The sequence below is a fragment of the Providencia sp. UF-224 genome (genome assembly GCF_058245955.1).
In genome coordinates this window covers 1-42,277 of the sequence record NZ_JBSICC010000030.1, presented here as the reverse complement: position 1 = coordinate 42,277, position 42,277 = coordinate 1, and the positions used below count along the sequence as shown (strand labels likewise).

Sequence of the window (42,277 nt, the reverse complement as noted above, 5' to 3'; positions counted from 1 at the left end):
AAACTATAAAACGCCCAATGAAGTTCATCGGGCGTTTTATGACTGAAAAGTTGTCAACCTATATCAGGACTAGTCAATGAAACACTACTTTTTCACTTGAGGTAATTTTACTCGAAGTAACCGTACAGCATTCGCGGTTACAAGTGCGGTAGCACCTGAGTCCGCAAGCACTGCTACCCAAAGTCCAGTGATCCCGAGTAAACTGGTGACTAAAAATACGCCTTTTAGCCCAAGCGCTATCGTAATGTTTTCACGGATAATTTTCCGTGTTGCACGGGATAGCGCAATAATTTCTGGTAAGCCTGTTAAACGGTTATGAGTTAAAGCCGCATCCGCTGTTTCTAACGCAACATCAGTACCACTGCCCATTGCCACACCGATGCTCGAGGCTTTCATTGCAGGGGCATCGTTAATGCCATCACCGACCATCATGGTGCTATGGTTGCGGTTTAGCTCCATAACTGCGGTCACTTTATCTTCAGGGAGTAAACCCGCACGGAACTCCATACCTAATTGGCCTGCAATTGCCCCAGCAGCACGCGGGTTATCACCCGTTAACATCACGGCATTAACATTGAGCGCTTTGAGCATGCTCATCGCATCACTGGCATCTGTACGCAGTGTGTCTTGCAGCGCAGTTAAACCGATAACGCGGTTATCCTCCAATGTGACAACGACTGTTTTACCCTCAGCTTCCAATGCTTCAACTTTGCTTTGCCATTCATTTTCTAATGGAGTTTCTAAGCGATTTGGGGCACTGACCAATATGTGCTTATTATTTAGGACCCCTTCGACACCTTTTCCTGCAAGCGCTTTACGGTCTTGTGCTTCAGTCACTGACAAAGACAACTCTTCCGCTTTATTTACAACCGCTTTTGCCAATGGGTGGTGTGAACCAACCTCAACAGACGCTGTGATTTGCACTAATTCACTTTCGGTCATGCCATCAACAGGAACTAAATTAGTGACGTGAGGTTTACCTTCCGTCAGCGTCCCTGTTTTATCTAAGGCGATAGTGGTAATCGTGCCAAGCTGTTCAAGCGCTGCGCCACCTTTTATCAATGCACCGCGACGTGTTGCTGTCGCAAGGGCTGAGGTTATCGCCGCTGGGGTGGATATCACAAGCGCACACGGACAACCGATTAATAGCAATGTTAAGCCGCGATAGATCCATGTTTCCCAAGGTGCAGAAAAGAAAATTGGTGGGATAATAATCACTAATGCTGAAATTAACATGATAATCGGCGTATAAATACGGCTGAAACGGTCGATAAAGCGCTCAATGGGGGCTCGACGTTCTTCAGCTTCTTCAATCAGCTGCAAAATACGGTCAATCGCGTTCTGGCCTTGCTCTGAAACGACTTTCATTTGCACTGCACGGTCAACAGATAAGCAGCCAGCTGCGACTTTTTCGCCAATGTTGCGTTCGACAGGAACAGATTCCCCTGTTAACGCACTTTCATCAAAGCTGGCAAAACCTGAAACTAACACGGCATCCGTTGGTAAGCGCCCACCTGGTGCGACTTCAATAATGTCTCCTGGGCGCAGTTGTGCAACAGGGACGGTGGTTTTTTGCCCATCTTTAATGAGAATTGCATCTTCTGGAACCAATGCCATTAATGCGCTGACCCCACGACGAGCACGACCTGCCGAGTAGGATTCGAGCATCTCACCTAACATAAACAGTAAGATAACCATGGCGGCTTCTTCTGTGGCTTGAATAAAAATTGCGCCTACAGCAGCAACGGTCATCAATGTTTCGATAGCAAAAGGAGTACCAGTACGAATTAAACGTAATGATTTGCTCGCGATAGGATATAACCCGTATAACGTGGTTAAAATGAAAGCAATATTCCCGATTTTCGGGCTAAATGCCTCAATTCCCCAGCTGATTGCCATCAGTATTGCTAAGATAATGACAGGTTTAGCTTCACTCAGTAAGCTTTGTGGTGGGGTAATAGACGCCGCATTATTACTACCGACTTCGAGTAATTCATATCCTGCGGCTTCTACGGTAGAACGTACTGCCGCACTGATGTCTGTATTTGCATCAACCACTAATTTTTCAGTCGCAAACAACACTTTGGCTTGCTTAACTTCGCCGATTTGGCCTACCGCATTCTCAATTTTATTGGCACAGCTTGGGCAATCCATCCCGCGAATTATCCAGCTAAAACGCTGCCCTGCGGCCTGCAAAGGCTCCACTTCATCGGCAGTGTTTGCCGTTAATCCACAGCTACCACCATGTTGGTGGTCGTGAGATCCATGGTCATGGTCTGCATGGTCGTGATCTGAGTGACACCCACCACTGTGTCGGTGGGATCCCTCATCGTCATCGGGATGTTTTTTGGTGTCGCTATGCTCATGAACATGTGAGTCATTACTCGCCTGTGCACCATTTTGTGTCACAGTGGATGAGCATGCACTAGTGCTTGAGCAGCAAGAGCTTGTATGTGTATGATTTTCTTTATGAGAGTGTGAGTGCATAAGCGCCCCCTTATCCAACTATAATGAGTTCCATCACTGATTGTTGATAAGTCTACACTTTGGAGTCTACTCCAGAGTCAAACAAAATGAGGGGAGCCAACTGATAAAATTCTCAAATAGCATTTTTTATCAATTGGCACTTATGACAGGGAGATTTATAAATAAATTGCGCGGACAATAAAGAATTGACCAAGGAAATATAATGCAGCGACCACCGCTTTTGAGGCTTTGAATGGTAAGCGGAAATGGGCAATTAACCATACACAGTGAGATAAAAAGAGTAACGATGCCCCCACCATGATGGAAAAGTTATATTCGCGCCCAAGGCCGAAATATTGGTCGCCAGCGACCCAAGCCATAATCATACACATGATTAAAGAAGCAAAAACAATGGCCTGTAGATTTTCTAATTTGCCCCAAATAAGAATCAGAGTGATGGCCGCAATAATTAGTGGAGCAGCCAACCAAGGTAAAAATAGTCCAAAGTTTAATTGCATGCCAAAGCTAATCGTGTAAATCAGGTAGCTGAGAAACATGAGGGCGACAGAAGTTAGTAAGTGTTCACTTGAAAACATTCGCGAGAGATCAGCCATCAGTGAAACTAATAATCCGCCAAGAATAAGGTAATTTTGCAGGTTTAGATCATCGGAACTCCAACCCCAAAAGAGTAATAATAACAGTGTAATAGGGCGGAATAACCAACGTTGCCATCCTGGGCCGCGGTAGGCAGCATCGACATATAACCAGCCAGAGAAGAGTACTGCGAGAAATGGCCAACTAATCATACACATATCCTTATAAGTTCAATAAATGAAACGGTAATAAGCCGTTCACTGAGATAACGTGTTCTGTTTCTATAAATAAGATAAACTATAGTTAGGATCTTTTTAAGCGAAATGCACAAATTATGAATAAGCCAATATTATTAATTATCGTTATTGCGATTATCGCTGTGCTTGCCACTAAACGTTTTTTTGACCAACGCAAGCAAAATGAAGTTAACGATAATTCCTTGCCTGTTAGTTACTTAGTTAAGGTGGATAGCAAAAAAGATTACCCTTATCCTAACATGCGTTCTCGCGAACGGGATGTCGTTTCACCTGAAACTTTCCGCTACGAAATTTATTTTAAAACGTTAGCCAGCGGTGAGGTGATTAAAACGATTGTAACAGAAGAACAATACCGCGAAGTTGAGCTAGAGCGTGAAGGCAAACTTACTCTGCAAGGAACGCGGTATATTCGTTTTGAACCCAAATAATCTATTGTTCTGACTTATTTTTTTTGGCTTCTTCTAAAGCAGCTTTGGTTTTTTTCTGCATCGCTAACATTTCGAAGACACCAAAGAAAAAGATGCGCGTTTGCACTAAACCAGAAATTTTTTCACCTTTAGGCAAAGTGGCTTTTAGGAAAATAGTTTGTAATGCGTGCATGAAAATCATAAAGACCATTGCGATATCCATGAAATATTTCAATGGTTTAGGGAATGGGTGAATTAAATTAAACACCATAAAACTCCAAACGCAAACCATCAGCAGGCGACCAACATTAATTAACATACTTTTTTCCTAAAGTGAGGTTCGAATAAACAGGCGATAAGCAACTTGGCCAGCAATTTTTTCGCGATGAAGCTGCCAGTTCGCAGGAAGGTCAGTAAGTGGTGACTCCGCCTCTGACTCAACGTATATCCAGCTTTCGTCTGCTAGCCATTGGTTTTTTTCGAGCAATTGAATTGTTTCGTTGAGTAAGCCTTTGCGAAATGGTGGGTCAATAAATACCACGTCAAAAGGAGCTCCCTGTTGGCTTAGCACAGTCAGGCTACTGTTGGTGATAACGGTTGCATCATCCGCTTGTAAACGGGCCTTATTTTCAGTGAGCAATTGCGCGTTTTGTTTATCTAGCTCAATAAATGTCACGTTTTGAGCAAAGCGAGAAAGCGCCTCGAAACCTAATGAACCACTTCCTGCGAAGCAATCAAGGCAGCGTGCGTCCCGAATAACAGGCATTAACCAATTAAATAACGTTTCTTTGATGCGGTCTGTGGTTGGGCGTAAGCCCTCACTATCACGGACAGGCAGCTTTCTCCCACGCCATTTCCCACCAATGATACGAATTTGCCCTAAAGGCGCTGATTGTGGTTTTTTTGCCATAATGTGTATTGCTACTTAGCTTATTGTTTACTTAAAAATGATTGTTACCATTGTATACCTGTCAGGGGAGAAGTTGCAGTGTTGTTACCCCTAATTGGCTGAATTTCGATTATAGCGTGTCGTTTTCACAGTTTTAACATAAAAATTCCGATTAAATTGTCAGGATTTTTCTTTCAGATATGTGTTGCAGAGCGATGAAATGATAGACTGCATGTAATTTGATTGCGATTTGATTATCGAGCGCCATATTTTTACCGCGAGGAGTGTAGTGGCAGATGGCTAAAGACAAGAAAAAAGGCTTTTTTTCATGGCTAGGTTTTGGTCGTAAAGATGAAGAAGAGACTCAAAAACAACAAGCTCAGCAGGCAGAAACTGCAAACGAAGTTGAAAATCAACACCCCGTAGAAGATGCCGCTGCCGCAGAAGCGGAACGTCAATACCAAGCGGAGCAAGCTGCAATTAAAGCAGCAGAAGACGAAGCGGAGCGCCAGTATGCAGCGCAACAGGCCGCAATAGACGCTGCAACAGAACAAGCGGAACTTGAACGTAAGGCTCAGCTAGAGGCGATTAAAGCGGCGCAAGAGCAAGCAGAACAAGCGCGTTTTGCGGCAGAAGAAGCGCGCCTAGCAGAAGAAAAAGCAGAGCGCGATCGCCAAGAAGAAGCAGCTCAACGCCTTGCGGAAGAAGAGCTGGAGCGTCAGCGTGAAGCTGAATTGGCGGCGGTGAAGGCTGCGGAGGAAGCAGCAGAGCAACAACGCCAAGCCGATTTAGCGGCGATTAAAGAAGCTGAGGACAAAGCAGAACGTGAACTGCAAGAAGCTGCACACATAGCCGAAGAACAAGCGGAGCAAGCACGCCAAGCAGCCGAAGCTGCACGCATAGCGGAAGAACAAGCGGAGCAAGAGCGCCAAGCTGCCGAAGCTGCACGCATAGCGGAAGAACAAGCGGAGCAAGAACGACAAGCAGCCGAAGCTGCACGCATAGCGGAAGAACAAGCAGAGCAAGAACGCCAAGCTGCCGAAGCTGCACGCATAGCGGAAGAACAAGCAGAGCAAGAACGCCAAGCTGCCGAAGCTGCGCGTTTAGCGGAAGAACAAGCAGAGCAAGCACGCCAAGCTGCCGAAGCTGCGCGTTTAGCGGAAGAACAAGCGGAGCAAGAACGCCAAGCTGCGGAAGCTGCGCGTTTAGCGGAAGAACAAGCAGAGCAAGCACGCCAAGCTGCCGAAGTTGCACGTTTAGCGGAAGAACAAGCAGAGCAAGCACGCCAAGCTGCCGAAGTTGCACGTTTAGCGGAAGAACAAGCAGAACAAGCAGAGCAAGCACGCCAAGCTGCAGAAGCTGCACGTTTAGCGGAAGAACAAGCGGAGCAAGAACGCCAAGCTGCAGAAGCTGCACGTTTAGCGGAAGAACAAGCGGAGCAAGAACGTCAAGCTGCGGAAGCTGCACGCTTAGCGGAAGAAGAAGCCGAAGCTGAGCGTCTTCGTTTGGAAGACGAAAAAAATAATTCACCAAAAGAGCAAGAAAAACCGAAAAAAGAGGGTTTCTTTGCTAGGCTGAAGAAAGGGTTATTAAAAACTCGCCAAAATCTGGGATCAGGTTTTCTTAGCTTATTTACAGGTAAGAAAATTGATGATGATTTATTCGATGAATTAGAAGAACAACTACTCATTGCGGACGTTGGTGTTGAGACAACACGTAAAATTATCGACAACCTCACGGCTCATGCAAGCCGTAAAGACCTCAAAGATGCCGAAGCGCTGTATGGTAAATTGCGTGAGGAAATGTCTGATATTTTAGCGAAAGTTGATAAACCGCTCGTGATCGAAGATAAAAAACCCTATGTTATTCTTATGGTTGGGGTTAACGGTGTGGGTAAAACCACCACGATTGGTAAATTGGCTCGCCAATATCAATCTGAAGGCAAAAGCGTGATGTTGGCTGCGGGGGACACGTTCCGTGCTGCCGCGGTTGAGCAATTACAAGTTTGGGGTGAACGCAATAAAATCCCTGTTGTTGCACAGCACACAGGAGCCGACCCAGCATCGGTTATTTTTGATGCTATTCAATCAGCTCAAGCTAAGGGTGTTGATGTATTGATTGCGGATACCGCTGGCCGCTTACAAAACAAATCACATCTGATGGAAGAATTGAAGAAAATCGTCCGAGTGATGAAAAAACTGGATGAAAGTGCACCGCATGAAATTATGTTAACGCTGGATGCGAGCACAGGACAAAATGCAGTGAGTCAGGCGAAACTTTTTGACGAAGCGGTAGGTCTGACAGGTATAACATTGACTAAGCTCGATGGCACAGCAAAAGGTGGCGTAATCTTCTCTATTGCCGATCAATTTGGTATTCCAATTCGTTATATTGGTATCGGTGAAGGGATTGAAGATTTACGTCCATTTAAAGCCGATGACTTTATCGAGGCCCTATTTGCCCGAGAGGAATAATTTTCGATGATTCGCTTTGAACACGTTAGTAAAGCTTATCGCGGTGGCCGCCAAGCTCTCCAAGGGGTTGATTTTCATTTACAACCCGGGGAGATGGCATTTTTAACAGGCCACTCAGGCGCAGGTAAAAGTACGTTACTCAAACTCATTTGTGGCATCGAACGCCCAAGTGCGGGTCATATCTTGTTTAATGGTCATGATATTAGCCGGTTGAAAAATAGGGAGATCCCTTTTCTGCGTCGGCAGATTGGGATGATTTTTCAAGACCATCACCTACTATTTGACCGTACAGTGTATGACAATGTTGCGATGCCACTGATTATCTCTGGCGCTAGCACGGAAGATATTCGTCGACGTGTTTCTGCGGCATTGGATAAAGTGGGCTTATTAGATAAAGCAAAAAACTTTCCGATTCAATTATCTGGCGGTGAGCAACAGCGTGTGGGTATTGCTCGCGCGGTAGTTAATAAGCCGACAATGCTCTTGGCGGATGAGCCAACAGGTAACCTTGATGGCGAATTATCGGAAGGAATTATGCGCCTATTTGAAGAATTTAACCGCGTGGGCGTGACGGTTTTAATGGCAACGCATGATGTCGCGTTGATTGAACGTCGCAACTACCGTGTTTTAACATTAAGTGAAGGCCGGATGCTTGGAGGTCAACATGGCTAAAAATGCTCGTAAGGCCAAGCCAGAGCGTACCATGCAATCCAAAAGTAAGGCACTAAAAGGGGGATGGCGCGAACAATGGCGTTATTCTTGGTTAAATGCGCTGGCGGATATGCTCCGGCAGCCTTTGGCAACCTTTTTGACTATCATGGTAATTGCGATTTCATTAACCTTGCCTAGCTTATGTTATGTGGTTTGGAAAAACGTTTCTCAAGCTGCGGCGCAGTGGTATCCAACTCCACAACTTACTGTTTATCTTGATAAATCTCTTGATGAACAAGGTGGGCAAAATGTCGTAACGCAATTGCAGGCACTTGAAGGGGTTGATCATGTGAATTATTTATCACGAGATCAAGCCATGAGCGAGTTTCGTAGCTGGTCAGGCTTTAGTACCGCATTGGATATGTTAGAGGAAAATCCATTACCTGCGGTGGCTATCATTACACCAAAAATTGATTTTGAAGGTTCGGATGTCTTAACCACATTAAGGGACAGAGTTGGCCAAGTCGATGGTATCGAAGAAGTGCGCATGGACGATAGCTGGTTTGCGCGGCTTGCTTCATTAACGGGCTTAGTCGGAAAAATTGCTTCAGTCATTGGTATTCTAATGATTGTGTCGCTGTTCTTAGTGATCGGAAATAGTGTTCGCCTCAATATTTTTGCACGCCGAGACACCATTAATGTGATGAAATTGATTGGTGCAACGGATGGCTTTATCATGCGGCCATTCTTAAACGGCGGTATTGTGCTTGGTGGTGTCGGGGCGATTATTTCGTTGATCATGACTTTCTTATTGGTTTGGCAATTGGGGAGTGGTGTGGCACAAGTTGCCAGTGTGTTTGGTACACAGTTCCATATTGAAGGGTTGCTTTGGGAAGAATCTTTATTAATCCTACTGTTATCCGCTATGGTTGGTTGGATCGCGGCATGGTTAGCCACACTGCAACATTTACGCCATTTTACACCTGAGTAACTGCCTGTTTTCTTGTGATTTTCAATGAGGGCTATCGGTGAACATATTACCATAGCCCTTGATTATATTAGATATTTGCTTTAAAAATGAACTTAGTCTGAATTGTTTTGTCTTATATTGACCCACCGTTAACAATTCTTGTATATAATTTATTTAATGCGGTGAAGCTGGTAAGCTATCTACTTGTTTGCTGCATATCGTTTTTCATTGTTAACCTATGCGGTTATCAACATCAAATAAATTTCATTCCTAATATTTATAGAGGATCTGAATGACCAAAGACATGCAATCATTAACGCTTGTTCCGCAAGGAAGTATTGAAGCCTATGTTAGGGCGGCTAATGCTTACCCAATGCTCACCGCTGAGGAAGAAAAGGAACTTGCTGAACGGCTGCATTATAACGGCGATCTGGATGCTGCAAAGCAACTGATCTTATCGCATTTGCGCTTTGTTATTCACGTTGCTCGTAGTTATGCAGGTTATGGTTTACCGCAAGCTGACTTAATTCAAGAAGGCAATATAGGCCTAATGAAAGCAGTGCGCCGTTTTAACCCTGAAGTGGGGGTGCGCCTCGTTTCCTTTGCGGTGCATTGGATCAAAGCGGAAATTCATGAATATGTTCTGCGTAACTGGCGAATTGTTAAAGTTGCCACGACAAAATCACAGCGCAAATTATTCTTTAATCTCAGAAAAAATAAAAAACGTCTTGGTTGGTTTAATCAAGAAGAAGTGGATATGGTCGCTCAAGAACTTGGGGTAAGCACCAAAGATGTCCGCGAAATGGAATCACGCATGGCGGCGCAAGATATGGCATTTGATATGTCAGATGACGACGACAGCGCTGATTTTGGTGGCCCAGTCGCGCCAGTGTTATTTTTACAGGATAAATCGTCGGACTTTGCAGGCTCAATTGAAGATGATAACTGGGAAAGCCATGCCACTGACCGTTTAGCCGACGCGCTAGACTCATTAGATGAGCGTAGCCAAGATATCATTCGCGCTCGTTGGTTAGATGATGACAACAAAACCACATTGCAGGAATTAGCTGATAAATACGGTGTTTCTGCAGAACGTGTTCGTCAGCTAGAAAAAAACGCAATGAAAAAATTGCGTTTAGCGATGGAAGAAAGCGACGACGAAATGTAGCCCATTTCGCCTCAAGTTATCTGCATTTATTGCCCCTAAGCGGGAATAGATGCAGATACTCATATCATTAATTTACGTATCTAACCAAAATATACTTTCCACTTATTCATCACTATACAGCTCTAATGGCAGGCCATCAGGGTCAGCAAAAAACGTAAAGCGTTTTTGTGTATAGGGATCGGTCCTCACCGCTTCACATGTAATGCCTTGTTTTGTTAAATAGGCAATCCACTCATCTAACTCATCAACGCTAAAAGCCAAATGACGAAGCCCTGCGGCTTCTGGGTAGCTCGGCCTTGCTGGTGGATTAACAAAGCTGAATAGTTCAATTTGATAATGTTCACCAAACGCTAAGTCGGCCTTCCATGAGTCATTATGAGGGCGATAATGTTCACTAAGTAAACTCAACCCTAAAATACGACAGTAAAAATCCTTACTGACTTCATAGTTGGAAGCAATAATTGCAACATGGTGAATTTTATTTAACTTCATTTAAGTGGCCTATTTTAAATTCCCATACACCAGTCTGCGAAGTGGCATGAAATCCGCAGGTGGTTAAAAATGCATGCATGACTTGAACTTGGTTTTCATCTAACTCATCAAAATTAAACTGCCATACCAAGACTTCTGGATATGCCCTGAGAATTTCATGCAGTAAATAGAGCCCAACTCCTCGCCTACGGGTAACTTCGCGCACACAAAAATCAGCGATGAGGCCCTGTGTTTGGTTGATGGTGACTTTCGCTGCGGCGAGTAATCTATCATTGAAGCGCGCTGCGTAAATTAAGTGCGTTTCATCAAATGATTGTACGCATTTATCGATATTCTGGTCTGGCCAGATTTTATCCAAGTCCTGATATTGCTGCTCAGTAGGATTGACCAAAGGAATAATAGTGAGTCTCATGATGTTTTATCTGTTCCCTTGCAAGGGTTGCAGCTACTCGTCCTGCCAGAGTGATCTGTAACCGATTTTTTGATTTTAGAGAGAAAAATTTTGTCAGGCTGTATTTTCCGAGTTTCGCTCGGATTAATTTAAATTTAACTAGAATATAACACTGGTATTTACAAAAAACCTACTTAAACGCATCAGTTTTTTATTCTGCATCTAACGTAATAACCTACCATATCCATTTGCTATTTAGCATAATTATCTTGTTTAATACCATGAAATATATAGCCTTATTCGCTGTATTTTGAAATCTCAGGCATTGTACCTGTCAACCATAATAAACGATTATAAATCAAACACAAACACTCAGAACCATGAAGACGGGGACGATAAAATGAAGAATATGAATAAAGCATTATTAGCGGGCTGTATCGCAATGGCATTCAGCTCAGCGGGATGGGCGAAGGAAATCAAAATAGCGGTTGTGGGCGCGATGTCAGGCCCTGTCGCACAATACGGTGATATGGAGTTTACGGGGGCTCGCCAAGCGATTGCAGATATTAATGCAAAGGGTGGGATCAATGGCAACACGTTAGTTGCGGTTGAATATGATGATGCATGTGACCCGAAACAAGCGGTTGCAGTGGCAAACAAAGTCATCAATGACGGAATTCGTCATGTTATTGGTCATTTATGCTCTTCTTCCACACAGCCTGCATCGGATATCTATGAAGATGAAGGCATTATCATGATCACGCCAGCGGCAACCAATGCAGATTTAACAACGCGTGGTTACCAAATGGTGTTGCGTACAACGGGTTTGGACTCTGACCAAGGCCCTACAGCGGCAAAATATATCCTTGAAGAAATTAAGCCGTCTCGTATCGCTGTTGTTCACGATAAACAACAATATGGTGAAGGTTTAGCACGTTCAGTTCGTGAAAGCCTCAATAAAGCAGGCGCGAAAGAAGTGATGTTTGAAGGCGTCACAGCTGGCGATAAAGATTTCTCTGCCTTAGTCGCGAAACTGAAAAAAGAGAACGTGGACTTTGTTTACTTTGGCGGTTACTACCCAGAAATGGGGCAAATTTTACGCCAAGCAAAACAAGCTGGACTGAATATTCGCTTTATGGGGCCTGAAGGTGTAGGTAACTCTTCACTTTCTAACATTGCCGGTGATGCATCTGAAGGGATGTTAGTGACGTTGCCAAAACGTTATGACCAAGTCGCGACTAACCAGCCGATTGTTGATGCCATCAAAGCGAAAAAAGAAGACCCTACGGGCCCGTTTGTGTGGACAACTTATGCCGCAATCCAAGGTTTAACCACCGCAATGGAGCGCACGGGGAGCATTGAACCTGAAGATTTAGTCAAAGATCTGAAAGCTAATCCTGTTGATACCGTAATGGGCACATTGAGCTGGCAGCCAAATGGTGACCTAAAAGGTTTCGAATTTGGTGTGTTTGAATGGCACAAAGATGGGACTTCCACTCCTATAAAATAGTACCCAGTAGTGTTCCAACGTAGTGAACAATAACCGGAAGTGAGTTGACTCGCTTCCGGCTTCTGTTCTCTATCAGGACAAGCAGTTCGAAAGGAAAGTCTTATGTCAGATCAAATTCTTTATTTTATTCAGCAATTTCTTAATGGATTAACCCTTGGCAGCACCTATGCGCTAATCGCTATTGGTTATACGATGGTATATGGCATCATCGGGATGATTAACTTCGCCCACGGTGAAGTGTATATGATAGGGAGCTACGTCTCTTTTATCGTGATCGCAGGCTTGATGATGTTGGGGATCGATGTGGGTTGGATCCTTGTTGCAGCAGCCTTTATTGCGGCGATCATCGTTTCCAGTGCGTATGGTTGGAGCATTGAGCGAGTCGCTTATCGGCCTGTGCGCCATTCTAAACGTCTGATTGCATTAATTTCTGCAATTGGGATGTCCATCTTCTTACAAAACTATGTCAGCCTGTCTCAAGGCTCTCGTGACCTTGCATTACCTAGCTTAATTACGGGTCAGTGGGTATTAGGGGAAAGCGATGGTTTTGAAGCGACAGTAACAAAAATGCAGCTCACTATTTGGGTGGTCACGCTGCTTGCCATGTTGGCATTAACCTTGTTTATTCGCTATTCGAAAATGGGGCGTGCTTGCCGCGCTTGTGCAGAAGACCTCAAAATGGCCAGTTTATTGGGGATCAACACGGATCGTGTTATCTCCTTAACCTTTGTGATCGGCGCAGCAATGGCTGCTGTCGCAGGGGTATTATTGGGGCAATTTTATGGTGTTATCAACCCTTACATCGGTTTTATGGCAGGTATGAAAGCCTTTACTGCCGCGGTATTAGGGGGGATTGGCAGTATTCCAGGCGCCATGTTAGGTGGCTTGATCCTCGGCGTGGCTGAAGCGATGACTTCTGCTTATTTTAGTACTGAATACAAAGACGTTGTGTCATTTGGTTTATTAATTGGTGTGCTGTTAATCATGCCAACCGGCATTCTGGGACGCCCGGAGGTCGAAAAAGTATGAGAAAAGAAAATTGGATCAATGCCATTGTGGCATCGGCAACCTTCTTTGTTTTAGCCTTATTTATGATGGGCTTACAACTTGCCCTGGATGGCACTAAACTGGTGGTCACTGTCGGTGATTCTGTACGTTGGAACTGGATCATCGCGGGAATTGCGATCATTTTTGTTTATCAACTGGTTCGCCCTACATTAAGCAAAGTTTGGCAAGGTATGCCGAAAAAAGCGTGGTCGATCCCTGATTTTGATGGCTCAACGACCAAGCAAAAAATTCTTGCTGTTCTTATCATTATCGCTGCCATTATTTGGCCATTTATTGTTTCACGTGGAAGCGTTGATATTGCTACGTTAACTCTCATCTATGTGATGTTAGGGCTGGGGTTAAACGTCGTTGTGGGCTTATCGGGCTTATTGGTTTTAGGCTATGCCGGTTTTTATGCCATCGGCGCCTATACCTTTGGTTTACTCAACCATTATTATGGCTTTGGTTTCTGGGAAAGCTTACCGATTGCAGGGCTAACAGCCGCGTTGGCGGGCTTTTTACTCGGGTTCCCTGTGTTAAGGTTAAGAGGGGACTACCTCGCCATTGTGACGCTAGGTTTTGGGGAAATTGTTCGTATTTTATTACTGAATAATACGGAAATTACAGGTGGCCCGAATGGGATCAGCCAACTGCCAAAACCGACATTTTTTGGCCTCGAATTTAGTCGAACCGCAAAAGAGGGTTGGGATACTTTCCATAATTTCTTTGGTTTAGATTACAACCCAGGCGATCGGATCATTTTTCTTTATTTTGTCGCCTTATTATTGGTGGTTTTAACATTATTTGTGATCAATCGATTGCTGCGGATGCCACTAGGCCGTGCTTGGGAAGCGCTGCGTGAAGATGAAATTGCATGCCGATCGCTTGGTTTAAGCCCAACGCGCATCAAACTCACTGCATTCACTATTAGTGCTGCATTTGCGGGTTTTGCGGGAACGTTATTTGCTGCAAGGCAAGGATTCATCAGCCCTGAATCATTTACATTTGTTGAGTCAGCATTTGTTTTAGCCATCGTGGTGCTGGGGGGAATGGGATCACAAACCTCCGTTATCTTAGCGGCAATTATCTTAGTTGTATCAAGGGAAATGATGCGTGACCTCAACCAATATAGCATGTTACTGCTCGGTGCATTGATGGTGTTAATGATGATTTGGCGGCCACAAGGCTTGCTACCGATGAAACGCCGTCAAGTTCAGGTGAAAAAAATACCTGAAGGGGAGGGGGTATGAGCCAATTAACGACACCTTTACTACAGGTTAGTGGCTTAACCATGCGTTTCGGCGGTTTACTGGCGGTGAACAATGTCGAGCTCACCATTAACCAAGGGGAAATTGTTTCTCTGATTGGGCCAAATGGTGCAGGAAAAACAACGATTTTTAACTGCTTAACGGGTTTTTATAAACCGACAAGCGGGACGATTCTATACCGTGAAAAGCACCTTGAAGGCTTAACAGGACAAGATATTGCGCGCCTTGGTGTGATCCGAACATTCCAACATGTGCGGTTATTTAAGGAAATGACCGTTATTGAAAACTTGTTGGTCGCGCAGCATCAACATTTAAAAAGTGGCATTTTTTCAGGGCTTTTGAAAACGCCAGCGTTTCGCCGCGCAGAGTCTGAAGCTTTAGACAATGCGGTGAAGTGGTTAGAACGCGTGGACTTACTGGCATTTGCCAATCGGCAAGCAGGCAACTTAGCTTATGGCCAGCAACGTCGATTAGAAATTGCACGTTGTATGGTGACACGCCCTGAAATTTTGATGTTAGATGAACCAGCGGCAGGGCTTAACCCAAAAGAAACCAATGATTTGGATGATTTGATTGCCGAATTACGTACTCATCATAATGTTTCAATCTTACTAATTGAACATGATATGAAGTTGGTGATGGGGATTTCAGACCGCATTTACGTCGTCAATCAGGGCACGCCATTGGCGAACGGCACGCCAAGTGAAATACGCCAACATCCTGATGTAATTAAAGCCTATTTGGGGGAAGCTTACTGATGTTAGAGTTTAAAAAAGTTTCTGCTCATTATGGAAAAATTCAAGCATTACATGAGATTAGCTTAAATATCCAGAGAGGTGAGATTGTCACTCTGATTGGGGCAAATGGGGCAGGTAAAACCACGCTCTTAAGTACGCTTTGCGGCGACCCAAGAGCTTCCGAGGGGCAAGTATTGTACCGCGATGTGGATATTACCCAGCTACCGACCTCAAAAATTATGCGTGAAGATATTGCGCTTGTGCCAGAAGGGCGCCGCGTTTTCTCCCGCATGACCGTGGAAGAAAACCTCGCAATGGGCGGTTTTTTTGCCACGCGACAGCAATATCTAGAACGTATTGAGCGTGTGTATAAGTTATTCCCAAGGCTTTATGAACGCCGCAGTCAGCGCTCAGGGACGATGTCTGGTGGTGAGCAACAGATGCTAGCAATTGGTCGAGCACTGATGAGCCAGCCAGCACTGCTACTACTGGATGAGCCTTCATTGGGGTTAGCGCCAATTATTATCATGCAAATATTTGATACTATTCAGCAATTGCGTGAAGAGGGAATGACCATTTTCCTCGTGGAGCAAAATGCTAACCAAGCGCTTAAGTTAGCGGATAGAGGATACGTGCTGGAAAATGGGCACATAGTGCTGGAAGATAGCGGAAAAGCGTTGCTGGCGAATGAGGCAGTGCGCAGCGCTTATCTCGGTGGCTAAGATTTTCGTCATCTTTCGCGCTGTGGCGGTGTTGGCTTCATTCGGCTACTTGGGTCACATACTTATGTATGCTCCCCAAGCTATCCTCATTTTGCCGCCTAGCCACAACGCGAATGATTTAGAAAATGATAGTGAGCTAGAAAATGATAGTGAGCTAGAAAATAAAAGTAAGTTATAAACTGGCCACGTTTAGTTACTCGGGTTATCTGTTGATGCAGGTAGCCCGTTTTTGTTTTTTATGTGCTGTATTGGGGGAGGCGGTGTAAATTTGGCCTCTATACATTGTTGCAAGGTTCTGTGAAGCGACTCGCAAATCCATTATTTGCTTGTTTCTATACATAAAATTAAATGTATATACAACTTTTCCTCTAGAAACAGAGAGCTACTTATTGTTGTATAACTCCCCTTTCCTTCAGACCTCCACTCTTCATATAAAATTTCAAAATTAAATGTATATACTTTGTGAAGTAAATGTATATATATTTAAAAGCAAGAGAAATGGCTTCAGTGAATAAATAGCTTTGAGCAAGTTGGTGAATCATTAATTAATTGATTTTCAATCGATTAATCGACTTAAAATAAAAGTGTGCAGTCACTAACAAAGTACCTCACAGATTATTATCACCAAAAGTTGTTAATTTAGCGTTAATTAAAAAATGGATGATAGGGGATACAACCATGTTAAACCGTACTGACTCAACACGTGTGATCCGCGCACCTCGTGGCAGCGAAAAAACCTGTAAAAGCTGGTTGACTGAAGCCGTTTACCGCATGCTCCAAAACAACCTCGACCCTGAAGTGGCTGAACACCCACAAAGCCTTGTGGTGTACGGTGGTATCGGTCGTGCAGCCCGTGATTGGGAATGTTACGACAAAATTTTAGAGGTGCTGAAAACACTGGAAGACGACCAAACGCTGTTAGTTCAGTCAGGTAAACCTGTTGGTGTATTCCCAACCCATGCTGATGCACCCCGTGTTTTAATTGCTAACTCGAATATCGTGCCACACTGGGCAAATTGGGATCACTTCAATGAGCTAGATCGCAAAGGCTTGATGATGTACGGCCAAATGACGGCGGGATCGTGGATTTACATTGGTTCCCAAGGGATCGTCCAAGGTACCTACGAAACTTTCGTTTCACTGGCAAAACAACATTTTAATGGCAAGGCCGCTGGGCGTTGGATCTTAACTGGTGGCTTAGGCGGGATGGGCGGCGCGCAGCCATTAGCAGCGACAATGGCTGGGTTTAGCATGATTGCTGTCGAGTGTGATGAAAGCCGTATCGATTTCCGCTTAAGAACACGCTATGTCGATAAAAAAGCGACTTCCCTTGATGAAGCGCTGCAATACATTGAAGAAGCAAAAATTTCAGGCAAGCCTGTTTCTGTCGGTCTATTAGGTAATGCGGCAGATGTGTATAGCGAATTAGTGAAGCGCAATATCACACCTGACTCAGTCACAGACCAAACCAGTGCTCACGACCCTGTACACGGCTATTTACCGCAAGGTTGGACATTAAGCCAATGGCGTGAAAAACAAGAGACTGCACCAGCCGAAGTGACCAGCGCGGCGAAAAAAAGCATGGCCGTGCAAGTAGATGCCATGTTAACCATGCAAAAACGTGGTTCGGCAGCGTTTGATTACGGTAATAACATTCGCCAAATGGCAAAAGACGAAGGTGTTGTAAATGCCTTTGATTTCCCAGGTTTTGTTCCTGCTTATATTCGCCCTCTATTCTGTGAAGGGATCGGCCCATTCCGTTGGGTAGCTTTATCTGGCGATCCTGAAGATATCTACAAAACAGACCAAAAGGTCAAAGAATTACTGCCTGATGATAAGCACTTGCATAACTGGCTCGACATGGCGCGTGAGCGAATTGCATTCCAAGGCCTGCCTGCGCGTATTTGTTGGGTTGGCTTAAAAGACCGTGAAAGATTAGGGCGTGCTTTCAATGAGATGGTGAAAAGTGGCGAACTAAAAGGCCCTATCGTGATTGGCCGTGATCACCTAGATTCAGGCTCAGTTGCCAGTCCTCACCGTGAAACAGAATCCATGAAAGACGGCTCTGATGCAGTTTCCGACTGGCCATTACTGAATGCGCTATTAAATACCGCAGGTGGCGCGACATGGGTGAGTTTGCACCACGGCGGCGGCGTTGGCATGGGCTTCTCTCAACACTCAGGTGTTGTGATTGTCTGTGATGGCACTGATGCTGCGGATAAACGTTTAGCGCGTGTTCTGCATAATGACCCTGCGACAGGTGTAATGCGCCATGCGGATGCAGGGTATGGCATCGCCATCAATTGCGCGAAAGAGCAAGGTTTGAATTTGCCAATGGTGAAGTAATGTCGTTTGCCGGCTTAGGCTGGCAACTTTCTGGAAAATAAGGAATTCAGTATGAATGCTGCGTCAACTCAGAAAAGACAAGGGCCACTGGCTGGGATCAAAGTCATTGATTTAAGCCGTGTTTTAGCAGGGCCTTATTGCACGGGAATGATGGCTGATCTCGGTGCAGAAGTGATCAAAATTGAAGTGCCAGATCATGGGGATGACAGCCGCCACTTAGGGCCTTTTATTGAGGGCGAAAGTGTTTATTACGGCTTGATCAATAGAGGGAAACGCAGCATCGAGCTGGATCTCAAAGCAGAGGAAGATCGCGCTATTTTATTTCAGCTGGTTAAAGAAAGTGATGTGGTGGTTGAAAACTTCCGCCCTGGTGTGACTAAACGCCTTGGTATTGATTTTGACAGTTTAAAGCAGCACAACCCAGCACTGATTTACGCAAGCATTTCCGGTTTTGGGCAAAATAGCCCATTAGCAAGCTACCCCGCTTACGACATTGTGGCACAAGCCATGTCAGGGCTGATGAGCGTGACAGGTTTTCCTGAAACTGGCCCAACGCGCAGTGGTGAATCTATTGGTGATGTGTGCGCGGGGATGTTTGCATCTTGGGCGATTAGTAGTGCGTTATTTGCCAGAGAACGCCATAACGAAGCGGCACAATATATTGATGTTGCGATGGTGGATGTCCTGCTTAGCATGCAACTAACCGGTCTTTCTAATCTGTTTGCACATGATAAAGCACCGAGCTTAGTGGGTAATCGTCACCCTGTATCTACACCGTTTGATACTTACCAAGCCAAAGATGGCTTAGTGGTTATCGCTATTGCGAGTGAAAAGCTGTTTCAACGTTTTTGTGAATGTATGGGTAAAATGCATTTATGCCAAGACTCACGTTTTCAAGATGACCCAAGCCGTACACGTCATCACGGGGAGCTAAGGACTGAAATTGAAGGTTGGACAGCGCAAAAAACGGTGGATGAAGTTTGTGACTTGCTGCTAAATGCTGGGGTTCCCGCCTCGCCAATTCATAACCTACAACAAGCGACACAAAGTGAACATGCTCAAGTTCGGCAGGTTCTCACACACCTAAATGATGGTGGTACTCCATTGATTTCTCAGCCCGTTTTTTTTAATGGCAAAAAGCCTCATTCAACACGAAGAGCCCCTATCTTGGGGGAAGCAAATGTACTGTATAAATCGGCAAAAACAACAAGCAAAAATAGGGAGGCCGTACAATGAGTTTTGAAATTAATGAAACAGAACAAGCCATTGTGGATGCAATTGAAAAAGTGTGTCGTGATATTTTGCAGCCCAACGCACAGCGTTACGATGAAACGGAAACATTTTGTGCAGAAAGTTTAACGGCATTAGGTGAAATGGGGGCATGGGGAATTAACCTGCCTGAGCAATATGGCGGTTTCGGCCTTGGTAGTATTGCGATGAGTATGATTGTTGAAGCCGTCGCAGCAGCTTGTGCCTCGACATCCTCCTCCTTAACCGCTCACTTTTTAGCCACTGACTCCATTTTGATTGGTGGAACCGAAGAACAAAAAGCCTATTGGTTGCCGAAAGCTGCATCCGGTGAGTTATTGGGGGCTTTCGGTTTAACGGAACCCGCGGCGGGTTCGAACCCTGCGGATATGCGCACTGTTGCGACGCGTGAAAATGGTGGCTGGCGTATTCGGGGGAATAAGCACTATATTACTAATGCCAAAGAAGCTGATTTTATTGTGTTATATGCCAAAACAGATGTTGAGGCAGGGGCTCGCGGCATTAGTGCATTTATGATCCCAAAAGGCACTGAAGGTGTGGCATTTTCTCAGCCAGAAAAAACCATGGGGTTACGCGGCAGTACTATTTATGAGTTAGCACTGAACTGCTGGTTACCTGAATCTGCTTTACTCGGTGAAGAAAACAAAGGTTTCCACACTGCAATGGAAGTTTTAGACAAAGGCCGTGTTGAAGTCGCGGCAACGTCACTGGGCATTGCCCGTGCGGCGATGGAAAGCACGCTGGGCTGGGTGAAAGAGCGCCAAATTGGCAAAAAACCACTAGCAGCTTACCAAGGAACACAATGGCGTCTTGCGGATATGCATACACAGCTTGAAGCCGCTCGTATGTTGACTTGGCGTGCCGCGGAACTGCGTGATTCAGGTGAACGTTTTAGTTTGCAATCGGCGACAGCAAAACTGTTTGCAGCGGAGTGTGCTGGTTTTGTCACTGATGCTGCACTGCAACTTCATGGGGGGTATGGGTATATTCGTGATTTACCCCTTGAGCGGTATGTTCGTGATGCACGTATTTTGCGTATCTTTGAAGGCACGTCAGAAGTTCAAAAAATTATTATTTCACGTGCTGTATTGGATGCAGTGTAATTTATTCAAATCATTATTTTTACCAGAAGCGGGTAGACGGGACAGGCGGCTACTCGCGAGTCAAGCAACATAGGAAGCACTACCTGACAACAGGATCATGGAATTAAAAACACAACAACAATCAGGTTTAAGAATGTATTTCAATTATAGATTATGGGTGGATAACAGATAAAACATCACCCAATGTAATGTGTAATTACTGTACTCACCATTACGGTTTTTACGAATTCATTACAGTTAATTGGTTCATTCTTTAAGCCAGCCTGCTTAAAGAGGATTTACCATGACAGTTTCAAACGACATCGCAACAGGGCAAAAAGGTCGGCAGGACAATGTCCCGCTTATCGAAGCGCGTTCTATCGATTACATTCCTGAATCTGAACGCCATGGCACCTTATCTAGCCAGTTTACACTTTGGTTTGGTGCTAACTTACAAATTACGGCCATCGTTACTGGGGCGCTCGCGGTTGTGTTAGGGGGCGATGTATTTTGGTCACTGATTGGCTTATTTATTGGTCAGTTATTAGGTGGGGCAGTGATGGCATTGCATGCGGTGCAAGGGCCAAAACTGGGACTACCGCAAATGATTTCAAGCCGTGTGCAGTTTGGCGTTTATGGTGCGGTCATTCCTATTCTATTGGTTTGTATGATGTATGTTGGGTTTTCAGCCAGTGGAACGGTATTAGCAGGCCAAGCTGTTGGGCAATTACTCCATGTGACTGATTGGGTCGGGATCTTAATTTTTGGTGCGGTGATTATCGGGATCACTATCTGTGGTTATCGGATCATTCATATTTTAGGTAAGGTCGCGAGTGTTGTTGGCGTTATTGCATTCTTTTATCTATTCTTCCGCCTGTTTTACATGAATGATGTCTCTGTATTAATGGAAAATCGCCATTTTGATTGGACACATTTCTTATTAGCCATGTCACTCTCAGCATCTTGGCAAATTGCTTTTGGCCCTTATGTTGCTGACTACTCGCGTTATTTACCAACTAAAACACCAACTATTAAAGCCTTTCTGGCGGTGGGTTCAGGGACGGTCATTGGTACTCAAGCGTCAATGATTTTAGGGGTGTTTGCAGCGGCCTTAGCGGGGAATAAATTTGCAGGCAACGAAGTTTCCTACATTGTGGGATTGGGAAGTACAGGCCTCATTGCTGCACTGTTATATATCACAATTTTCTTTGGGAAAGTGACCATCACGGCGTTAAATGCATACGGTAGCTTTATGTCGATGGCGGCAATTGTTTGTGGGTTTAGAGGGAAAAACACCATTACGAGAGGGCAGCGATTGTTCTTTATTATATTAATGGTGAGCTTTTCAACCTTATTAGGATTAGCAGGCCAACACTCGTTCTTAAAATTATTCTCCGCTTTCTTACTGTTTTTACTCGCCTTCTTTACACCATGGAGCGCAATCAATCTTGTTGATTACTATTGGGTGACCAAAGGTCGTTACGATGTCCCTGAACTGGCAAACCCAAATGGTCGCTATGGCCGCTGGAATAAAGTGGGTATCTTCACTTACATCATTGGTGTATTGATCCAATTACCCTTTATTTCAACAGGTTTCTATACTGGCCCATTAGTTGAACACCTTGGTGGCGTCGATGTTTCATGGATAGTGGGCTTAGTTGCGACCAGCATTATTTATTATATCGCGATTAAAAAATGGCCAATGTCTGTTGCTGATAGGCTGATATTACCAACCACGAAATAACCAAATGAACCATTTGATTTAATTAATAAAAGAATACATTGAGCGAGCCAATAGCAGTGAAGCTTTCACTGCTAAGGCTTCCCTCAACCTAAAAACGATTCAAACCACCTTAATAAAAGCCAATCGTTAATAGAATTGGGATAGGAGTTGCTATGAAAATTTTAGTCGCAGTGAAGCGAGTGATTGACCATAACGTTAAAGTACGCGTAAAAGCCGATGGCTCGGGGGTTGAGCTCACTAACGTCAAAATGGCGATGAACCCCTTTGATGAAATTGCGGTTGAGGAGGCTGTACGCTTAAAAGAAGCAGGCAAAGCGACTGAAGTTGTTGCCGTTTCTATTGGTGATATTAGCTATCAAGAAACTTTGCGTAGTGCGATGGCGATTGGGGCAGACCGTGCCATTTTAATTCAACGCCCAACGGAGTTAGTTTTAGAATCACTCGATATTGCGCGTCTATTACAGCAAGTGGTGGCAAATGAGCAACCCGATTTAATTTTATTAGGTAAACAAGCGATTGATGATGACTGTAACCAAACAGGGCAAATGTTGTCAGCATTATTAGACTGTGGGCAAGCGACATTTGCATCACAAATTGTTGTTGAAGGCAACGCATTGCAAGTCACTCGTGAGATTGATGGTGGTCTGGAAACACTGGAGATGGCGCTCCCTGCGGTTGTGACAACCGATTTACGTCTCAACGAACCCCGTTATGCAACTTTGCCGAACATCATGAAAGCAAAGAAAAAACCGCTAGATATTATCGATATTTCTGACATGAATTTCTCTCCTTTGGGGCAAACCAAAACTATCAAAGTGTCTGAACCGAAAAAACGGGCAGGGCAATGCACTTTACTCAATGATGCAGCGGCATTAGTGAGCACTTTACAAGCAAAAGAAGTGATTTAACCAAGGGGAATGACAATGAGCCAATCATTAGTTTTAGTTATTGTTGAGCATGATAATCAAACCATAAAATCATCAACTTTTCATAGTATTACGGCTGCGCTGGATATTCTGTCTGCGGGTGGTCAACTGCATTTGCTGGTTGCGGGTGATAATGCTGAAAACGTGGTGGAACAAGTGGCAAGCTTAAAAGGTGTGAATAAAGTATTAACGATTCAATCAGATGCTCTGAAAGCCCAGTTGGCTGAACCCATGACCAGCGCCGTTATGTCTGTTGCACAAAATTACAGCCATTTGCTGTTCCCTGCGACGACCTTTGGTAAGAATATTGCCCCGCGTGTTGCTGCAAAACTAGGTGTCGCACAAATTTCTGACATTACACAAGTCATTGATGCACAGAATTTTATTCGACCTATCTATGCGGGGAATGCATTGGCAACGGTACAAAATAACGGGCATCAAGTGGTGATCACCGTACGCAGTTCGGCATTTAGCTGTGCGAGTGAGATGCAAAATAATGCAGAAATTGAACACATCACACCAAATGAACTGGTTCAGCGAGCTCAACTGAAAAGCCAGTCACTGACACAAGTTAGCCGCGCCGAATTGAGTTCAGCAAAAGTTGTGATTTCAGGAGGAAGAGGGCTAAGTTCGGGGGAAAACTTTGCGTTGTTAGAAACCATTGCAGACAAACTGGGTGCTGCAGTTGGTGCATCTCGTGCGGCGGTAGATGCAGGGTATGTTCCTAATGATTATCAGGTAGGGCAAACAGGGAAAATTGTCGCACCAGATTTATACATTGCTGTCGGGATTTCTGGTGCAATACAACATATTGCAGGCATGAAAGAGAGCAAGGTGATCGTTGCCATTAATAGCGATCCTGAAGCGCCGATCTTCCAAGTGGCAGATTACGGCATTGTCGGCGATCTGTTTGAGATCTTACCTGAATTTGATAAGGCGCTTGCGTAAGAGGTACATATGGCTATCGACAATATTGAAAATATAAACGAGGCTCCCAAGCGGGAATCGATGGAATTTGATGTCCTGATTGTCGGTGGCGGTCCTGCGGGGTTATCAACAGCGATTCGTTTAAAGCAACTTTCGATTGAGCAAGGCACGGAACTATCCATTTGCTTGATAGATAAAGGTGCAGAAATCGGGGCTCATATTTTATCAGGTGCAGTGATAGATCCGCGGGCATTGAATGAATTACTACCCGATTGGCAAGAAAAAATGTCAGCGCCGTTAACCCCCGTCAGTCAGGATAGCTTTTTATGGTTAAAAGAAAATGGCTCAACCCAATTACCGTTACCACTATTACCGAGTTGTTTAAAAAATAAAGGGAATTTAATTGGTAGCCTAGGGCAGGTAAGCGCGGCTTTAGCTGCTGAAGCTGAGGCTTTGGGCGTTGATATTTTTTCTGGTTTTGCCGCAACACAGGTACTTTTTGATGATGCAGGCCAAGTCATCGGTGTAACAACGGGTGATATGGGGTTAGATAAATTGGGTAACCCAACGGCGATGTACCAACCCGGTATGAACCTGTTGGCTAAAATGACCTTTTTTGCTGAAGGTTGCCGTGGTCAATTAGGTAAGCAGCTGATAAAACACTTTGATTTGGACTCCAACAGTAGCAAGCAAAGCTACGGTTTAGGGATCAAAGAAATTTGGCAAATTCCAAAAGAGCAACACGAAGAAGGGTTAGTTATCCACTCTGTAGGTTGGCCATTAGATAACCAAACTTACGGTGGTGGCTTTGCCTATCACTATGGTGAGAATTTAGTTGCGGTAGGTTTAGTTGTCGGTCTGAATTATGAAAACCCATATTTGTCACCGTTTGAAGAGTTTCAACGCTTAAAGACCCATCCGGCTTTTAGTGCCTTTTTATCCGGGGGAGAACGGCTTAGTTACGGCGCAAGAACCATGGTAGCAGGGGGGTTATCGGCACTTCCTGAATTGAGCTTTCCGGGGGGGGCACTAATTGGTGATGACGCTGGTTTTCTCAATGGTGCAAGGATTAAAGGAACGCATTGTGCGGTGAAAAGTGGGGCATTGGCTGCGGAAGCTTTTTTCTCGTGCTTTAAAAATCAATCGATTGATTTTGCTGAATTTACTTTGCAATATCGCCAAAAATTTGAACAGAGCTGGTTATATCAAGAGCTTTACCAGACGCGTAACTTTAAACCTTATATGAAAAAAGGGTTAGTGATGGGCTCAATGCTATTTGGCGCAGAGCAATTGTTGTTAAAAGGCCGTAGCCCATGGACATTAAAGCTTAAACAAGCGGATCACGAAGGGTTGAAAGAAGCTAAAAACTTTAAACCAATAACTTACCCTAAGCCTGATGGAAAATTGACCTTTGACCGGTCTTCTTCCGTATTTTTATCGAATACCAACCATGAAGAAGAGCAACCTTGTCATCTTAAATTGGCAGATATAACAGTACCAATTCAAATTAATTTAACGAAATACGCTGCGCCAGAAACACGCTATTGCCCAGCTGGGGTATATGAAATTATTGGCGAGCAACACCAAGAGAAATTACAGATTAATGGGCAAAACTGCCTGCATTGTAAGGCCTGCGATATTAAAGACCCACTGCAAAATATTACTTGGACTGCACCTCAAGGGGGAGAAGGGCCAATCTATCAGGGGATGTAAAAACGAATTTGTTGTGATGTAGATGTGCTTGATGTCTTTTTATATTTATCAGTCGCTTTGGGGCAATTTTGCCCCATTTTTTTATCTTTGCATTAATTCTCAATACGTGAATGTAATTTTAATTTGTATCGAGAACCTGCCGTGACCATATTAACGTAGCTAATCAGTGTATTTCCAGTCCACGTTCGGCGCCTAAGTTGCAGGCAAGGTGAGTTTTCTTTAATCGATAATGATTGTGCGATGGATTTTGTGGCTAATGCAGCTTCGATGGTATGTTCCATTTCACTTACAGGAAAATGGCGTTGTAAATAGCCACTGGGTGTTTCTGTATCCCCATATTTTTGCTTAACAAATTCGGGAACGATAGAGTGGTTAACGTAGCGTTCTTCCAGCATGAGTGGAATATCATTTTCAAAATGCAGCACTTTGCAATAACCGACTTCATTTCCTTCGCTAATTCCAAGTTGTAGGGCTATTTCAGCAGAAGCAGGGATGATTTTTAATTGTAGTTGGTGCCCGCTGTATTTATTGCCACTTAGAGATATTTCATCAAATATATCAAATGCTTTTGTCACTGGAAGTTCGTGTTTTTGCGTTGCGACAAAAGTGCCTTTCCCTGCAATTCGATTCAAAATCCCTTTTTGGCTTAATTCAGAAATGGCTTTGTTTACTGTCATACGGCTGACATTAAACTGCGCACATAGCTCAAGCTCTGTGGGAATTTGTGTTTCGGGTTTAAAAATACCCAAATCAATACTGCGTAAAATGTAAGACTGAATTTGCTTATAAGCAGGTTGTGATGTCATCGCTTTTATTCAAAATTGTCGTTAGAGAAAGGCCAGAGTAAAACAGTTTTATTGCTACAGTTAATGTATAGACTTTTTGGTGATTGCAAGTTTATCAGTAATTATTGGCTTTACTAGTATATAGCGCGCATTTCAGAGTATAAAACATCGAAAAACAGGCGGATATAGGTGCTCGTCATTGTCTGAATTATTTTATTATAAGATAAGTTCCGCTAGGGCTATATGCCTTTATTTATTATCATAATGTTAAATTTACTTAGCGAAATAGGCATTATTCATGCGAGTTCAATATTTCCATGTCAATCTTACTCAGTGTGATTATCTCAATGTCAGTCCAATTGGTATGGCAAGGCTGATAGCATCAGGGAAAGTTTTTTTCTTTAATCAAGATGACTTCAAAAATAGCCAAATATTTCTAGAGCGCTTACAAGAAGGTGACTCTTTGGTTATTTGTGCAGAAGAACTGAATGATGGTAGTTATTGGCTTGAATGGGTTTATCACGAGAAGCATGGGCGATTAGAACCCGATAGAAATGTGCGTTTTACTCGCTCTCTGGGCAAACAATATATCATTTCGCTGGTATTAATGGCCTTGATCCCTGTGGTGTATTATTGCTTTATGGCTGCGGAAGATAGCTTTTTAATGATAGCGCTGGTGGCAATTTTAGGTTGTGCCGCTTTTTGTGGCATCGTTTTATTTGGCCTAGCTCTTGCACAAACGAAGCGCATTATTAGTCCTAAACGAAAACAAATTTTAAAAGTATTAGACCTTATTATCGAGGGGCGATTCAAAATTAACGAACAAAGCCCATTGATTGAAATTGACGGTATTAAAAACCCTAAATCTAAGGCCAGTAATTTACGTAAGGCTAAAGATATTAGCATTGATAAAACCTCATTATCGGTTACTCGCGGTAAGGTGAATATTACAGATAATCGAAGTTTGACCATTAAGGCAGGGGATACAGAGCAAGCGCTAAACCTTATCAGCTTACAAATTAATAAAAGCCATATGGAGGTTTTAGTTTCAGCCAATGAGCCTTTGTTTAATAACCACAACTTATTTATTGCGCAAGGTGATGAGCTCGAAGTTTTCCATAAAAATATCCAAGATCACTCAAATGAACAGGCAATATTTGGTATCTATAACCATCAAGATGGACTTGCCTATAGCTTAATTGGCAGAGGGGCACCTCAAGAACGTGGTTTTTATTTTGGTTTATGGGGCTTTATTGGCTTTCTTGCTATTTTCTTTGCCCTCATTGCTAGTGGGATGTCTTTTTCAGAAACAATAGAAAAAGGCGGTTATTGGGACTATTGGGATTGGGTCAATATATTGGACACTGGAGGGATGTATATTAGCTTTACAGTGACTATTTTATTGGGAATCAGCTTTTTAATTGGTTTGAGCGTCGCGATATATTATCAAATTTCCCGACGTGGGAACGCTTATTATCATGCTCAGTATGCCTTGAAGCACCTGCGTCGCCAACATGGCCAAACAGACTATGTAACGGAGGTGCGCTCATGAATCCATTCTTGAGTAAGCGCTTTCTCTTATTAACCGTGATTTTTGTGATAAGTCTATTATCCACTTTTTTTATTTTCGTGCGTGGTGGTGCAGTTGCTTGGAAAATAGAAAATCACCAAGAAAATGGTTCTGCAGTTGCCTATTATGATTGGGCAAGCACTTTCCAAACAGAGAGTGGTATTTTAATTGTTACGCAAAAAAGCCAGAGCTCAAATTATTATTCATCGTATAACTCATACGCGTATGCCTCTAGGGTGTATGACTACCAAGTATTGTTTGCAGATAATCAAGGTGTCCGTTTTATCACTCGTGGTGACAAGAGTTTCTATAATGCGGTCTGTGATAAAAAACAGTGTTTACTATTTCTCAGAGATGGCTACCAAACTATCGATTTAACAACACTATCAGCCAGTAACATTATGCCATGGGAAGATAAATCTGGCGTTCAATTTGCAGGGTTGATAACAGGTAAAATTTATCAATCTAAAAATTATCCTGCTTATGTTGTGGCAAATAATGAAAAAATTTTTGTTAGCCAAGATAAAGGTATGACATGGGAACATTTTATGGATGTTCGGGAGCTCGCTAAGTCACTGTACCCTGAGGAAATAGAGAGTCGCTCTGAATTTGCTTTTGCCACATACAGGGACAAAGTCGTTATGTGGTATAGCTATGGTCATCAAATGGGATCGTTGGAAGTAGTTATGGATATTCCGACTAAACAAGTGGTTAGTAGTAAATGGCTACCCGTGCGTATTAATGAAGCAGCACAAAACCTGAATGGTGATATCTTTGTTATAGCTCAAGAACCGTCTCGTAAATTATTTTCTTTAATGCAATATGAAACCAATGGCGGTTTTAACTTATTGGCAGAAACAGGCTATAACTATTTATCAAGTTTAAAAGTGGGTAAGCAAGGGCTGGCAGTGACAGAATCAGTTAGGGGATCAAGGCAGTTTTTAACGATGGACTTACAGACAAATGAAATTTCACATCGTTCTGATCTACCGATGTATAAAACTGTATTTAATGGTGTCGATAAGTCCTTTATTGAATTAGAGAGTATGTACTCAGAGGATATTGATATTACGGAAGGTTCCCCAGTTTCTTACCAATCTATGCATTAATCTATATTTAAAATAAAAGGATAGGGTTTATTCCCTATCCTTTTGGTCAATTACTCAGTACGTTTTTTCGGTAGTAAAATTACTGCGGTAGCAGCAATAACCGCAACGACAGCAAAAGCGATAAAGTTCCAGCTGGTGGCGATACCAAGACTTGCAATATAAGCACCAAACATTGGGCCAGTCATTGCGCCAATTCGTGAAAAACTCAGCGCCCAGCCTGTTGCAGATGCGCGTGCATTGGAGGGGTAATAATTGGCAATATAGCCTGTCAGTATTAGTGCGGCGGAAATACTACCGACTCCCGCAAAGGCAACAAGAACGTAATTCATATAAATATTTTGTTTAAAGATTAGGCAACCTACACCAATAGCACCAAGCAAAAAGAAAAAGGCCACAGAATTTCGAACGCCATATCTATCTGCAATTTTTCCTAAGAATAATCCACCCAACGCAGAAGCTAAGCTAAATACAATTAAAAATGTCAAACTAGAGCCTAGGTTATATCCTTCTTTGCGCATAATAGAAGGCAGCCAAGTATTTAAGCCATAGACTAATAGCATGCCACAAAATAAGGCTATCCAAAAACAGACGGTGGCACGTAGGTGACGCCAAGCAAATACAACGGCCACAATCTCCTTAATACGTTGTGGTTTATGTTGCACATGTTCTGATGTTGATTGGTAATCAATATCCAATTTTTTAGCTAATGCTTTGGCTTCAGAGTGTAGGCCTTTATGCGTTAAATATTCGAGTGATTCAGGAAGAATGCGTGCCATTGGCCAGATAAGCAATAACGGTAAGGCACCAAAAGCAATCACGCTTCGCCAGCCGAATTGTTCGAGTAACCACATTGCGACGAGAGCGGCACTTAAAATCCCTAATGAATAACCAGAATACATAATGCCATAATTAAAAGAACGTTTTTCACTGGGAGAGTATTCAATGGTTAAGGCCGCTGCAACAGGAATGACACCACCTAAACCAATTCCACCAATAAAACGCATAACACCAAAAACCCAAGGGGTTGGGGCAAATGCAGCGCCTAACATGGTGAGTGAAAATAGAGCTACACAGGCTAATAACATGCGGCGCCTGCCATATAGCTCGCTTAATGTCCCGATAATAAAGGCGCCAAAAAACATACCAACGAGTGCATAACTACTTAGTGCCCCTAGCTCAAGAGGAGATAAATTCCATTGCTTATATTCAGCAAGCGTCGGGAGCACAGCCCCCATTACACCGACATCGTATCCTTCAAATAAAATACTCATCCAGCAAATCAGCAAAACTTTTGATGTTGTTTTTGTGGAACCAAATGATTTCACAGCGATTGTTTGCATCGTCATAATTAACTCTCTTATCATGAGGGTTTAATAATTTTTAGTAGCAGGCTTATTTTTATGGTCACAGCGTGTCCTCCCTACACTCACTGTTTCTGAGAGAAAGCACAATCACTAATGTTAAGAAAAGGTTAAAATGATGCAGGATATGGATATAATATGCAGAAAATCTCATTTGAGAGTTTTATCCATATGTAGGATAGACATAAATTCTATAGGTTGTATCTCATGGGTTCTATTGGTTATCTATAGCTATAAACAATAAGTAATAGGTTATATATAAATCAAAAATAATATAAAATATAAGCAAATGGTTATTGTTTAGATAAAAATAAAATAGTTGATTTTATTTTAGATAATAATTTTATTACTTATTGTTATTATCCCATTTATTTTATTACAGCTATATAAATGTATATTTAATGTTAAAATTGAGTTTAATGATATCTCATTAATGATGACTGCAGAGGTTTAATTATCTTTTAATATCAGTTTGAAATTCAATTAATAGGTTGATTTAATTATATAAATAATGGTTACTTAATAATTAGCACAATAAATCTATGGTTTATAAATTTTAAATAACCATTCAATTGATATTGAATTATGAATAGCAATGACTAGGTAATAATAACTAGATCCTATTCCATAATTGATGCAAAATAGAGTTGCAAAAATTAATTCTAATTAAATTTAATTGAGACAGCTAAATGAATATATCTAAACTCAGCATTGCCTCCATTGTTATTGCTAGTGTAGTACTTAGTGGTTGTGCAAAAGAATCCTCACGCTCATTAGAAGTCGAAAAAGTTGCAACATATAATACAAATTATGCAGGCCCAAAAAGTCCAATATCAATAGGTAAATTTGATAACCGTTCGAGTTATATGAATGGTATTTTCTCTGATGGTGTTGATCGTTTAGGGAATCAATCAAAAACTATTTTAATGACCCACCTTCAGCAAACAGGGAGATTTAATGTATTAGACCGTGCAAATATGCAGGAATTAAAAGAAGAGGCGGGAATTAAAGGCCAAACTCAACAATTAAAAGGTGCGACTTACGTTATCACAGGTGATGTAACGGAATTTGGTAGAAAAGAAGTGGGCGATCGTCAATTATTCGGCATTTTAGGCCGTGGTAAAACACAAGTCGCTTACGCTAAAGTTAATTTAAATGTAGTCAATGTTCAAACTTCTGAAGTGGTATTCTCTTCGCAAGGTGCGGGTGAATACGAATTATCAAACCGCGAAGTGATTGGTTTTGGTGGCACAGCAAGTTATGACTCAACATTAAATGGAAAAGTATTAGATCTGGCTATTAGAGAGGCTGTAAATAATTTAGTTTCAGGGATTGAAAACGGCGCATGGCAGCCAGCGAAATAAGGGAATATGATGAAATTTAAATTATTGTTACTTCTTGCAGGTGCTGTTTTATTAACAGGCTGTGTAAATGAACCTAAGCCATTATATAACTGGGATGGTTATTAAACTACGGTTTATCAATATTATCAGCAAACAGAAACGAGTCCCCAAGATCAAATTGAAGCACTAAAAAAAAATCTAGAAATGAGTAAAGCAAAAAACCTTGCCACTCCTCCTGGCTTACATGCTCATTTAGGGTTGCTCTATTCAACAGTAGGTTCCATTGACATAGCAATGACGGAGTTCAACACTGAAAAGGCGTTGTATCCAGAGTCAGCAGCTTATATGGACTTTCTAATGAAGAATAAAGGGAAAATTAAATGAGACGCCTATTAATACTCAGTAGTTTCGTGGTTGCTTGGTTATTAACGGGATGTGCGCAGCCAGCCAAAGTTGATTACACTGCATTTCATCAAAGTAAGCCTAAAAGCATTTTAGTGCTGTTGCCACAAAATAGCTCACCAGAAGTTCAAGCAAGTCATGGCTTATTATCACAAACTGCGCTTCCATTAGCTGAAGCAGGTTATTATGTTTTCCCAGTTGCTGTTGTTGAAGAAACCTTTAAACAAAATGGCATGATAAACGCGGGAGATATTCAAGCTGTCCCACCAGCTAAGCTACATGAAATTTTTGGCGCTGACGCTGTTCTTTATTTAGATATTACGGAATATGGGACGAGCTACCAAGTGATTGCAAGTGATACACGTGTAACTGCAAGTGCGAAATTACTTGATGCAAGAACGGGAACTTTACTGTGGAGTGGTTCTGCAAGTGCATCAAGTATGGAAAACAACTCATCTTCAAATGGTATTTTAGGCGCACTAGTTTCTGCTGTTGTGAACCAAATAGCAGACACGATGACAGATAAAAGCTATGCAATAGCAGGTATAACAAGTGCTAGGTTATTATCTGCAGGTAGTCCTAATGGGATCTTATACGGTCCAAGATCACCAAAGTATGGTAAAGATGCTCAGTAACGATTAGCTAAGTGGTGGATAAAGCCTTATCGTTAGGCTTTATCCATTTAATTTTAATTAAGGTATTGTCGTATTAAGTTAAATTACTCTTTCTAATCCTTAAATTAACTTTTATTATTCGTGTCTACCGGAATAAGTTAATTAATTAAAATGTTTTTTAACACCTAAATTGCATAAAATAAACACTGTGACTGAGCTCAAAGGGTTTATGCTATTTAGCCTAAATAATGTGATATAAGTATAATAACATGACAATAGGGGTTAATTTAAGAATGTAACTGTTATATATATAATGCAGATGGTTGTACTAATTCCTTGTTGATAGGAGTCATAGTATGTTCTTGTTAAACGAGTCACTAATATCAAGGTATTTCTTCTATATGAAGAAATGGTTCAATATTGATATTTCCTTAGCCTTCTTTTTTCCAAATAATTAACCTTTCAATTTTTCCGCAGTTAAAAGTTTTGTTAGCTTATTTTTTATAAGTTCGAATTCTTATATTTATTATTTAATGAAAAATTAAAGGTATTATCATGGCTAAAAGAATCGTAGAACCGTTCCGTATTAAAATGGTAGAAAATATCCGTATTCCATCGAGAGAAGAGCGTGAAGCTGCATTAAAAGAAGCGGGATACAATCCATTTTTATTACCAAGCAGTGCTGTGTATATCGACTTATTAACTGACTCTGGTACTAATGCCATGAGTGACCACCAGTGGGCAGCAATGATCACGGGTGATGAAGCGTATGCAGGATCTCGTAACTATTATGACTTAAAAGATAAAGTTAAAGAGATGTTTGATTACGATTATATTATTCCCGCTCACCAAGGTCGTGGCGCTGAAAATATGTTGTTCCCAGTGCTCTTGAAAGTAAAACAGGAACAAGGCGGGGCTAAAAAACCTGTATTTATTTCAAACTTCCACTTTGATACAACAGCAGCACACGTTGAATTAAATGGCTGTAAAGCGATTAATATTGTTACTGAAAAAGCCTATGACTCAGATACCTATGATGATTGGAAAGGTAACTTTGATATTCAAAAATTAAAAAATAATATTGCAGAGTATGGCGCAGAAAACGTTGTAGCGATTGTATCAACCGTAACGTGTAATAGTGCGGGTGGTCAGCCTGTCTCAATGGCTAACTTGAAAGAAGTTTATGAAATTGCAAAACAACATAATATTTTTGTTGTTATGGACTCTGCACGTTTCTGTGAAAATGCGTATTTTATTAAAGAGCGCGATCCAAAATATAAAAACGCAACGATTAAAGAAATTATCCTTGATATGTACAAATATGCTGATGCGTTAACCATGTCAGCGAAAAAAGACCCATTATTAAATATTGGTGGGTTAGTCAGTATTAAAAATGACGAAAAAATCTTTACGTTAGCAAGACAGCGTTGTGTTCCAATGGAAGGCTTCGTGACTTACGGCGGTTTAGCTGGCCGTGATATGGCAGCGATGGTGCAAGGACTTGAAGAGGGTGCTGGCGAAGAATACCTGCATTACCGTATTGGGCAAGTAAAATATTTAGGTGACCGTTTACGTGAAGGGGGAATTTCAATTCAATACCCTACAGGTGGACATGCAGTATTTGTTGACTGTAAAAAACTGGTTCCACATATTCCAGGTGATCAGTTCCCAGCACAAGCGGTTATTAATGCGTTATATTTAGAGTCAGGTGTTCGTGCTGTTGAGATTGGGTCGTTCTTATTAGGGCGTGACCCAGAAACTGGAAAACAAAAGCATGCTGACATGGAGTTTATGCGATTAACTATCGCAAGACGTGTTTATACCAATGACCATATGGATTATATTGCAGATGCTCTGATTGGCTTAAAAGATAAATTCGCGACCTTAAAAGGGTTGGATTTTGAATATGAGCCACCAGTATTAAGACACTTCACAGCAAGATTAAAACCTATTAAATAAAAAATAGGTATATCTTATGGTTCCCGTGCAATGCGGGAACCTTATCCTTATTCTTAAGGTGAACACCATGAATAATTCGGCAGCCAAGAAAGAACCCTCCATAATGGTAGGGGGTTTTGTGCTAGGCGGAGCTATGATAGGGGCAGGAATGTTTAGTTTGCCAACTATTATGGCAGGCGCTTGGTTTATTAACTCTGTAGTTATCTTGTTAGTTGTTTGCTTTTTTATGTTTCACTCAGGAATTTATATTTTAGAATGCATTTCCAAATATGGATCAGGGACGAACTATTTCTTTATATCGAAAGAACTTTTACCTAAATGGGCTTGTTATATTGCTAACATGGCATTAATATTCGTGCTGTATATATTAATTTATGCCTATATATCTGCAGCGGGATCTGTTATTAAGGAAGCCGCAGCTATTTATGGTTACGATATTAACTTAAGGTTTATATTTATTACCTTTACATTAATATTAGGTGCGAGTATTTGGTGGAGTGGTGTCGGAGCGAGTCGTTTAACATCATTATTTTTGTTTATAAAAATAATTCTATTTATACTCGCATTCTCTGGGTTATTTTTAATTGTCAAAACGGATTTATTATTAACGTCACCTGTTGAAGGTGGGCAAACCGCATTATTGCCTTTCGTCTTTATTATTATTCCCTACGCGATTACCTCATTTGGTTACCATGGTAATGTGTGTAGCTTGTACAAGTTATATCATGAAAATGAAAGAAAAGTGGTTAAGAGTTGTGTGATTGGTTGTGTACTTGCACTCGTCCTTTATTTCCTTTGGATTATGGGAACAATGGGCAATTTACCAAGAGCTGAGTTCTTAACAATAATCAATAAAGGCGGTAACTTAGACGCATTTATTGAATCACTCTATGCCGTACTTAACAGCAAACACATTGCGACATTTTTACTCTGGTTTTCTATTAGTGCTGTATTCTGCTCATTCTTAGGTGTTGCTATTGGGTTATTTGATTACATACTCGCCTCTTTGAACTTTAAAGATAATCCTTCAGGGCGAATGAAATCAGCATTACTTTGTTTTTTACCTCCTTTAATTCTTTGCATGTTATTCCCAAATGGATTTTTAGTCGCAATTGCATACGCAGGTATGGCGGCATGTATTTGGGCGATAATCTGTCCAGCAATTATGGCACTGAAAGTGAGGGAACGTTTCCCAGATTCAAAATTTAAAGTATGGGGCGGAAAAGGGCTAATCTATGCCGTTATTGCCTTTGGCGTTTTTGGTATCATTTGCCAATTACTCGCTCAGTTTAATTTGTTACCGATATACCGTTAATTTTTCAACCTTGTTTTAAGCTAACTGTAAAGGTACAGCGGGGTTTGCTGTACCTTTTTTCTGTTAAATTACCCGGTTAATACTGAAAAACCACTGTCTTTTTAAAGTACATTTTAATGTTTTGCCCTTGGTAAATAATGGGTTTAAATGCCATTTTTTTAATTGCCTTCACGGCTTCTTCTTTAAAACCTAAATCAGGGATTTTACTATTTAATATTTCAACGGACTCAACTTGGCCATCTAACCCTACTAATAATCGAATTTGCACTTTAACCACTTTTGTATAACCCAAGGAGCGAGCTTCTTTGGGATATTTAGGGTTTGCATCCTGTAAAATTGTGTAGGAGATCCCGCTCGAACCCAGTGCGGTATAGCTGCCATCCCCATTTGCTGCAAATTGGCTATTACCGGATAAGGCATTTATCCCTTGGCCACTTGGGCTGTTTTCTGACGCCAATGGGGTTGCGGTGGAACCATTTTTTTCGGGAGCATTGGATGTTATCGCCTGCGCTTTGTCTTGTGAGCTTGATGGTGTTATTTGATGCGGATCTTTTGTAATCAGTTGGTTCTCCGTCTTTTTAGGTGGATTATCAGCAACTAATTGATGTGGTGTGTTCTGCTCTGACTTGTGTGCGGGCTGAACGGGTTTAGGTTTTTTCATCACTTTTGTTTTTTGAGTAAGTAATGGGGACTCAACGGTATCATCAATGGGTATATTCGCAGAAATAGGGTCGCGTTTTGGCGGGTTTTGAGCTTTATTTGCCGGCTTTTGTTGAGAAATAGGCTCTGATTTTGAGATTTGCTCTGAGGCTATTGTTTGTCTCAGAGGCTCTCCTTGGTGACTTGCTAGACTTGAGCTCCCTTGAGAGCTCATTGGTCCACCAAGGGATAACGTTATTGTTTCTACACCTTCCACTATGGGGAGCGCCCTACCAGTTTGTAGGGCGATAAACACAATAGCTGTGATATGAATGACGAGTGACACCGTTAAGGCGAGTTTATAACGAAAAGAGGGATGTATAGTCACCGAAACGTTTCCTGTTTAAATCAATAGGTCGCTTTTATACCCGCAAAGAATGAACGCTCATTTCCCGGAATTAATGAACCATAGCCTGAGGTGACGTAATCGTAGTAAGTTTTGTTCATCAAGTTAGTAACACCACCATATAATTCAATATGTTCAATAGGTGCATAACGAACACTGAGGTCGATAAGCTCACGAGATTTCACTACGCCATCTTCTTCTTTATTGGCATCAGAGAGAAAATTATTGTACGAACCGTAATAGGTGTATTGAATATCCCCTGATAAATCCTCGGTAAAGTCGTATTTAATTTTTAGTTTAACGGAATGCTCTGGCACTTTGGTTAAACCACTTTTGGTGTAGTCGATGGTGTTTTTACCATTTTCCTCCAAAAATTGGCGTCCATGATTATTGTAATCTGAGCGTCCTCTGAGCCATGAATAAGACTCTTGGAAGGTGAAATCGCCGAGAGTTTGTTGGAAGTCGACATCGGCTCCCCAGCGGCGAGTTTTTAGTAAGTTCATCGTTTTCGCGTCATTAACACTGGTAAGATAAATACGATTTAGTTGATTATTGGTATTTGATGTCCAGAGCGTTACATTGACTGTGCTGAACGCCAATTTATCTCTAAGGCCAAGCTCAAATAAGTCATATTTTTCATCTTCGGCCTTAGTTGGGGTATAGATTTTTTCACCATTAACAACGGATTGATCGCTGATTTGCAGGCCGTCAGGAAGGGTGTAACCTCGTTCGTATCGCCCATACACTCGGCCAGTATCACGATAAAGATAAGCAAGGGAGAGCTCCGCCGCGGTATTCCAACGGTCTGAGGTACCCGAGCCATTTACCGTACCACTTTTATCAAATGACCATTCAGACAATTCACGTCTTAAACCTTGCGTAAATACAAACTGCTCTGATTTCAAACTGTTAAGTGCATAAATGGCTTTTGTTGTTTTATCGTAATCGAAATTATGAGGAACTCCATAATAGCGGCCTTTCTTATCTTTTTTATAGCTACCAATATAATGAATTGAGGCTTTTTGTTGCGAATAATCAACACCAAGAAGTAAATTGCTATTATCAAGATAACCAATATCTAATTTTATTTTTGTGCCGTAGCTTTTTTGATCAACTTTTTGTTCCCAATTGGCATTATTGGTATAAAAACCATCGGTATAGAAAACATCAGTGGCAAAATTTAGCTTATCGGTAAATGCATTTTGATAGCTAAGGTTATAGCTATCGACCTCGCGGTCGCCAATTAAATAACCACTAATGGTTTTTTTAATCAACTGACCATTTTCATCAATACCTACAGTGACGGTTTTATCTGGTGGAACGTAGTCTTTACCGTATTTTTTGATATTACGTGAAGTCAGCGTTTTAACGTACTGTGAGCTTTCCGTGAGATGGCTTCCACGTAACATAAGACTTTGATCTGGCGTGAGATCCCATCTCCCACCTAACGAGTAATATTCTGAGTTACGGTAAGTATCTTTATAGTAGAGGTCACGGTTGAGTTTACTGGCTGTCCCCAACAAGGAGAATTTATCATTAACCCGAGCACCTAAGTTGGCATTTAAGCGGTATCCTTCTGAGTTCCATTCAGATAAAACGCTGGTTTTAGGATCGGCCATACTTCTTAAGTTAGAGGTAATGTTAATAACGCCACCCGCAGTGCCTGAACCATAAATAACGCTTCCACCTCCCGGAATAATTTCAATCCGCTCAAGCTGTTCAACAGGGATGATATCGTAGTTAGTAGTATAAGGATGATTCGCAAGGGTCGTAATCGGGGCGCCATCAAGTAACACTTGCAGATTACGCTGTGAGGTTTCTGCGCCTTGTCCACGCAGGTCAATATTTCCTTGCCCAGAGGTATCTACGCTAATACCAGGAACGGATTTAAGCACATCAGAAATGGTGCGGTTCCCTTTTCCCTGAATATCTTCTTTTGTAATAACAATAATTTGCTTGGTATCTCGCAAACGTTCAATTTCAACATAATCTGGCCGAGCGTAGCTATCTTGTAGCTCAATCGTATCATCATCACCTTGGGGTTGTGACGATTTGGGTTCTGTGTTGGCTGCATAAGTTGTAAAAGAAAGAATAGATAAAATAGTAAAACAAATAATATTTGGCTTAAGTTTAACCCTATTGTTTCCAACGGGGGAGATAGTTTTCATTGGAGTAGGCTTGCCTTTTGTAATGATAATGCAAATGATAATCAATATTATTATATTAAAAGTAATTTCAAGATCAATATATTTAAGTCAATTTATGAGATAGATAATTATTTGATTTAAGTGAGAATAAACTGTGAATTGATATCGACATGATTAATGATGAAATCGATTATGTAGCGGGAATTGAGTATAAGAACAGTATTGGGCAAAGATAAAAGCTGGTGCATAAGCTTAGGGTTAAGAAACTGTATTTAGCGATCTTTATCAAATTTATAAAATTAATTTATACCGTATGTAAAATTAATTATCTTAAAACTAAATAATAACCCTGTTGAATTATAAGTGTTTTTACTTGTTTAATTGCTTTTTGTCTATTAACTAAGCCGTTTCAGTGGCTAATTTTTTTCTCTTTATCGCCGATAAAGTTAAATATCGTCATTTTATCCCACCAAAAGAGAAATTGTATGCAGAAACTTCGAAACTACTCAATTCGTGCTGTCATGCTCGTATTGCTAGGTATTTTATGTGTGATCTTAGGGGGAACCAGTTTATACAGCGGTTGGTCACTATCCCGTATCGCAGATGGTAATGATATTGACCGGCAACTTGTCAAACAAATGACGGTACTGAGCCAAGGTAATGACCAATATTTTCGTTTTGTGACTCGGTTAACGCGAGTAATGGAAAGTAAAAATGAGGGAAAAGCCATTGATTATGCGCCTGTTAAGGATGCGTTGGAGAACATGGCAAGCTATCTCGAGCAGATGAAAGCGATTTCGCCGGGGCCAATGAACACTGAAATTTCTGAGCAAGTAATTGGTAGCTGGCAAGCACTACTGGATGAGGGCGTTAAGCCACAGTTAGTTTTTGGGATGGGAGATAACTCACAGGAATACCTTACTCATGCGCATAACGTGACTCCCGCATTGAGCAGAACATTTGGGGCATCAATCCAAAAGTTTAATCAAGAAGCAGAAGAGATGATCAGTGCAACACGCAGTCATGTCGACAACCAAATGGATATTACGCGTGTCGTGATGATTGTCGCGACAGTACTCGGTGTTCTAACGTTGATTTTCACCGATCGCTACCTTGCAGCGATGATGCAAAAGCCTTTAGATGTATTAAGGCAATCTTTTTCTCGAATAGCGAAAGGTGACCTGAGTCAAACGATCCCACCTTTTGGAAATAATTGTGTTGGTAAGCTATTTCCGTTGCTTGAAGAGATGCAAGCAAGCTTACGTGGGTCGGTTAGTATGATACGGCAGGGCAGTGAAAATATTTATCTCGGCGCGAGCGAAATTTCTAATGGTAACAGCGACCTTTCATCGAGAACGGAGGAGCAAGCGGCGGCATTAGAAGAAACGGCGGCAAGTATGGAACAAATTACCGCTGCGGTGCAGCTGAATATGGAAAATACCCTTCAAGCGAACCAATTAGCGAGTGAAGCGTTTGCCGTGGCAAATAAAGGAAATACTCTCGTTGATTCCGTTGTGGTGACAATGAATGAGATATCCCAAAGCTCACAAAAAATCGCAGATATTATCAATATGATTAACGATATTAGTTTTCAAACTAATATATTAGCGCTAAATGCCTCAATTGAGGCAGCAAGGGCGGGTGTGCATGGCCGTGGTTTTATGGTCGTAGCGGCTGAAGTTCGTAAGTTAGCGAGTCACAGTGCGGATGCCGCAATGGAAATCGAACGTTTGATTGCTGATTCAGGGGACTGTGTTAAAAAAGGGACAGGGTTAGTCAATGAAATGGGTAAAACCATGGAAAACATTCTGCAAGGCATCAATGAAGTGACTGCGATTATGAAGCAGATAACGGTGGCTTCTGAAGAACAAAGCAAAGGTATTGCACAGGTTGGTGTAGCGATTACACAGATGGACAGTGTCACACAGCAAAATGCTTCTTTAGTTGAACAAGTGGCAACCGCAGCCAGTTCATTAGCTGAGCAAACGCAGGAGCTACAGCAGGCGGTTCAGCAGTTTAATTTAAATCCACAAATGGCTTAATTTTACGAAATCTAAGACAATAAAAAGCCCTCACTGCTCACAGCGAGGGCTCACAAAAACACTGCATTAACCGACTAGGATTAGTTCATGCCGTATTTTCATATGTTCGGTATTTGTGCTATGTGGTGTTTTTTATTATTTAAATAAATATCAATCAGTTAGATTTGTTTTTTGCTGTATATTGTTCCAGTGTTTATTGACGCTTTCTAGTTTGTGTGCCAAAATGTGGGGTACACGGTGGGGTACTCAATCTAGCAATCCAAGAATGAACTGATATTTTTTATTAATTTCTAACCTTGAATTCTAGCTGGTGGAGCACTCAAAACAGATATGAACTAACTTTTGGTGAGTCATGGCAGCTCTGAATAAATTGACGGATAGAAAACTAAAGGCACTTTATGGACAAGAGCAAGATAGGCCAATTAAGCTAGCTGATGGTGCTGGCTTAATGATTCGAGTGACTAGTCCTGATATAGGTTGACAACTTTTCAGTCATAAAACGCCCGATGAACTTCATTGGGCGTTTTATAGTTTA

At 42.0% G+C, this 42,277-nt stretch carries 35 protein-coding genes and 1 pseudogene; 26 read left to right on the top strand and 10 right to left on the bottom strand.

What is annotated here, in order from left to right; translation table 11 throughout:
* Positions 1–84 precede the first annotated feature (84 nt).
* Both AC4IFO_RS19550 and AC4IFO_RS19545 read right to left on the bottom strand, forming a co-directional pair.
* Complete coding sequence (locus AC4IFO_RS19550) at positions 85–2,487, bottom strand: zinc/cadmium/mercury/lead-transporting ATPase (RefSeq protein ID WP_490736939.1); 2,403 nt, start codon at positions 2,485–2,487, stop codon at positions 85–87.
* 155 nt (positions 2,488–2,642) lie between these two features.
* A complete protein-coding gene (locus tag AC4IFO_RS19545; RefSeq protein WP_273802875.1) occupies positions 2,643–3,272 on the bottom strand; it encodes a lysoplasmalogenase in 630 nt (209 codons plus the stop codon).
* A gap of 122 nt (positions 3,273–3,394) precedes the next feature.
* On the opposite strand from AC4IFO_RS19545, the gene AC4IFO_RS19540 reads away from it, so the two are divergent.
* Positions 3,395–3,745 (top strand): DUF2500 family protein, encoded by a 351-nt coding sequence (locus AC4IFO_RS19540; RefSeq protein ID WP_490736936.1) that lies wholly within the window; start codon positions 3,395–3,397, stop codon positions 3,743–3,745.
* 1 nt (position 3,746) lies between these two features.
* On the opposite strand, the gene AC4IFO_RS19535 is transcribed toward AC4IFO_RS19540, so the two are convergent.
* Together AC4IFO_RS19535 and rsmD are read right to left on the bottom strand one after the other, a co-directional pair.
* The gene (locus AC4IFO_RS19535; RefSeq protein ID WP_490736934.1) at positions 3,747–4,043 is read right to left on the bottom strand and encodes a DUF1145 family protein; all 297 of its coding nucleotides are present in this window, start codon (positions 4,041–4,043) and stop codon (positions 3,747–3,749) included.
* A gap of 9 nt (positions 4,044–4,052) precedes the next feature.
* Entirely contained in the window at positions 4,053–4,634 is a 582-nt protein-coding gene (gene rsmD, locus AC4IFO_RS19530) for a 16S rRNA (guanine(966)-N(2))-methyltransferase (RefSeq protein WP_273802878.1), read from the bottom strand.
* A gap of 275 nt (positions 4,635–4,909) precedes the next feature.
* On the opposite strand from rsmD, the gene ftsY reads away from it, so the two are divergent.
* From ftsY to rpoH, 4 genes are all read left to right on the top strand, one after another.
* Positions 4,910–7,087, top strand: a complete 2,178-nt coding sequence (ftsY, locus tag AC4IFO_RS19525; protein WP_490736932.1) for a signal recognition particle-docking protein FtsY — start codon at positions 4,910–4,912, stop codon at positions 7,085–7,087.
* A 6-nt stretch (positions 7,088–7,093) separates the two neighbouring features.
* Positions 7,094–7,759, top strand: a complete 666-nt coding sequence (ftsE, locus tag AC4IFO_RS19520; RefSeq protein WP_206083498.1) for a cell division ATP-binding protein FtsE — start codon at positions 7,094–7,096, stop codon at positions 7,757–7,759.
* Positions 7,752–8,729: a permease-like cell division protein FtsX gene (ftsX, locus tag AC4IFO_RS19515; protein ID WP_490736930.1), complete on the top strand. Its 978-nt coding sequence runs from the start codon at positions 7,752–7,754 to the stop codon at positions 8,727–8,729. The genes ftsE and ftsX overlap by 8 nt, the downstream gene beginning before the upstream one ends.
* A 271-nt stretch (positions 8,730–9,000) precedes the next feature.
* Entirely contained in the window at positions 9,001–9,876 is an 876-nt protein-coding gene (gene rpoH / locus AC4IFO_RS19510) for an RNA polymerase sigma factor RpoH (protein ID WP_219244622.1), read from the top strand.
* 102 nt (positions 9,877–9,978) lie between these two features.
* Here the strand turns inward: rpoH and AC4IFO_RS19505 are convergent, their stop codons facing one another.
* Together AC4IFO_RS19505 and panM are read right to left on the bottom strand one after the other, a co-directional pair.
* Positions 9,979–10,368 (bottom strand): VOC family protein, encoded by a 390-nt coding sequence (locus AC4IFO_RS19505; protein WP_490736928.1) that lies wholly within the window; start codon positions 10,366–10,368, stop codon positions 9,979–9,981.
* Positions 10,355–10,780 (bottom strand): aspartate 1-decarboxylase autocleavage activator PanM, encoded by a 426-nt coding sequence (gene panM, locus AC4IFO_RS19500; RefSeq protein ID WP_490736926.1) that lies wholly within the window; start codon positions 10,778–10,780, stop codon positions 10,355–10,357. Before panM ends, AC4IFO_RS19505 begins: the two co-directional genes overlap by 14 nt.
* A 379-nt stretch (positions 10,781–11,159) precedes the next feature.
* Between panM and AC4IFO_RS19495 the strand changes: the two genes are divergently transcribed.
* From AC4IFO_RS19495 to AC4IFO_RS19440, 12 genes are all read left to right on the top strand, one after another.
* Positions 11,160–12,269 (top strand): branched-chain amino acid ABC transporter substrate-binding protein, encoded by a 1,110-nt coding sequence (locus AC4IFO_RS19495; protein ID WP_219244619.1) that lies wholly within the window; start codon positions 11,160–11,162, stop codon positions 12,267–12,269.
* Positions 12,270–12,371: 102 nt separating this feature from the next.
* Positions 12,372–13,298, top strand: coding sequence for a high-affinity branched-chain amino acid ABC transporter permease LivH (livH, locus tag AC4IFO_RS19490; protein WP_219244618.1), 927 nt, complete (start codon positions 12,372–12,374; stop codon positions 13,296–13,298).
* Positions 13,295–14,566, top strand: a complete 1,272-nt coding sequence (locus AC4IFO_RS19485; RefSeq protein WP_219244617.1) for a high-affinity branched-chain amino acid ABC transporter permease LivM — start codon at positions 13,295–13,297, stop codon at positions 14,564–14,566. Before livH ends, AC4IFO_RS19485 begins: the two co-directional genes overlap by 4 nt.
* Positions 14,563–15,342 carry a high-affinity branched-chain amino acid ABC transporter ATP-binding protein LivG gene (gene livG, locus AC4IFO_RS19480; protein ID WP_490736923.1) on the top strand — a complete coding sequence of 260 codons (780 nt, stop codon included), beginning with the start codon at positions 14,563–14,565 and terminating at the stop codon, positions 15,340–15,342. The genes AC4IFO_RS19485 and livG overlap by 4 nt, the downstream gene beginning before the upstream one ends.
* Complete coding sequence (gene livF / locus AC4IFO_RS19475) at positions 15,342–16,043, top strand: high-affinity branched-chain amino acid ABC transporter ATP-binding protein LivF (protein ID WP_490736921.1); 702 nt, start codon at positions 15,342–15,344, stop codon at positions 16,041–16,043. The genes livG and livF overlap by 1 nt, the downstream gene beginning before the upstream one ends.
* A 678-nt stretch (positions 16,044–16,721) precedes the next feature.
* Positions 16,722–18,389: a urocanate hydratase gene (hutU, locus tag AC4IFO_RS19470; protein ID WP_490736919.1), complete on the top strand. Its 1,668-nt coding sequence runs from the start codon at positions 16,722–16,724 to the stop codon at positions 18,387–18,389.
* Between the two features lie 51 nt (positions 18,390–18,440).
* Complete coding sequence (locus tag AC4IFO_RS19465) at positions 18,441–19,625, top strand: CaiB/BaiF CoA transferase family protein (protein ID WP_490736917.1); 1,185 nt, start codon at positions 18,441–18,443, stop codon at positions 19,623–19,625.
* Positions 19,622–20,761, top strand: a complete 1,140-nt coding sequence (locus AC4IFO_RS19460; protein WP_225818557.1) for an acyl-CoA dehydrogenase family protein — start codon at positions 19,622–19,624, stop codon at positions 20,759–20,761. The genes AC4IFO_RS19465 and AC4IFO_RS19460 overlap by 4 nt, the downstream gene beginning before the upstream one ends.
* A 283-nt stretch (positions 20,762–21,044) precedes the next feature.
* Entirely contained in the window at positions 21,045–22,484 is a 1,440-nt protein-coding gene (locus tag AC4IFO_RS19455) for a purine-cytosine permease family protein (RefSeq protein WP_219244611.1), read from the top strand.
* 152 nt (positions 22,485–22,636) lie between these two features.
* Positions 22,637–23,392, top strand: a complete 756-nt coding sequence (locus AC4IFO_RS19450) for an electron transfer flavoprotein subunit beta/FixA family protein (protein ID WP_490736914.1) — start codon at positions 22,637–22,639, stop codon at positions 23,390–23,392.
* Between the two features lie 15 nt (positions 23,393–23,407).
* Entirely contained in the window at positions 23,408–24,358 is a 951-nt protein-coding gene (locus tag AC4IFO_RS19445; protein ID WP_490736912.1) for an electron transfer flavoprotein subunit alpha/FixB family protein, read from the top strand.
* Positions 24,359–24,367: 9 nt separating this feature from the next.
* Positions 24,368–26,050: an electron transfer flavoprotein-ubiquinone oxidoreductase gene (locus tag AC4IFO_RS19440; protein WP_490736910.1), complete on the top strand. Its 1,683-nt coding sequence runs from the start codon at positions 24,368–24,370 to the stop codon at positions 26,048–26,050.
* 92 nt (positions 26,051–26,142) lie between these two features.
* Here AC4IFO_RS19440 and hutC read toward each other — a convergent pair whose 3' ends face one another.
* Positions 26,143–26,856, bottom strand: coding sequence for a histidine utilization transcriptional repressor HutC (gene hutC, locus AC4IFO_RS19435; protein ID WP_490736908.1), 714 nt, complete (start codon positions 26,854–26,856; stop codon positions 26,143–26,145).
* Between the two features lie 277 nt (positions 26,857–27,133).
* Between hutC and AC4IFO_RS19430 the strand changes: the two genes are divergently transcribed.
* Both AC4IFO_RS19430 and AC4IFO_RS19425 read left to right on the top strand, forming a co-directional pair.
* The gene (locus tag AC4IFO_RS19430; protein WP_490736906.1) at positions 27,134–28,387 is read left to right on the top strand and encodes a hypothetical protein; all 1,254 of its coding nucleotides are present in this window, start codon (positions 27,134–27,136) and stop codon (positions 28,385–28,387) included.
* Positions 28,384–29,514, top strand: a complete 1,131-nt coding sequence (locus AC4IFO_RS19425) for a hypothetical protein (RefSeq protein ID WP_490736904.1) — start codon at positions 28,384–28,386, stop codon at positions 29,512–29,514. The genes AC4IFO_RS19430 and AC4IFO_RS19425 overlap by 4 nt, the downstream gene beginning before the upstream one ends.
* A gap of 50 nt (positions 29,515–29,564) precedes the next feature.
* On the opposite strand, the gene AC4IFO_RS19420 is transcribed toward AC4IFO_RS19425, so the two are convergent.
* Positions 29,565–30,860: an MFS transporter gene (locus AC4IFO_RS19420; RefSeq protein WP_490736902.1), complete on the bottom strand. Its 1,296-nt coding sequence runs from the start codon at positions 30,858–30,860 to the stop codon at positions 29,565–29,567.
* A gap of 704 nt (positions 30,861–31,564) precedes the next feature.
* On the opposite strand from AC4IFO_RS19420, the gene AC4IFO_RS19415 reads away from it, so the two are divergent.
* From AC4IFO_RS19415 to AC4IFO_RS19395, 5 genes and pseudogenes are all read left to right on the top strand, one after another.
* Positions 31,565–32,239 (top strand): CsgG/HfaB family protein, encoded by a 675-nt coding sequence (locus tag AC4IFO_RS19415; protein ID WP_490736900.1) that lies wholly within the window; start codon positions 31,565–31,567, stop codon positions 32,237–32,239.
* A 6-nt stretch (positions 32,240–32,245) separates the two neighbouring features.
* Positions 32,246–32,602 (top strand): annotated as a pseudogene (locus tag AC4IFO_RS19410) (DUF4810 domain-containing protein).
* Positions 32,599–33,255 (top strand): DUF799 domain-containing protein, encoded by a 657-nt coding sequence (locus AC4IFO_RS19405; RefSeq protein WP_490736898.1) that lies wholly within the window; start codon positions 32,599–32,601, stop codon positions 33,253–33,255. The pseudogene AC4IFO_RS19410 and the gene AC4IFO_RS19405 overlap by 4 nt, the downstream one beginning before the upstream one ends.
* A gap of 534 nt (positions 33,256–33,789) precedes the next feature.
* Positions 33,790–35,193: a tryptophanase gene (locus AC4IFO_RS19400; RefSeq protein WP_490736896.1), complete on the top strand. Its 1,404-nt coding sequence runs from the start codon at positions 33,790–33,792 to the stop codon at positions 35,191–35,193.
* Positions 35,194–35,260: 67 nt separating this feature from the next.
* Positions 35,261–36,508, top strand: coding sequence for an aromatic amino acid transporter (locus tag AC4IFO_RS19395; protein WP_490736941.1), 1,248 nt, complete (start codon positions 35,261–35,263; stop codon positions 36,506–36,508).
* A gap of 76 nt (positions 36,509–36,584) precedes the next feature.
* On the opposite strand, the gene AC4IFO_RS19390 is transcribed toward AC4IFO_RS19395, so the two are convergent.
* Positions 36,585–37,535: an energy transducer TonB gene (locus AC4IFO_RS19390; protein WP_490736894.1), complete on the bottom strand. Its 951-nt coding sequence runs from the start codon at positions 37,533–37,535 to the stop codon at positions 36,585–36,587.
* A 20-nt stretch (positions 37,536–37,555) separates the two neighbouring features.
* Positions 37,556–39,721 (bottom strand): TonB-dependent receptor, encoded by a 2,166-nt coding sequence (locus AC4IFO_RS19385; RefSeq protein ID WP_490736892.1) that lies wholly within the window; start codon positions 39,719–39,721, stop codon positions 37,556–37,558.
* Positions 39,722–40,185: 464 nt separating this feature from the next.
* Between AC4IFO_RS19385 and AC4IFO_RS19380 the strand changes: the two genes are divergently transcribed.
* Both AC4IFO_RS19380 and AC4IFO_RS19375 read left to right on the top strand, forming a co-directional pair.
* The gene (locus AC4IFO_RS19380; RefSeq protein ID WP_490736890.1) at positions 40,186–41,742 is read left to right on the top strand and encodes a methyl-accepting chemotaxis protein; all 1,557 of its coding nucleotides are present in this window, start codon (positions 40,186–40,188) and stop codon (positions 41,740–41,742) included.
* Between the two features lie 352 nt (positions 41,743–42,094).
* Entirely contained in the window at positions 42,095–42,223 is a 129-nt protein-coding gene (locus AC4IFO_RS19375; RefSeq protein ID WP_490736888.1) for a hypothetical protein, read from the top strand.
* The last annotated feature ends 54 nt before the right edge of the window (positions 42,224–42,277 follow it).

Excerpts from the sequence above, each read along its gene's own strand:
- AC4IFO_RS19550 (WP_490736939.1), bottom strand. The coding sequence starts at position 2,487 with ATGCACTCACACTCTCATAAAGAAAATCATACACATACAAGCTCTTGC.
- AC4IFO_RS19545 (WP_273802875.1), bottom strand. The coding sequence starts at position 3,272 with ATGATTAGTTGGCCATTTCTCGCAGTACTCTTCTCTGGCTGGTTATAT.
- AC4IFO_RS19540 (WP_490736936.1), top strand. The coding sequence starts at position 3,395 with ATGAATAAGCCAATATTATTAATTATCGTTATTGCGATTATCGCTGTG.
- AC4IFO_RS19535 (WP_490736934.1), bottom strand. The coding sequence starts at position 4,043 with ATGTTAATTAATGTTGGTCGCCTGCTGATGGTTTGCGTTTGGAGTTTT.
- rsmD (WP_273802878.1), bottom strand. The coding sequence starts at position 4,634 with ATGGCAAAAAAACCACAATCAGCGCCTTTAGGGCAAATTCGTATCATT.
- ftsY (WP_490736932.1), top strand. The coding sequence starts at position 4,910 with ATGGCTAAAGACAAGAAAAAAGGCTTTTTTTCATGGCTAGGTTTTGGT.
- ftsE (WP_206083498.1), top strand. The coding sequence starts at position 7,094 with ATGATTCGCTTTGAACACGTTAGTAAAGCTTATCGCGGTGGCCGCCAA.
- ftsX (WP_490736930.1), top strand. The coding sequence starts at position 7,752 with ATGGCTAAAAATGCTCGTAAGGCCAAGCCAGAGCGTACCATGCAATCC.
- rpoH (WP_219244622.1), top strand. The coding sequence starts at position 9,001 with ATGACCAAAGACATGCAATCATTAACGCTTGTTCCGCAAGGAAGTATT.
- AC4IFO_RS19505 (WP_490736928.1), bottom strand. The coding sequence starts at position 10,368 with ATGAAGTTAAATAAAATTCACCATGTTGCAATTATTGCTTCCAACTAT.
- panM (WP_490736926.1), bottom strand. The coding sequence starts at position 10,780 with ATGAGACTCACTATTATTCCTTTGGTCAATCCTACTGAGCAGCAATAT.
- AC4IFO_RS19495 (WP_219244619.1), top strand. The coding sequence starts at position 11,160 with ATGAAGAATATGAATAAAGCATTATTAGCGGGCTGTATCGCAATGGCA.
- livH (WP_219244618.1), top strand. The coding sequence starts at position 12,372 with ATGTCAGATCAAATTCTTTATTTTATTCAGCAATTTCTTAATGGATTA.
- AC4IFO_RS19485 (WP_219244617.1), top strand. The coding sequence starts at position 13,295 with ATGAGAAAAGAAAATTGGATCAATGCCATTGTGGCATCGGCAACCTTC.
- livG (WP_490736923.1), top strand. The coding sequence starts at position 14,563 with ATGAGCCAATTAACGACACCTTTACTACAGGTTAGTGGCTTAACCATG.
- livF (WP_490736921.1), top strand. The coding sequence starts at position 15,342 with ATGTTAGAGTTTAAAAAAGTTTCTGCTCATTATGGAAAAATTCAAGCA.
- hutU (WP_490736919.1), top strand. The coding sequence starts at position 16,722 with ATGTTAAACCGTACTGACTCAACACGTGTGATCCGCGCACCTCGTGGC.
- AC4IFO_RS19465 (WP_490736917.1), top strand. The coding sequence starts at position 18,441 with ATGAATGCTGCGTCAACTCAGAAAAGACAAGGGCCACTGGCTGGGATC.
- AC4IFO_RS19460 (WP_225818557.1), top strand. The coding sequence starts at position 19,622 with ATGAGTTTTGAAATTAATGAAACAGAACAAGCCATTGTGGATGCAATT.
- AC4IFO_RS19455 (WP_219244611.1), top strand. The coding sequence starts at position 21,045 with ATGACAGTTTCAAACGACATCGCAACAGGGCAAAAAGGTCGGCAGGAC.
- AC4IFO_RS19450 (WP_490736914.1), top strand. The coding sequence starts at position 22,637 with ATGAAAATTTTAGTCGCAGTGAAGCGAGTGATTGACCATAACGTTAAA.
- AC4IFO_RS19445 (WP_490736912.1), top strand. The coding sequence starts at position 23,408 with ATGAGCCAATCATTAGTTTTAGTTATTGTTGAGCATGATAATCAAACC.
- AC4IFO_RS19440 (WP_490736910.1), top strand. The coding sequence starts at position 24,368 with ATGGCTATCGACAATATTGAAAATATAAACGAGGCTCCCAAGCGGGAA.
- hutC (WP_490736908.1), bottom strand. The coding sequence starts at position 26,856 with ATGACATCACAACCTGCTTATAAGCAAATTCAGTCTTACATTTTACGC.
- AC4IFO_RS19430 (WP_490736906.1), top strand. The coding sequence starts at position 27,134 with ATGCGAGTTCAATATTTCCATGTCAATCTTACTCAGTGTGATTATCTC.
- AC4IFO_RS19425 (WP_490736904.1), top strand. The coding sequence starts at position 28,384 with ATGAATCCATTCTTGAGTAAGCGCTTTCTCTTATTAACCGTGATTTTT.
- AC4IFO_RS19420 (WP_490736902.1), bottom strand. The coding sequence starts at position 30,860 with ATGACGATGCAAACAATCGCTGTGAAATCATTTGGTTCCACAAAAACA.
- AC4IFO_RS19415 (WP_490736900.1), top strand. The coding sequence starts at position 31,565 with ATGAATATATCTAAACTCAGCATTGCCTCCATTGTTATTGCTAGTGTA.
- AC4IFO_RS19405 (WP_490736898.1), top strand. The coding sequence starts at position 32,599 with ATGAGACGCCTATTAATACTCAGTAGTTTCGTGGTTGCTTGGTTATTA.
- AC4IFO_RS19400 (WP_490736896.1), top strand. The coding sequence starts at position 33,790 with ATGGCTAAAAGAATCGTAGAACCGTTCCGTATTAAAATGGTAGAAAAT.
- AC4IFO_RS19395 (WP_490736941.1), top strand. The coding sequence starts at position 35,261 with ATGAATAATTCGGCAGCCAAGAAAGAACCCTCCATAATGGTAGGGGGT.
- AC4IFO_RS19385 (WP_490736892.1), bottom strand. The coding sequence starts at position 39,721 with ATGAAAACTATCTCCCCCGTTGGAAACAATAGGGTTAAACTTAAGCCA.
- AC4IFO_RS19380 (WP_490736890.1), top strand. The coding sequence starts at position 40,186 with ATGCAGAAACTTCGAAACTACTCAATTCGTGCTGTCATGCTCGTATTG.
- AC4IFO_RS19375 (WP_490736888.1), top strand. The coding sequence starts at position 42,095 with ATGGCAGCTCTGAATAAATTGACGGATAGAAAACTAAAGGCACTTTAT.